The organism is Rhodoferax sp., from assembly GCF_018063565.1.
Taxonomy (GTDB): Bacteria; Pseudomonadota; Gammaproteobacteria; order Burkholderiales; family Burkholderiaceae_C; genus Rhodoferax.
In genome coordinates, this window is sequence record NZ_JAGPBB010000012.1 from 1 (window position 1) to 57671 (window position 57671).

The following is a 57671-nucleotide window of genomic DNA, read 5'->3' on the forward strand; positions in this document are numbered from 1 at the left end:
TTGCGTGGTCGGGTGGTGATCTCGCCTTTCCCGCTGGACCAGGAAATGGTGCGCAAAGCGCGTGAAATTCTCAACCGGCAGCCGCCCGCCAATCGCAGCTATAGCCGTATCAAGGCCCGTCTGCTGGGGCCGGAGCCAGCTGAATTCACCATTGCCAGCGTCGCCGGCATCGAAGCGCCCAACGTGCTGACGCGCGCCAGCCAGCAGCCGCTCAATGCCGGCATTCCAGGGCTGTTCACACTCAAGGGATATCCGATTTTCCAGAAAGAGGCGGCGGCGGCCCTGGCGGATATTGGTCTGGAGGACGCCTGGGTGCTGGGCCGGGCCAATGCCAACGTGGCGGCTGCGGTGCCCAATCCGGGTGAGGTGATGCAGCAGTCGCAACAGATTACCCGCCTTTACCTGACCGAGTACGCCAAAATTTGGCAGGAATACCTTGCCGATGTCCGGTTGATTCCGCGCAATGGACTCGCCGAGACGATCCAGGTCACACGCATTTTGGCCAGTGCAGAGTCTCCTTTGCTGCTGCTGACCCGCGCTGCGGCACGCGAGACCACCCTGATCCGTTCGGACAGCAGTAGCTCAACCCGCGTTGACCAGGCCATTGACCGACTCGACCGGATCAAGCAGGAAGTGACACGTGCTGCCAGTCTGGGTATTGGTGGCCCTACCGGCAATACCGGCCTGGACGACAAGATTGAAATGATCGTACAAGGCCCGTTTGCCAACCTGCATGCCATCACCCGTGGGCCTCCCGGCACTGCACAAATCGACCTGTTGGGTAAGACGCTTGACGATTTCCATGCCAGTCTGGTCGCTGCCGAGAGTGCCTTGCGAGGCGGCACCATCCCGCGCACCCAGGATGCCGAGAACCGATTGCGGGGTGAAGCGATCCGGATGCCTGCCCCGGTTCGGGCCATTCTGGAAGCCCTGCTGAGCCAGGCGTCACAGCAGGTTGCAGGTGGTGCGCGCAGCAGTGCCAGCGCCAATGTCAAAGGCGGGGTCGGGCAAACCTGCGGTGCGGTGATCGCCGGGCGTTACCCCTTTGTACGGGGTGCGCAGCAGGATGTGCAGGCCAATGATTTTGCGCAGGTTTTCGCTCCGGGCGGCCTGATGGACGACACTTTCCAGAAAAATCTGGCACCTTTTGTGGACACCTCCAAGGCGACCTGGGCGCCACGGCCGGGTCCGGACGGTGCGGCCGCGGGGTCTGCCGCAGACCTGGCGCAGTTCCAGCGCGCGTCCATCATTCGCGACGCGTTTTTTGCGCCCGGCAGCCGCTCCATGAAGTTTGACCTGATCGTGCGCTTTGTTCAGACCGGCGGTTTTGACAAGCTGGAACTCGACATTGACGGTCAAAGTGTGCTTGCCGGCGCCGGTCAGGACGGTGCCAAGCGGGTCAGTTGGCCCGGGGTGCGTGGCACCAACCAGGTTCGTCTGCTGGTTGGCGGCAAGACCACCCCCGCGCTCGCCACCGACGGCGCCTGGGCCTTGCACCGTCTGATTGACCGGGGTCAGTTGCAAGGCGGGACACCTCAGGAAAAAGTGCTGGTCAATTTCGTGGTGGAGGGTCGCAGCGTGAGCATTGAGTTTTTGGCGCAATCGGTCCGAAACCCGCTGAAGTTGCCGCAACTCGATGGTTTTGCCTGCCCGGGACGCGGTTGATCATGACGGCCGATGCACGGTCCTCGGGCTCACCGGCACCCGCTGCGGGTGCGGTCAGCGTGCCAGGGTTTGCCTGGTACGGCAAGTTGCCCAGTGCGGGTGACTTCATTTCGCGGCGTATGCCCTATCCCTTGCAACAGTTCTGGGATCATTTGTGCGCATCGGCCATGGAGTCGCTTCGGGCCGGCAGCAATGCCTCGGGTTGGGAGGTGTGGCGGGGCTGCGCCAAGTGGGCCTTCATATTGCCCGCCCAGCCAGGCATACCGTTGAGCCAGATCGGTGTCTGGGCCCCGTCCTGTGATCGCGTGGGGCGTAATTTTCCGTTTCTGGTCACATTGCCCGTGCCGAACGACCGGGTCACCGCCTTTTTGCCCTACGCGGCCCATCTTGGACTGGCCTGGGGCGAGGTGATTGCGCAAGCACAAATGGCCCGCCACAGCATCGACGAGGTGGACTCGCGCCTGCAATTGGCGCTGGCTGAGGTGTTGACCATTCCGGCGAGCGCCGAAGACAGCGAGCGAACGCTGCCACAGGGCATGAATCCGGTGACGTTACCCTGGTCGGACCTGGCGTCCAGTTTTGCGGGTGGGGACAGCGAGAGTTTTTGGTGGAGCGTGCCACCGGCGATGACCCGTTTCCGGGCGCGTGCACACAGTGGCACACTGCAAGGCATGTTTTTTCTGGGTCTGTGCGAGGGTTGATCCCCCGCTCACCCGTCCACCTGACGCATGCCGGCGCGGACCGGCCCGTCACTTCGCATCTTTTAAGGCATTTGGTCCTCTGGCGCATACAGCTGTAGCACTGAATGCTATGAAAATAGTTCTATAAAGGGCGGCCATGGTGGATACCCCCTGAGCTTGGCAGGGCAGCACCATCGGACTTGGGTGCGGCACGGCTGGCAAACTCGGCGCGCAATGCCCGCAGTTTGGCGCGAGGATCTTCCTTCGCGGTTGACGCATCGAGTGCCATTTCGGCAATGAACCGACTGGGTTGAGTGGCCACCAACTCACGCCCTTTCTTTCGTTTCTTGGTCCAGCTGACCGCCAGGCTGCGTTGCGCACGGGTGATGCCAACGTACATCAGGCGGCGCTCTTCCTGCAGATGTGCGCTCAGGCTTTCACTGGCGGCCTCTTGTGCCAGCGTATGTTGCAGTGCCGAGGCTCCACCGGCGCGCTCGGCGTCCGGGTTGTCACGCAGCTTGAAGGGCAACATGCCTTCGGTCACACCGACCAGCAGTACATGGGGCCACTCCAGCCCCTTGGATGCATGCAAAGTCGAGAGCGTCACCACGTTCTGGTCCTTTTCCTGCTCCGAGATGGTGGACAGCAACGACACGGTTTGTGCCACCTCCAGCAGCGACTTCACCTCACCTGGGGTGTTGACGCCGGCGGCGTCGGCAATCTGACCGCCACAGCGCCCACTCATCCAGTCGACAAAGTCGGTCACATTGCTCCAGCGTGCGGCAGCCAGCGTGGCGCTGTCCTCACCGTCGTACAGGTGCTGTTCGTAGCCGATGTCTTTGAGCCAATCCATCAGGAAGCCCTTGGCGGCCTCCGCGCCGAGGGTGTGGCGGGCGCGAAACTCCAGCTCGTTGACCTCGCGGCCAAATTCGTGCAGGCTGCCCAGCGCCTTGCCCGACAGCACCGCGCCCAGGCTGGAAGAAAACAGTGCGGCAAACATACTCACCCGGTATTTGCTGGCGAAGTCGCCCAGGTGCGCCAGGGTCTGGTGACCAATGCCGCGTTTGGGTGTGGTCACGGCGCGCAAAAAGGCCGGGTCGTCATTGTTGTTGATCCACAAACGAAACCAGGCGCACAGGTCTTTCACCTCGGCCCGGTCAAAAAAACTGGTGCCGCCCGATACCTTGTAGGGGATCTGAGCCTTGCGCAGCGCTTTCTCAAACGGTTTGGCCTGGTGGTTGGCGCGGTACAACACGGCAAAGTCTTTCCATTCCTTGTACTGCGGGCCGCTCTGGTTCAGGCCACTGGCGCGCAGGCTCTGGATGCGCGCCACAGCACGCTCAGCTTCGTGTTCTTCGGTGTCGGCGTCCACCACCCGCACCGGATCACCTTCGCCCAACTCGCTCCACAGGTTCTTCACAAACAGCTTGGGGTTGGGGCCGATCACGTTGTTGGCAGCGCGCAGGATGGCGCTGGTGGAGCGGTAGTTCTGCTCCAGCTTGATGACTTTCAGACTCGGAAAGTCAACGGGCAGCCGTTTCAGGTTATCCAGCGTGGCTCCGCGCCAGCCGTAGATTGACTGGTCGTCATCCCCCACTGCCGTGAAGCGGGCGCGCTCGGCATCGCCCACCAGCAACTTCAGCAACTCGTATTGCGTGGCGTTGGTGTCCTGATACTCATCGACCAGCAAATGACCCACCAGCGCTTGCCACTTGGCCCTGATATGCTCGTGTTGTTGTAGCAATTTGAGGGGCAGGCCGATCAGGTCGTCAAAGTCCACACTCTGGTACGCGGTGAGCCGTTCCTCATAGTGCGCCATCACCCGCGCCACCATGCGTTCGCCGTCGTTGCTGGCCCGTGCAGCGGCCATGGCAGCGTTCAAGCCCTGGTTTTTCCACAGGCTGATGTTCCACTGCCAACTGCGCGCAGTGGCTGCATCGACGCTGCTGCCGGCGTCTTTCAGAATGCTGGTGACATCGTCACTGTCGAGAATCGAGAAATTCGCTTTCAGGCCCAGCGCTGCACCGTCCTCGCGCAGCAGACGCACCCCAAGCGCGTGAAAGGTGCAGATGAGGGTATCTTTGGCGGCGGCACCGATCAGGGCACGTGCCCGCTCCCGCATTTCGGTAGCCGCTTTGTTGGTGAAGGTGATGGCCAGAATGCGTCGGGCCGCCATACCCGACTGGATGAGTCGCCCGATTTTTTGCGTGATCACCCGCGTTTTGCCCGATCCCGCACCGGCCAACACCAGACACGGGCCGTGCAGGTAATTGACCGCTTCCTGCTGCGCTAGATTGAGCCCGTGTGTGGGTAAGGTTGCCATGTGTGCTGTCGGTAAAGGGGGGCGAATCATACCCAGCAAGCCCTGACGCAACCCAAGAGACAATGCGCAGGTGATCAAAATTTTTACTGTCACCTTTCCTTTTTTTGCCTTGGTGCTGGCCGGATATCTGGCCGCACGCCGCCGCTATTTGCCGCTGGAGGCGATTCCAGGATTGAATGGGTTTGTGTTGTTTTTTGCTCTGCCCTGCATGCTGTACCGCTTCGGTGCCATGACGCCAGTGTCGCAATTGCTGGATCTGTCGGTGGCCCTGACCTGGTTGCTGTGCGGTTTGACGGTGGTGGGTTTGACGGTGGCGTTCAGCCTGAACCCGCGAATCGGCTGGAATGACGCAGCATTTGGCGCCTTGGTGGCGGCGTTTCCCAATTCCGGATTCATGGGAGTGCCGCTGTTGGTGGCCTTGCTCGGCCCGCAGGCCGCTGGCCCCACCATTCTGAGCATGGCGATCGACATGCTGGTCATCACCTCGCTGTGCATTGCCCTGTCGCGTCTGGACGGAGCCGACCAACACGGCGCTGCCAAGGCGCTGCGTCGTGCGCTCCAGGGGGTGTTGACCAACCCGATGCCGTGGGCGATCTTGCTCGGTGCGATGGCTTCGGTGCTGGCCTTCGAGCTGCCTGCCCCGGTGGCCAAGGTGGTGGGTATGTTGGCCGATGCCGCCTCGCCGGTGGCGCTGTTCACCATCGGCGCGGTACTGGCACGCTCACAGATGCTCGCTGCCAGCGGTCATGCCGCAGCGCCCGTGTTGCGTGACTATCTGCCGGTTGCGCTGGTGAAACTGTTTTTGCACCCGCTGTTGCTGTTGCTGGTCGGGGCCGCGCTGATTCAGCTGGGGTTACCACTGGAGCGTTCTGCCTGGACCGTGCTGGTCCTGGTGGCGGCGCTGCCCAGTGCCAGCAATGTGTCGCTTCTGGCCGAACGTTTTGGTGCCGACAACGGGCGCGTGGCGCGCATCATTTTGCTGTCCACTGCGGCGGCGTTTGTGACTTTTTCCCTGACGGTTGCACTGTTGCTGCCTTGATTTTGATATTTGTCAACAAAGGGTTTTCCCGCAGGCGTCTAATACCGGCTGGCCAAAATTGTGGCAGTTGGGCGCTTCGTTGACCCATTGCCTTCGGAAAGAATTCGATGACTGACTGGGTAACGTACGCCGTCTTTGCGGTGTTGTTGGTGCTGACCAGCACCGCACTTTTCTTCTTCACCCTGACCCGCGGCACGCTGCTGATGCGTGGTGCGCTGGGGCGCCTGCAGCACGAGGCGGCCCATGTTTACCCGATCTATTCCAACCTGCGGCTGATCCGTCTGGTGGACTGGCAACCCATCATTGCGGCGATCCTGCTGTTTCAGTACAGTCGTCTGGTGTCCATCATCACCCACGGTCTGCGTCACACGGCGTTGCAGGACAAACAGGTGTTGATCACCTCATGCGCCTTTGGCAACGTGATGCCGCGGGTGGCGGGGGCCGCCATGAAAGCCGGCGCCAAGCGTCTGCTGGTGGCCGACATCATTCAGAATGAGCTCGATCACGCCCGGGGCAAACTTGAATTTTGTGCCGCCCATACGGATTACCTGCAGCAAAACGCGACCGCCATGACCCTGCCCGATGCGTCCGTCGATGCCAACGTGATGTTTTTTTTGCTGCACGAGTTGCCGCACCACCTCAAGGAGCAGGCGCTGGCCGAGGCGATGCGGGTTCTGACGCCTGGCGGCAAGTTGTATCTGGCAGAGTTTCACCGGCCACGCCCCTGGCTGTTGCGTGCCTTGAGCTGGACTTACTTCAAGGTATTCGAGCCCTATGGCCTGGCCCTATGGAATACCCATGACCCGGTGCTGCAACTTCAGGCCATGCCCGGCGTGCAGTGTGAGCGCCAGGTGGTGTTTTTTGGCAATTTCCAGGTGATAGTGGCGAGCAAGCGTGGCGTGTAACTGGGCCTTTTGCCGCGCATAGGGTGGCGTCTCTTGCAATTTTTAACGCCATCCGGATCGACGCCCTTAAATTAGAAGCGGATCCACGTCGATCGCCCAGCGTAGCAGTCCCCGGCATTCGGGCAGGCTGCGATGGCTGTGCAACAAGGCTTGCCAGACCGACAAAAAGCGTTGCAGCGCCAGCCGTGACGCACTCTCGATCAGCATTTGCGAGCGCTCGATGTTGGCCACGCGCTGAATTCCCATCGGTACCGCCGGGTAGAGTGTGATGTGTTCCAGCATTGTTGCAGCTTGCGCCAGGGTGCCAGCAGCCTGACGAGCCAGGTTGAGGAACGCCTGGGCTGCTTCCTGGGTACGCGCTTCGGCCCGTACCAAAGCCTGAAAACTGAAGGGTGGCATGCCCGCCTGCTGGCGTTCGTGCAACTGCGACTCGGCAAAAGCCGGATAGTCGTGGTGTTTCAGCGCCTCAAACAGCGGGTGTGTGGGGTGAAAGGTCTGCAGCCACATTTCGCTGTGGCCGCTTTGGCTGGCATCGCGCCCGGCCCGCCCGGCGGCTTGCATCAGCAAACCAAACAAACGTTCGGGGGCACGAAAGTCGCTGGAAAACAGCGCGTTGTCAGGGTTCAGGGCTGCGACCAGCGTGATGCGGCGAAAGTCATGGCCCTTGGCAATCATCTGCGTGCCCACCAGCACATCCACTTCGCCCGCGTGCACCTGGGCCAGTTGTGATTCCAGCGCACCCTTGAAACGGGTGGTGTCGGCATCGATGCGCACGATGTTCACGGGTCGCCCGTCTGGCCGCGGGCTGTCGGCCAGCAGCGCGGCCAAAAGTTCTTCCAGCCGCTCGGTACCGCGCCCCAGTGGTGCGATGTCGAGGTTGCCACAGTCCGGGCAGGCGCGTGGCACCCGCTCGGTAAAACCGCAGTGGTGGCAGCGCAGCGTGCGGTCAATCTTGTGAAACACCCGGTAAGCACTGCAGTGCGGACAACTGCTTTTCCAGTCGCAATCACCGCAGCTCAGCACCGGGGCGTAGCCGCGCCGATTCAGGAACACCATGCTTTGCTCGCCACGGGTGACGCGCTGCACGATGGCATCGAGCAAGGGGGGCGAGATCACGCAACCTTTGGGCTGGTGGTTCATGTCGACGCGGCGCACCTGTGGCAGGGTAGCGCTGATGAGCGCGGCCGTATCCTGGGCCTGTGTGGCGGTGCCACCAATCCGGCTGGGCATGTGCAGACGCTGGTAACGGCCACCCTCGCTTTGCGGGCGGCTGTGGTACCAACTCTCCAGCGACGGCGTTGCCGAGCCCAGCATCACCTTGGCACCTTCCAGCCGGCCGCGGTAGATGGCCAGGTCACGCGCCGAATAGCGGGCGCCTTCGTGGCTTTTGTAGCTGGGGTCGTGCTCCTCATCCACGATGATCAACTGAAGCTGCGGCATCGAGGCAAACACCGACATCCGGGTGCCCAGAACGATGCGGGCCACCCCACTGTGGGCGGCCAGCCAGCTTTTCAGACGCTGAGCCGGCGTCATGCCGCTGTGCAGCGACACCACGGCATCTTCGCCGTACTGTGCGCCAAAACGTGCCTTGAAGCGTGCCTCCAGTTGGGGTGTCAGGTTGATCTCGGGCACCATCACCAGCGCCTGCGCTGTTCCTTGTGTGGCCAGCAGATCGGCGGTACAGCGCATGTACACCTCGGTCTTGCCGCTGCCGGTGGCACCAAACAGCAGAAAGGGTCCGGAATTTGCATGAAATTGGTCAATAGCGCTTGTCTGTTCAGGGCTTGTTGCTATGAAAATCGGCAGCGGTTGTGCCGCCTGAATCAAACCTTGGGGCCGTTCGGCCTGACCGTTGCGCGTGGCTTGCACCTGAGTTTTGGCGCGCTTGAGGCGCCGCGCCAACTGCACCGTGCTCAGGTCACGCAGTTGCGGTGGCAACGCCGCCAGGGCCACTTCACCCGCGGCACGCTGGTAATAAGCCGCTGCAAAGTCAATCAGTTTGCGCCAGTTGGCACTCAGCGGCGGCACACCGTCCAGCACAGCGGCAATCGGGCGCAGCTTGGCCGGATCAAGTGGCGCTGCGCTTGCCGCACGGGAGTCGCCTGGGTCGGGCGGCGTATCCCAGACCACACCCATCAACTCGCGCTGTCCCAACGGCACCCTGACCAGGGTGCCAGGCGCAAGCAAAGTCGGACTCAGATAACTCAGCGCCAGCGCCACCTGACTGTAGGCCGGGGTGTGCAACAGCACCGGCACCCGGTACCGCAGTTCTGTGTCGAGTTGGGATGCTTTGTTCAAGTGAACTTGCGGAAATCGCCCTAAGTTGTTGATTTCTGGCTGTTTTACCGGTCATCCAAGTTTTCTGTGGATAACTTTGTGGACAGCAGGTCAATAGCCGTCGCCAAGCCTTGTAAATCAAGGCTTTGCTTAGGCTGCACAAAAAAACGGCAAAATAAAAAACTGTTCAAAATCAATGACTTGAGTTCGCTACCGGTTTGCTAGCGATGATTCGTGTGAATTCAGACCCGACTGCTGACGCTCACCTTTTTTGTGCATAAGTGACACAAAAATTTTGCTTTTGGCGCTCAAAAAGCCCGGAAAAGTGCTAGGTAACCCGGACCTGAGACCGCCGCTCAGCGCATCTGCCGCGATTGCTCATGCACCGCTTGCACCAGTGCGGCCACGTGTTCGGGTGGCGTGTGCTGGCTGATGCCATGACCCAGGTTAAAGATGTGGGTTGGCCCCTCGCCGCTGCCAGTGTGAGGGGTACCAAAGGCGGTGAGCACCTTCTGCACCTCGGCGGCGATTTGTTTCGGGTTGGCAAACAGCACGTTGGGGTCCAGATTACCCTGTAACGCTTTGCTACCACCCACCAGGGCACGCGCCTTGGTCAGGTTGACAGTCCAGTCCACACCCAGGGCGTTGCAGTCGAGTTCGGCCATCTCTTCCAGCCACAAGCCGCCCCCTTTGGTGAACACAATGCTGGGAATCGTCGCGCCGGCCCAGGTCTTGTGCAGCTGCGCTAGCACGCGGCGTGTGTAGGCCAGGCTGAACTCCTGAAACGCACCATCGGCCAGCACGCCGCCCCAACTGTCAAACACCATCACCGCCTGTGCGCCGGCTTCGATTTGGGTGTTGAGGTAGAGCGCTACCGCATCGGCGTTGATCTGCAGCATCCTGTGCATCAGGTCGGGGCGGCTGTACATCATGGTTTTGACCAGCCGGTAGTCGTCCGAGCCTGCACCCTCAACCATGTAACAGGCCAGGGTCCACGGGCTGCCCGAAAAACCGATCAGTGGCACCCGGCCTTGCAGCGCACGCCGGATCGAGGTGACGGCGTCAAACACATACCGCAGCTTGTCCATGTCAGGGACGGCGAGCCGGGCCACCGCGGCCTCGTCGCGCACGGCATGGGCAAATTTGGGTCCCTCACCCAGAGCAAAACTCAGGCCCAGCCCCATCGCGTCGGGCACGGTCAGGATGTCGCTGAACAAAATGGCCGCATCGATGGGAAAGCGCTCCAGTGGCTGCAGCGTGACCTCGGTGGCAAAGTCGGTGTTGGTCGCCAGCCCCATGAAACTGCCTGCCTTGGCACGGGTGGCGCGGTACTCGGGCAAAAAGCGCCCGGCCTGTCGCATCATCCAGATCGGTGTGTAGTCGGTGGCCTGGCGCAGGCAGGCGCGCAAAAAGTTGTCGTTCTTGAGGGGGGCAAAGGTATTCATGTCTGAATTGTCGCATCGGGTCACAGCCCCGCGATGGCCTGGCGCAATTCACCCGCTGACAGGATTTCAGACAGCAGCACGGGCGCCCGGCCCTGCTGGTACAACACATACACTGGCACCCCATTGCGACCCAGGGCCGCCAGTGCTGCGGTGATGCTGGCGTCACGCCGGGTCCAGTCAGCGCGCAGCAGGGTCACTTTCTTGGCATCAAAGTCAGCCAGTACCTCAGGGTTGGACAGTGCGGTTTTCTTGTTGTACTGGCAGGTCACACACCACGCGGCGGTGAAGTCCACAAATACCGGTGTACCGGTGGCCAGCAACTGTTCGACCTTGCCCGGTGCCCAGGGTTGCCAGCGCTGACCGATTGCACTGCTACCCGGCGCTTCAGTCATTTTGAGCACATGGGGGCCAAGCGCGCTGGTGAGCAAGGCGAAGGTGGCAATGGCAAAAGCCGCCATGTAGGGGCGACTGCGCCCGCGCAGGGTCAACGACCAGATCACCAGGGTCAGCGCCACCAGCAGTGCCAGCAAGGCGCCAGCGCCGTCGATGCCGGTCTGTTGCCCCAGCACCCAGACCAGCCAGACCACGGTGGCAAACATCGGAAAGGCCATGGCACGGCGGAAAGTGTCCATCCAGGGGCCAGGTCGTGGCAGCCTGCGCGCCAGCATCGGCGACACACTGGCCGCCAGATACGGCAGCGCCATGCCAACGCCAATGGCGGCAAAGATCGCCAGCGCCTGCAAGGCGGGCAAACCCAGCGCCAGGCCAAGTGACGCTCCCATGAATGGCGCGGTGCAGGGTGAAGCGATGGCCACCGCCAGAATGCCGGACAAAAATGCATCCAGCGCCGGATTTTTCGCTTGCAGCGCGGCCAGGCGCCCCGGAACCATCTGGCCAAACTCAAACAGCCCTGCCAGGTTCAGGCCGATCAGCGCAAACAGCACCGCCAGAGCCACCACCACCGCCGGCGACTGCAGCTGAAACCCCCAACCCAGTTGCTCGCCGGCGCTGCGCAGCACAATCATCAGTGCGCCCAACGCGACAAACGACAGCACCACCCCGGCGCTGTAGGACAAGCCGCTGACGCGGTGGCCACGCCGGTCGTCGGCATGGCGGGTAAAACTCATCAACTTGATCGCCAGCACCGGAAACACGCAGGGCATCAGGTTCAGCAGCACGCCGCCCAGCAAGGCACCCAGCAGTGCCAGCCAGACGGTGCCGGAGGCCTGGGGGGCGGCCGGGATGCCGGGCAGCGGCTTCGAGATGACCGGTGCGGCGCCTGCAGTGGTCGACTCAGCCTTGGCAGGCCAATGGCCGTCAAGTTGTGCCCGGGTGGCCCAGCCCTGGCGTTTGCCGCCCAGCTCGGCCACCAGCACCAGCGGCAGCGCATCCGGGCGGGCACTCTGGTGCGTGGCCAGCGGGATCCGGGCGCGCCATTGCGAGCCTTGCCAGGACTGGGTCCAGGCGGCGGCGACTTCGATCACCTCCGGTGTCTCCGGAAAAAACTCCAGCGTCTTGCCCTGCAGCCCGGTCGGCAGGCCATCGATGGTCAGCACCAGTTGTTGGCCCTCGGGCTTCATGCGGGCGATGCCGGCAGCAGGTTGGGGCGCGGCGGCAAAAGCGGCTTCAAAGGCCGCGGCGTTGGGTGCAGTCGAGCTTTGAACGGGCAACTGCAGCACAAACTCGCCGTCTTGCGGCACACACTCCTGACGGCACACCAGCCAGCTTGCCTGTAGCTTCACTTCGAGCTGCGGGTTCAGTGCGGAGGGTTTGAAATCCGGGGTGATGGTCAGCGGTACCGGCAGCAGCACCGTGCCATCAAAGCCGTAATTGGCCAGGTCGCCAATGGGCAGCTTGCGTGGAATCGGCCAGGCAATGTCGCCGGCCAGCACACCGGTGGGCAGGGTCCATTGAAGCGTGGTGGGTTGTCCGGAGTCACCCGAGTTTTTCCAGTAGGTGTGCCATTCGGGCTGGTGCGTCAGCTGCAAACCAACCCAGACCGTTTTACCCGCATCAACACCCTGCGGGGCGTGCACCATCAGCTCGGCGCGCACCTGCTCGGTAGTGACCACTGATTTGGCAAGGTTCTGCGCTACAGCCCAATTGCCAAAAGTGCTGACAGCTATCAAAAACAGCGTAAATAGCAGACGGTTGACGGGCTGTATCAAGGTCATGAGGTGTTGTCGCATAAGGGGCACGCGCTGGATGGCGCTCTGGCCAGGGCCGGGGTGGACTCGTGCCACCGCGTTTAAGTTCCGCCAACCGGAGGTGCTGTCATCGGGTCGCTGGGCATACCCGCCGTCAGGGCAGAGCGGCATCATGCCTGAAAAACCGACGGCAGCTTGCCGGGGGCCTTGATGCGCAGCTGTTTATTGACGTTTTCCTGGCCAAACACCACCGTGATGTCCGATACCCGTACACCAAACAGCGGTGCCAGAAAACGGACCATGTGGTCAGTGGCCTTGCCGTGTTCAGGCGCGGCGGTCACGCTGACCTTGAGCTGGGTGCCCTTGGGTTTGCCAATGGCGTCCTTGCTGGCGCCGGGTTTGCCCAGGATGTTGAGCACCAGCACGTCGCCGTCCCAGGCAAAGAAGCTATCGCCCGTGAGGTTTCTGATGGGGCCGCGGCTCATGGGATGGATGGTGCAAAACCCAGCACCACGCGACGCGTCATGGCAGATTTTTTCTCGATCTTGGTGACGACGACCTGGCCAATTTCAGCGGTGTTGGCCACATGGGTGCCGCCGCAAGGCTGCAGGTCGATCAGGGTGTCGCTGCCAATGCGGATGGTGCGGATCTGGCCGCTGCCGCGCGGCGGTTGTACCGACATGCTTTTGACCAGCGCCGGGTTGGCATCGAGTTCGGCATCGGTGATCCGACCGACCGCGACAGGAAGCGCGGCTTGCACCAACCCGGCGATGGCCGCACTCAGGCGGTCTTTGTCCAGCGCCTCAGTCATGTTGAAGTCCAGTCGGGCGTAGTCGGGTGTGATCGAGCAGCCGTTCACCAACTGCGGCACGATGTGGCACAGCAAATGGGTCGCCGTGTGAAAACGCATCATGCGGTGTCGGCGTGCCCAGTCGATGCGCGCCATCACGGGGGTACCAGCGGTCAGATGCGGGCCGGCAGTTTGGTCCTGAATCAATAGCTGTTGCAGCACGTCGTTATTGGGCTGGTGGCATATTTCATTGCTGAAACTGCCGTCCTCGGCCTTGCCCTTGCGGGTGTCCACAATGCTGATCTGCGACCCATCGGGCAGCAGCAGCACGCCACTGTCACCGGCCTGGCCGCCACCCAAAGGGTAAAACACGGTTCGGTCCAGCACGATGCCCTGTGGCGTGATGGCGGTGACGATGGCACTGCACTCGGGCAGGTAAGCGTCCTGGCGGAATAAGTCTTGTGTCATGCTGAGCATTTTCGCAGTTTGGTGTCCGGGTCGGGTGTCATCGGCTTGCGATGCCCGGTATTCGATAATATGCAATGCAAGCCTCGCGCCCGGAGTGTCCCGTGCTTGCGTACTCGCCTGGCCCCAGGCTCGACCCTGTTATGGATGACGCCAATCTCATGTCCAACTTGCCCGCCTGTCCCCAATGCACGCTCGAAAACACCTACCCCGATGGCGACAATTTTGTCTGCCCCGACTGCGGGTTTGAGTGGCCGCGGGTCGCAGTGGGCGACGAGGTTGATGCAGCGGGTGGCCCGGTGGTCGACGCCAATGGCAACACCTTGGTCAGTGGAGACACGGTGATCCTGATCAAAGACCTGAAGGTCAAGGGGTCGTCCATCGTGCTGAAGAAAGGCACCAAGATCAAGGGCATCCGTCTGCCTGAGGGTGCGGGTGACCATGAGGTGGATTGCAAGACCGATCAGGGTGCCTTCATGCTCAAAGCCGAATTCATGAAAAAAGCCTGAGCCCATCCCTGTTTTTGTCACTGCTGACTGCCATGTCCACACCTTCACGTTTCTGGGCCGACCTCGGCACCCACGACTTTGCCGCCTTGCAGGCCAGTGGTGCGATGGCGCGCACCATTGCGGTGTTGCCGGTCGGTGCCACCGAACAACACGGCCCGCACCTGCCGCTGCGGGTGGATACGGCACTGGTCGATGGTGTGATTGCGGCGGCGCAGTCCCACCTGGCCGACGATTTGAAGGTGCTTTTCTTGCCGACCCAAGCGGTTGGGTTGAGTCCGGAGCACGCGCGTTTTCCAGGCACCCTGACGCTGAAGAACGAGACCATTCTGCGACTCTGGACCGACCTGGCGGAGTCGGTTGTGGCCAGCGGGGTCCAGAAGCTGCTGATCTTCAACGCCCATGGCGGCAACGTCAGCGTGATGGACCTGGTGGCGCGTGACCTGCGTGCCCGTCTGGGAATGCTGGTCTACAGCGCCAGTTGGTTCAATCTGCCACTGATCGATGCGCAAGGGCAAGATTTGAGTGCCCAGTTCGGCGCGCCGGAGCAGCGTTTTGGCATTCACGGTGGCGCTTTGGAGACCTCGATGATGCTGGCGCTGGAGCCGAACCAGGTGGTGATGCAGCGGGCGCAGAGCTTTGGTTCAAGCGCCCAGTTGCGGGCGGCGCGATTCGACATTTTGGGCAATGGCAAAAGCGCCAAGCTGGCCTGGCAAATGCAGGACTACAACCCGGCGGGTGCGGTTGGCAATGCGGCTGCAGCCACTGCGGGCGCTGGCCAGGCCTTGCTGGACGCAGCGGGTCGGGCGCTGGCGCAGCTGCTGGCCGAGATGGATCAGCTGCCTGCCGACACGCTGCGCGGCGAGCTGGCGCAGTAGGCGGCCGCTTGGTTCAGACCGATCCGATGCTCAGTTACGATTTGTTTGCGCTGGGGGCAGCCGCCTGTTGGGCACTGGGCAGCGTGACCTCGGTCACCCCGGCGCGTCATCTGGGGGCGTTTGCCTTTACCCGTTGGCGCATGGCGATGGTGGCGTTGATGCTGTGGACGGTGGTGGCTGTGACCGGGCATTGGCGTGGCTTCGAACCCAGCTACTGGGGGGTGATGGCCATCAGCGGCCTGATTGGCATCTTCGTCGGTGACACGGCACTGTTTGCCGCCATGAATCGCCTGGGGCCGCGCCGTGCCGGGGTGCTGTTTGCCACCCATGCGGCGTTCAGCGCTGCGCTGGGTTTTGTCGTATTGGGTGAACGCATGAGTTTGCAGGCCTTTGCCGGTGCCGTGCTGACCCTGGTGGGCGTGATGACCGCGATTGTGCTGGGCCGCCACAAGGACGAAACCCATGCCTGGGAGGCAGATCGTGGCCACGTCGGGCTGGGTGTGGCGCTGGCTTTGCTGGCGGCCTTGTGCCAGGCGGTGGGTTCGCTGGTGGCCAAACCGGTGATGGCCTTGCAGGTTGATCCGGTGATGGCCTCCGCTGTGCGGGTGACGGTGGCCACCTGCGCCCACTTTGTGCTGTTGGCGGTTGGTTTTGGGGCTGCGCGGGCACAGCAGCCAGCCACGGCCCGGGTGCTGGCGCAAACCGCGCTCAACGGCTTCATCGCCATGGGCATCGGCATGACGCTGGTGTTGCTGGCGCTGGAAAAGGGTGACGTGGGGATGGTGGCCATCCTGTCGTCAGTGTCGCCCATACTGGTGTTGCCCCTGTTGTGGTTGCAACTGGGGCGTGCCCCGGCACCCGGTGCGTGGGTAGGCGCCATTCAGACCGTGCTGGGTACCGGGCTGATCCTGTGGCGCTGAGATGGGTCCAAACAAGTACTTAGAGTTGCCGCTCTAAGAAAATGTTGCATTGCAACAAAAAGTGCTTGCATGGGCACGGGTTATCCCTATAATTCGTTCCATGCTGCACTGCAACATAAATTGCAAAGCAGTTGACCCAACCCGCAACCTACCTGAAAGTAACCACCATGTTCATGACCGCCGACCAATTCGCCACCTCCAACAAAGCCAACCTGGAAACCATCAAGGGTTTGTCGACCAAGACCTTCGCCGGGTTCGAGAAGATGGCTGAACTCAACCTCGCCGCTGCCAAAGCGCTGATGACCGAGTCCTATGAGCACGCCCAGTCCCTGCTGGCAGCCAAAGACGCCCAACAAGTGATCGCCCTGCAAACCGGCCTGGTCGCCCCCATGGCCGAGAAGGCAGCGGCCTACGGTCGCCATGTGTATGGCATCGCTGTTGAAACCAGCGCCGAGTTCACCAAAGTGCTCGAAGGCAAGGCCGTTGAAGGTCAAAAGGCTTTCAACCAAGCCATGGACAGCATGACCAAGAATGCCCCCGCGGGCACCGAGTCGGCTGTGGCGGTGCTCAAGAGCGCCCTGGCTTCGAGCCAAAGCGCCATTGAATCCGCTCAGAGCGCTGCCAAGCAAGCCCTGGCCATGGCCGAGAGCAATGTCTCTGCCGTGACCGAGCAAGCCCTGAGCGCTGCCGCTGCCGTCAGCAAGAAGGCCTAAACCCCCTCGACATCACCTCGTGATGCAAAAAAAAGCACCTTCGGGTGCTTTTTTTTATTCCTTTTCCTGGGTCTTGCCACGCTGTTGGCCCGGCGATCTCTTGAAGTCCAATGCTTGCATGGACTTGGATCATTTTCAATTGACAGCTTTAGGCCTGAGAGGAGCCGGTCGCTGAAGCAGATTGGCGTTCTCAACCCGACCCGTTGCTGTCGTAGCGATCGCCCAAGTCGACGCCCATTGGCCGACTGGGTGCCTCAAGGTCAGCAAGGTGGCCGCCTGCCGACACAGGACGAACCAGAAAGGAACTCTGCTGAATCAAATGAAGAAATCTTGATCCACAGCAAAACCCAAATGTTACTAAACCAAAAAAATATACCGCTTTGCCCTTAAAACTAAATGAATGCCCGTCGCATCATTGTCGGCAACCCTGAATGAGGATTGGGCATCTCACTCGTAGGTCATTTGTACATTCATTCGCGAAGTCGCAGTCTCATGAACAACCTTTCACTCAAACTCAAACTGTTCCTTTTAGCGCTCGTGGCCACTGTGTCGTTGGCGACCATCATCGTCGTCGGGTTGGGCGCGCAATCGCAATTGGTCCAGGCATCCAGCGAAATTGGTGCTGTGCGCTTGCCATCTATCGTCGGATTGGCCAAGATGAATGTGAGCCTGGCGGAGTTGCGCTCTATCAACCGTCATGTCGCGTTTTACGAACTCGACTACAAGAGCCAAACGGGGTTTGTAAATGACCTGGCTGCCCGCACTCAAGCCTGGAGAGGATATCAAGAAGGCCTGAAGATTTATGAGCCCCTTCCACAAACCAAAGAGGAAGCAGCGTTGTGGGGAGACTTTCTCAAAGAATTTGAGGCAGCAAAGGCCGCAGATGCCAAGTTTGAGGAGGTTGTTGTTTCGTTAAGCCAAAACACGGTTGAAAAACGCCAAGTGGAACTTTTCAAGGACTACTACCGCCTCATGGAAAGTATTGATCCGCTTTATGAGAAGACGGATGCGATTCTGGAAAAAATCGTCAAGCTCAACGAAGATGTGGGTAATTCGGAGGTGGTGACGGCAACCAGCACGGCCGCTCAAGCCAAGGTACTGCTGCTCGGAAGTGGGGCTGCAGCGGTTGTCATCCTCCTGTTGGCATGCATTTGGATCGCCAAGAGCATTTTCAATCAGCTCGGTGCAGAGCCGTCATTGGTCGTTAACGTAGCCAGCCAGATTGCAGCGGGAGATCTGAGTTACACCTATCGGCTTAAAGCCGGCGACACGACAAGTCTGCTGGCGTCTGCCAAGCGGATCAGTGACTCAGTTAAGGCGCTGGTTCACGACGTGCATCACCTGTCCGATGAAGCCGTGCAAGGCAACTTGGCAACCCGTGCAGACCCGAGCGTGCATCGCGGCGACTACCGCACGTTGGTCGAAGGCGTCAATGGCACACTGGACGCGGTGATCGGCCCGTTAAACGTCGCTGCGGGATATATTGACCGTATTTCCAAGGGAGACATTCCACCACCCATTGTGGAGGTCTACAAGGGCGACTTCAACGTCCTGAAAACAAACCTGAACAAAGCGATCGAGGCGGTCAATGCCTTGGTTGGAGATGCAAGCAAGCTTGTTGAGGCGGCCGTGAACGGACAACTATCCACACGCGCTGACGTCAGCCAACACCAGGGAGATTTTCGTCAAATCATTCAGGGCGTCAACGATACGCTTGACGCCGTGATTGGCCCTCTGAACGTGGCCGCAACCTGTGTCGATCGCATTGCCAAAGGTGATATCCCGGCACCTATTACTGAGAATTATCGCGGTGACATCAATACGCTGAAAGACAACCTCAATCAGGCCATAGCCGCTGTCAATCTGATGGCCTCCGACGCGACCACATTGTCGGCCGCCGCGGTAGAAGGCCGGCTGGAAACACGCGCAGACGCACAAAGACATCAAGGTGATTTCCGCAAGATTATTCAGGGTGTGAACGACACGCTGGATGCCATTGTGAGTCCGGTGCAGGAAGTTCAGGGCGTATTGGTCGGGATGGAAAACGGAGATTTGACTCAGTCCGTGAATGGCGTGTATCGCGGTGATTTCGCGCAACTCAAAAATGCGGTGAACAACACGGTGAAAAAGCTCTTGGACACTGTCTCTGAAGTTCGAGGGGCCGCAGACGCCCTCACCGGCGCCGCCAATCAGGTCAGTGCCACTGCACAATCGTTATCTCAGGCCGCCAGTGAACAAGCGGCAAGCGTTGAGGAAAGTACGTCGTCCATCGATGCCATGTCGGCGTCGATCAGTCAAAACAGTGAAAATGCCAAAGTGACCAACGCGATGGCCAGCAAAACCTCTACTGAAGCCGTCGATGGTGGTCACGCCGTCAATCAGACCGTGGTGGCCATGAAGCAGATAGCGGCCAAGATCGGCATTGTGGATGACATTGCATACCAGACCAATCTGCTGGCGTTGAACGCTGCCATTGAGGCTGCACGAGCTGGTGAGCATGGCAAGGGGTTTGCCGTAGTGGCTGCAGAGGTACGCAAACTCGCCGAGCGCAGCCAGGAAGCTGCCAAAGAGATTGGGGAACTCGCTGGCAACAGCGTGACCACCGCCGAGCGCGCCGGCAAACTTCTCGACGAAATCGTGCCAAGCATCCAGAAAACCAGCGAGCTGGTGCAAGAAATTGCAGCGGCCAGCAGCGAACAAAGCGAATCGGTCACCCAAATTGGTGGGGCCATGGGACAGCTGAGCAAGGCCACTCAGCAAAACGCCAGTGCCAGCGAAGAACTGGCAGCCACCAGCGAAGAACTCTCGGGGCAAGCCGAGCAATTGCAGCAAAGCATTGCGTTCTTCAACACCGGTGAGAGTGCATCAAAGGTGCGCAGTAGGCACGAACCCCCTGCGATCGAGCGTCGGGCTTCGGCACCCAGGCTAACCACAAATGCAGTGCGAAAAGGTTCGAATTTTCGGCCCTATTGAGCACTCTAACGCCTCAACGAAAGATCCGTATCTCAGCGAATAGGCAAACCGAGAGTCCGAGCCGCATTCGAGCCCAACCAATCAGGATCTGACTGATCAATTCAATAGGGATGTCAGTCGCTGAAGCAGATTGGTGACCGGTTACAGCGTAACGCCACCGCTGACACACGTCACCACTTCCCCACCGATCCAGATCTGGCCGTCATTGCCGCGCTGCACAAAGACTTGCCCGTGACGCTGCAGGCGTGAGCCCTGGGTGGCGACGTAGCGCGGCGGCAACCAGGCGTCAGCCACCAGCCATTGCGCCAGACTGGCATTCAGACTGCCAGTGACCGGGTCCTCATTGACCCCCACTGCCGCAGCAAAGGCACGTACCTGCAAGCCTGATGCACCATCATTCTGATCAGGATTTGCTGCTAAGCTTGTAGCTTCTGAGGACCTTTGGATATGGGCTACCCCTACTTTTATGCCCAAGTTCCTGAGTTCAGGGTGATTGGGGTCAAGCGCCAGAAGAACTTCGGCGCTGTCAATAAGCAGCCCCAGCCACACCGGCCCATTGTCAAGCCACTGACTGGCCACAATGTGTCGGGCATCCAGGTCAAGGGCGAGCGCCACCTGCGCCACGGTGGCCGGGTCGGGCGAGCGACGCGTGAGCGGCGGTGCGGCAAAGGCCAGGCGTGGGCCATCACGCCGAAGGCGCACCAGGCCGACACCACACTCTTGCAGCAGTTCACTGGTGTCCGGGAGATCGGTTAGCCCGTCCAGACCCTGCGCCTCTAACCAGGCGTGGCAGCTGCCCAAAGTCGGGTGGCCGGCAAACGGCAGCTCAGCGCCGGGTGTGAAGATGCGTACCCGGTAATGCGCGCCCTGTGCCGCCGCCGCTGGTGTGGGCGGCAGCAAAAACACGGTTTCCGACAGGTTGGTCCAGTGAGCAAAGTGCTGCATCTGCTCGGTGGATAGGTCCGAGCCATCCAGCACCACGGCCAAGGGGTTGCCCAGGTAGGGCGTGGCGGTGAAGACGTCGACTTGCTTGAATGGACGTGTTTTCATGGCATCAGGCCGTCAATGTGGTGGCATAAACATTCAGCGCAGCGGCCAAGGCCGCGACGCCTCGATGAATTTCCTCCACGCTGGGCGTCACAAAACTCAGCCGCAATGTGCGCGCATCGCCATGGTCGGCATAAAACGGTGCACCGGGCACAAAGGCCACGCCCTGCTCCACCGCAAACGGCAGCAAATCCTGCGCGTCCATGCCCGCAGGCAGGCGCGCCCACAAAAACATGCCACCCGCCGGGGTGTTCCAGGTCAGCCGGGCGTCGGCCTCAGCCGCTGGCATGGCCTCAACATCGGGCGGCATCGCGCCAAAGTGCCGCGCCAGCGCGGCCAGCATGGCATCGCGCTGGGCCTTGTACAACGCACGGATGGTCGGCACATGGCGGTCCAGAAAGCCGTCTTTCATCACCTCGGCAATCATGCGCTGGTTAAAACCCGGGCTGTGCAGGTCCGCGGCCTGCTTGGCTTGTAACAGTTTGGGGTACACCGCCTTGGGTGCCACCAAAAACCCCAGGCGCAGGCCGGGTGCCAGCACTTTGGAAAACGAGCCCAGGTATATGCAGTTGTCGGGGTGGCGTGCCGACAGCGGCGCCGGTGGCGGGGTATCAAACCACAGGTCGCCGTAGGGGTTGTCCTCGATCAGCGGCAGGTTCAGTTCAAACGCCGTGGTACTGAGCGCGGCGCGGCGCGACTCGTCCATGCTGCGCCCGGTCGGGTTCTGAAAATTGGGCAGCACGTACAAAAAACGCGCGCCACTGGCCTTGGCGCGCAAGTCGTCAATGAGTACGCCATGCGCGTCACTGTCCACTGCCACAATGTCAGGCTCCATCGGCACAAACGCTGATACCGCACCCAGGTAGGTGGGTGATTCGACCAGAATCTTGCTGCCGGCATCCACCAGCACCTTGGCCACCAGATCCAGCCCCTGCTGGCTGCCGGTGGTGATCAGTACCTGCGCCGGGTCCACCGCCCAGGGCACACCGGCGGCGCTGCTTTGTTCGCTCAGGGTCTGCGCCACGGCTTCGCGCAACGGGCCAAAGCCTTCGCTGGCGGCGTATTGCAGCGCGCCTTTGGGGTCGTCGGTCAGCACCTTGGCACAGGCTGCCTCGAACTCGGCCACCGGAAAGGTTTTGCTCGATGGCAGGCCACCGGCAAAACTGATGATGCCAGGGCGCTCGGTGACTTTCAGGATTTCGCGAATGACCGACGGGTTCATGCGCGCGGCGCGGCGCGCCAGTTGCCAGGGGGATGCGGGTGGGGTATTCATGGTGTGTTGACCTTTAGCGTGGCGGGTTGAGGTGATGGCGTCGGTTCAATGGTGTGCACCGGCATTTTTCGACCGACAAACACAACCGCAATCACGGCCAGGCCGAAACCCACCGTGAGAAGGTCGAGCCGCTCGCCCAGAATGGGCACGGCAAACAGCATGCTCAAGAACGGTTGCAGTAACTGCACCTGGCTGACACGCACCGTGCCGCCCAGCGCCAGACCGCGGTACCAGGCAAAAAAGCCGAGCCATTGGGAAAACAGCGCCACGTAGACAAAGCCACACCATGCATTGAAACCAATAGCTGCCTGCGGATATTCCATAAGCGCTAGCGGCATATTTAACGGCAAACCCAGAATCAGCGCCCAACAGATCACATGCTCCGCGCGCATGCGCTGCGACAACAATGAGCCCATGCCATAGCCCACGGCCGCGCAGCCCATGGCTGCCAGCAGCAGCGTGTCGGCCCAGCTCAGACTCAGGTTGCCAGCGCCAGAACGCAGCATGGCAAAGCCAATCACCAGCGCCGAGCCCAAGGCCGCACACAGCCAAAACCCGGCCGAGGGTCGCTGACGGTGCAGCCAGGCACCCACTCCGGCCGTGGCCAATGGCAGCACACCCAGCATCACGCTGGCGTGCACGGCTTCCACATGGCGCATGGCAATCGACGAAAACATTGGAAAACCAAATACCACGCCCAGCATCACCACCGCCAGCGCGGGCAGGTTGGCACGCGCGGGCCAGGGTGCGCGAGTGGCCCACAGAAAAACGATGGACAGCAGCGCCGCCACCGTTGCCCGCCCGGTCGAGACAAACAGACCTGAGAGTTGCGGCGCTTGCGGCGTGCCCACCGCCAGGCGGGTGAGCGGCAGTGTCAGCGCAAAAATCACCACGCCCAGCAGCCCCAGCCACAGGCCTTTCTTGACCTCAGGTGACAGGTGTTTCATGGCGTTATCGCCCACAGTGCGCTGCTTTTGGCATGCAGCGCGGTGGTGTCAAACAGCGGCAGGGCGGTGTGTTGTGGCTGCACCAGCATGGCAATCTCGGTGCAGCCCAAGATGATGGCCTGTGCGCCTTGTTGGCGCAGATCGTCGATCACCTGCAGGTAGGCTTGGCGCGAGGTCTCGTTGACCTGACCCAGACACAGCTCTTCATAAATGATCTGGTGTACCAGTTCGCGCCCGCTGGCAGGCGGCGTCAGTACCGTCAGACCGTGGTTTTGTTCCAGGCGGCTGCGGTAAAAGTCCTGCTCCATGGTGAAACGCGTGCCAAGCAGCCCCACGGTGGCGAACCCGGCCTGCTGGATGGCTAGTGCAGTCGGGTCGGCAATATGCAGCAGCGGGATGTCCACGGCGCGCTCAATGGCGCTGGCCACCTTGTGCATGGTGTTGGTGCACAGCACCAGCGCGTCGGCCCCGGCGCTTGCCAGCTTGTGCGCGGCATTGGCCAGCAGCGCGCCAGCGGCGTCCCACTGGTCGGTTCTTTGCAGATGTTCGACCTCTGCGAAATTCACGCTGTACAGAATGATCCTGGCCGAATGCAAACCGCCGAGCTGTTGACGCACCGTCTGGTTGATCAACTGGTAATACGGCACGGTCGATTCCCAACTCATGCCGCCGATCAGGCCTAAGGTTTTCATCTGAATTACTTCGTTAGTCATAGCTGGTCGTGCTTATTTTGTATGGGCTGGAACTTAATTTCTGTCAGAAGGTAGTCATCCATGCTGCAGTGACCACCAGCACCACTGCCATGCTGCGGTTAAACCAGCGCAGACGCCGACCACCATGCTCCGCATCAGCCAGCCAGCGCCGCAGCAGCGTGCCGATCAGCGCATAGGTCAAGTTGCTGCACAGGCCAAACGCCAGCAGGATGGGCAGCACCACGGCAAAGCGGCTCAGCGCGTCCTCGCGCCCGGCCAGCCAGCCCGCCACCACGGTGAGCGCCAGCATCCAGGCCTTGATGTTCAGAAACTGCAGCATCACCCCTTGCCAGAACGTCACCTGCAAACGCCCAGAATCGGCCTGGGCGAGTGTGTTGGCGCGCCAGAGCTTGAGCGCCAGCCACAACAAGTAGCCCACGCCAGTCGCCTGCACCCCCAGTCGCAGCACGGGGACGGCCAGCACCATGGCGCCCACACCCGCTGCGCACAGGCTGAACAGCAGGCCCCAGCCGACAGGTACCGAAAGCACAAACCGTACGGCCCGACGCAGTCCCAAATTGGCTGCCAGGGCGGTCGATAACGTGGTGTTGGGCCCCGGCGTAAAGCTGGTGGCGGTGCACAACACCAGCAATGCGGTGAGTTCAGCGGCGGTCATGGGGTTTGAGTGGGCGGTTCATGGCGTCGAATGTAGCTTGAAAAACAGTACACTAACGATACACTTTGCAAGACATTATGAAAATCTGTATTGATAATGCACATGACACAGATGGCTCGGGCTTTGGGTTCTCCAGCACAACACGGTCGTTGGCACGAGGGAGGACAGGGGTGGATGCCGATTTCTGGTACTCCAGTATGAGGCACCCGCCCTTGTCCTCCCCCGTGCGAGGCGCAGATCCAAAGCCAAACCTGAATCTGCAGCCAAGGCGACCCCGACCATGCTGATCAAAACCCCCACCCGCCCCCTGGCCGAGCAACTTGCTGCCCGCTTGAGTGAGCGCATTCAAACCGGCCTGCTGGCCCCAGGCGCGCGCCTGCCCTCGGTACGGCAATGTGCGCAGCAGCTGGGCGTGAGTCCCAGCACGGTGGTGGCGGCCTATGACCAACTCCTGGCGCAAGGCCTGGTCGACGCCCAGAAAAATCGGGGGTTTTATATAAGAAACAGGCATCCAGCCCAGATTGAAAAAGCGCTGACAGCTACTGAATCAGAAGCAAAACAATCGACTGATACAGCACGGCCGACCTCCCTGCCACACGCCCCCGTCAACGCCACCGCGCTGATTCGTGGCATGTTCCAGGGTGGTAGCAACTTGCCGCAACCCGGCCTGGGTGCTTTTCCGCCAGATTGGCTGGAGACCCCGTTCTTGTCCGCCGCGATCCGGCGCGTGACCACTGGCGCGCAGCTCAACGACTTCTCGCTGCAATACGGCGAGCCTGCCGGCGACTCGGGGCTACGCCAGGCGCTGGCGGCCCGGTTGAGTGCCTTGTCGATCCCGGCCAGCCCGCAGCAGATCATGACCACGGTGGGAGCCACCCATGCGCTTGACATTGTGAGCCGCACGCTGCTGCGCGCCGGTGACTGTGTGATGGTCGAAGAGCCCGGCTGGGCCATTGAATTTGCCCGCCTGGACGCCCTGGGCATGCGCATTTTGCCAGTGCCTCGGGGACCGGACGGACCTGACCTTGCGGTGATGGCGCGTTACTGCGAACTGCACGCACCCAAGCTGTTTGTGAGTGTCAGTGTGTTCCACAACCCGACCGGCTACTGCCTGAGTCCAGGCGCCGCGCACCGCTTGCTGCAACTGGCCAATGCGCACCATTTTCACATTGTTGAAGACGACACCTACAGTCATCTGGCCCCCGACCACGCCACGCGACTGTCGGCGCTGGACGGCTTGCAGCGCACCATTTATGTCAGCGGCTTCTCAAAAATTCTGGCGCCGGGATGGCGCGTGGGTTTCATGGCGGCGCCAGCGGATCTGTTCGAGCGCCTGCTTGACACCAAGTTGCTGGCCACACTGACCACCCCGGCCTTGCTGGAAAAAGCACTGGCCTGGTGCATCGAACAGGGCCAATTGCGCCGCCACGCGCAGCAGGTGCGCAGCCGACTGGACCAGGCACGCGCCCGCAGTGTCAAGCTGGCGCTGGGCGCTGGCTGCCGCTTTGCCGCGCCACCGGCCGGGTTGTTTGGCTGGGTGGATACCGGGGTCGATACCGACGCGCTGGCGCAGCGCATGCTCGATGTGGGCTATTTGCTGGCGCCGGGTTCGCTGTTTCACGCGAACCGTGTACCCGACACGCTGATGCGCATCAACTTCTGCACCACACAGGAGGCAGCGTTTTGGCAGGTGTTGACGGCCGTTCGTGCCGAACTCGCGTGATGGAAATGGCGACCGGGAGGCTCAGCCGATCGCCAGCGCTTCCGCCAGCCGGATGCCATCGACAGCCGCCGACAGGATGCCACCCGCGTAGCCCGCGCCTTCACCGCCCGGGTAAAGCCCAGCGGTGTTGAAGCTTTGAAAGTTCTCGCCGCGCGGCATGCGCAGGGGTGACGAAGTACGGGTTTCCACACCGGTCAATACCGCGTCGGGCAAATCGAACCCCTTGATCTTTTTGCCGAAAGCCGGCAGCGCCTCGCGCAGTGCGGCGATCGCGTAGTCCGGCAGGCTTGTGTGCAGGTCGCCAAGTTTGACCCCCGGCTGGTAAGACGGCTGCACCGTACCCCATCCGCTTGAGGCTTCACCGCGGATGAACTCGCCCACCAACTGCCCTGGGGCTTCATAGTTGCCGCCACCGAGCACAAACGCCCGGGCTTCGAGCTCGCGCTGCAGGCTGATGCCCGACAGCGGATGCACTGCGGCGGGCATGCTTGCTCTTGATCGCATCACTTCCTGCGCATAGTCAGCGCCCGCTACCGGTCCGAAAGCTTCAATAAACGCAGGTGCATCCTGCGGATAGTCCCGCGGCTCGATGCCGACCACCAAGCCGGCATTGGCATTGCGCTCGTTGCGTGAATACTGGCTCATGCCGTTGGTCACGACCCGGCCCGGTTCGCTGGTGGCAGCCACCACGGTGCCACCCGGGCACATGCAAAAGCTGTACACCGCGCGTCCATTGCTGGCATGGTGCACGAGTTTGTAGGCAGCAGCACCCAGCAAAGGGTGGCCAGCGTGGCGGCCCCACAGCGCGCGATCGATCAGGCTTTGCGGATGCTCCACCCGAAAACCCACCGAGAACGGCTTGGCCAGCAGCGACACGCCGCGCTCGTGCAGCATGGCAAAGGTGTCGCGCGCGCTGTGTCCCAGTGCCAGAATGACCTGGTCGGCGCGCAGGGTCTCGGTTTGCCCGGTGGCCTGGTTCAGCACCCTCAACCCACGCACCTGCCGCGTGCCCGAGGTGGTTTCGATGTGCAGGTCGACCACGCGCTGCCCAAAGCGCACCTCGCCACCCAGCGCGATGATCTGTGCGCGCAGGTTCTCCACGACCCGCACCAGTTTGAAGGTGCCAATGTGCGGGTGCGCCTCGACCAGAATCTCGGGTGGCGCACCGGCATTGACAAATTCTTCCATCACTTTGCGCCCCAGATGACGCGGGTCCTTGATCTGGCTCCACAGCTTGCCGTCAGAGAATGTGCCTGCGCCGCCTTCGCCAAACTGCACGTTGCTCTCGGGGTTGAGCACATGTTTGCGCCACAGGCCCCAGGTGTCTTTGGTGCGCTCACGTACCGGTTTGCCGCGCTCGAGCACGATGGGTTTGAAGCCCATCTGCGCCAACACCAGTGCCGCAAAAATGCCGCAAGGGCCAAAACCCACCACGACTGGACGCAAAGCCAGGTTGGCCGGGGCATGGGCCACCAGCCGGTAAGCCATGTCGGGCGTGGCAAGTATGTGGGGGTGATCGGGAAAGCGCGCCAGCACCGCCGCCTCCTGCGTGGCATCGGCCAGCGCAATGTCGACGATGTAGACGGCGAGTAGCTCGGCTTTGCGCGCATCAAAACTGCGTTTGAAGACGTTCAGTTGCCTGATGTCCTCTGCTGCAACGCCCAGGGTGCTGGCGCAGCGCTGGGTCAGCGCGGCGAGCGGGTGTGGGTCTGGCAACCGATCGGCGTCGGTCTCGCTGGGCGCATCCGCAGCGCGGCGGGTGGCCACTGGCAGCGCAGACAGGGGCAGTTTGAGTTCAGTCAGGCGGATCATGGTGGGCTCGTGGCGATCAAGCAGGGTGCAATGATAATTCGCGGCTCTTACCGCCTGTTTCACGCCTATCCCTTCTTGCGATGAATGACATGAATTCTGTCAACCAAGGTCAGATCGTTTTTCCGGATGCCCAGACTCCGGACCACTCGCAGGCCCAGGCCGCGCTGCAGGCGCTGGCCAATGCAGACAAGGCGGCCTTTTTGGCGGGTTATTTCAAGACCGGCCCGGGCCAATATGGCGAGGGCGACTGTTTTCTGGGTGTGGTCGTGCCTGACGTACGCCAAATGGCCAAGCGCTTCAGGCGCTTAAGCCTGCCAGAGTGCCAGCGGCTGCTGGATTCTCCGCACAATGAAGCCCGTTTGCTGGCGCTGCTGATCCTGGTGGACCACTTTGAGCGCGGTGATTCGCTGATCCGGTCACGTATCTATGACCTCTACCTGACGTGCCGGCATCGGGTCAACAATTGGAACCTGGTGGACAGTTCGGCTCCAGCCATCGTTGGTGGCCATTTGCGCTCGCGTGACCGTGCTGTGCTGGATGACCTGGCGCGCTCGGGCGTGTTGTGGGATCGGCGCATCGCGGTGCTGGCGACCTTGGCGTTTGTGCGTGCGGGGGATTTTGCTGATACCTTGCGTCTGTGCACCTTGTTGCTCAATGAACCGCACGACCTGATTCACAAGGCCTGCGGCTGGATGCTGCGCGAAGTAGGCCATCGCGATGCGGCGGTTCTGACGGATTTTGTGCGCAGCTATCAGACGCAGATGCCGCGCACCATGCTGCGCTACGCGATTGAACGCATGCCACCTGAACGGCGACGGCTGGCCCTCGCTGGAGAATTGTGAGCAAGCCAGCCCCGCAAAAGCGGTAGCTGTTTTACAGGCAAAGGTGCGGTTGGGTCTGTTTTTAGAGTGCCTGATGCTATCAATTACGTAGTATTCTGGCGTTCGATGCTGTCGGCATGACAGACGGGATTGTTTTTGAAAGAGATCGACATGCAGACCGCGTTCATGGCTATGATGCAACTCAGCTTCGGCCTAGCGGACGTGCATCATGCAACTCAACGACCTCAAAATTTCCACCCGACTGGTTTTTGGTTTTGGCATCCTCGGTTTGCTGCTGGCCTTTATGGCGGCAGTGTCGGTTGTCAAGTTCAAGAGCATGAACGCCATGTTTGATGAGGTCATCAATGATCAGGTCCCCAAAATCGCGGTCATCAATGACATCAAGGCTGATGTGACCCTGATCGCCGATGCGTTGCGCAACATGCTCATCATGAGCAACAGTGCCGACATTCGTGCAGAGGGCGAGCGCATCGAGGTGGCGCGCAAGCGCATTGGCGAGCGTTTCGCCAGACTCGATGCCCAACTGGTTTCCAACGATGCCCGTGGGGCGCTGGCTGCGGTGGTGCAGGCGCGCGCCGTTTACGAACCGTTGCAGGCCGAGGCGATGGAGCTGGCCATCGGTGGCCAGACCTTTGAGGCCAAGGCGCTGCTGCTCGACAAGGTGCGCCCGGCGCAAAAGATCTATTTTGATGCGCTGGATCGCCTGCTCAAGCAGCAGGATGCCCTGATGCAGCAATCGGCCAGTGCCACCCAGGCGGCCACCGCCAATATGGTGGTCGTGATCGGGGCAACGGTTGTGGCCGCACTGGCAGCGGGTGTTGTGATGGCGCTGTGGATCATTCGTTCGATCACGGGACCGATCAACCTGGCTGTGGCGGTTTCGCGGGCGGTGGCGGGTGGCGACCTGAGCCTGCAGTTTGACACCCGTGGAAAAAATGAGATTGCCCAACTCCTGCAAGCCCTCAAAGAGATGCAACTGGCCCTGGTCAGCGTGGTGGCCGACGTGCGGGAAGGGGCAGAGGCGGTGGCGCGGGCCAGCGCCGGTATTGCGCAAAGCGACCTTGACCTGTCTTCACGCACCGAAAGCCAGGCGCATTCGCTGCAAGACACCACGTCGTCGATGGAACAACTTGGCGAGCAGGTCAACCTGAATGCGGCCAACGCCAGCAAGGCCAACGCGCTGGCGGTCAGTGCCTCCGAGGTGGCAGCGCGTGGCGGTGCTGCAGTGAGCGAGGTGATTGTCACCATGAAAGGCATCAACGAGTCATCGCACAAGATATCGGACATCATCGCCGTGATTGACGGCATTGCCTTTCAGACCAACATCCTGGCGCTTAACGCGGCGGTTGAAGCTGCGCGTGCAGGTGAGCAGGGTCGTGGCTTTGCGGTGGTGGCCAGCGAAGTGCGCAGCCTGGCGGGCCGATCGGCCGAGGCCGCGCGTGAAATCAAGGGACTCATCAGCGCCAGCGTGCAGCGGGTGGAGCAAGGCACCGTGCTGGTTGACAAGGCAGGTGCCACCATGGCCGAGGTGGTGAGCAGCATTCGCCATGTGACAACCATCATGGCTGAAATCAGCGCGGCCAGCGAGGCGCAAAGCGAGGGCGTGTCTCAACTGGGTGTGGCCATTCAACTGATGGACCAGATGACACAACAAAACGCGCAATTGGTTGATGTCATGTCAGTTGCAGCGGGCAGCTTGCAATCTCAGGCAGACGCATTGGTGAACACGGTTGAAGTGTTCAAACTTGGCCAATCGGTCGGTCGGGGCCAACTGGCGCTGGCTGCCCCTCAGGTGTAGCAGTGGCAAAAAGCGGTCAGCCGGGTAAAAAGCCTTCCACCGAAAAATAGCGCTCGCCGGTGTCGTAGTTAAAGCCCAATACCGTCGCACCAGTTGCAATGTCAGGCAGTTTCTGGGCAATGGCAGCCAGGGTGGCACCACTGGAAATGCCCACCAGCAGGCCTTCTTGTGCGGCGCTGCGTCGGGCGTAGTTCATTGCCGCGTCGCCTTCGACGGTGATCACCCCGTCCAGCAGCTCGGTCTTCAGGTTTTTCGGCACAAAGCCGGCACCGATGCCCTGGATCGGGTGGGGCGCGGCAGTGCCACCGGAAATCACGGGTGAGCCTGCGGGTTCTACGGCAAACACCTGCAGTCGCGGCCATTTCGCCTTGAGGGTGAGTGCCACGCCGCTCAAATGGCCGCCGGTGCCGACCCCGGTGATCAGCACGTCGATACCGTCCGGGAAATCCAGCAAAATTTCACGGGCCGTGGTCAGAGCATGCACTTCCACGTTGGCTGGATTGTCGAATTGTTGTGGCACCCACGAACCGGGCACTGACAGCGAAAGCGCATACGCACGGGTGATGGCGCCTTTCATGCCTTTTTCGCGCGGGGTCAGGTCCACCTTGGCACCGTACGCCAGCATCAGCTTGCGCCGCTCGGCACTCATGTTGTCGGGCATCACCAGGATCAGCTTGTAACCCTTGACCGCCGCCACCAGGGCCAAGCCCACGCCGGTGTTGCCTGAGGTCGGTTCGATGATGGTTCCCCCGGGCCGCAGCACACCCGATCTCTCGGCGGCCTCCACCATGGCAAGCGCGGTGCGGTCCTTGATCGATCCGCCCGGGTTGCTGCGTTCGGATTTCACATAGACCAGATGGGTATTGCCAAACAGGCGGTTGATGCGGATATGCGGCGTGTTGCCAATGGTTTGCAGGACGTTGTCAGCGCGCATAAGACTTCTCGAGTTGGGGTGGTGTATTTTGAACCAAAGTGCCCACCCACTTGACACGATAATGCACTCTGTGAAGCCCGCCAGACTGTCGCTGGTGCAATGGTGGAAACACCGCACTGGAGGAACGTCCGGACTGCATAGGGCAGCGTAGCAGTTAACGGCTGTCCACTGAAAGGCAGGTTCCGCAAGGGGCCGGTTATAAGGTGAGGATCAGAGCAACAGAGACGAGTCGTCCGGCCGGGCAACCGGGCGGACGGGTGAAACGGGCAATCTCTACGCGCAGCAATACCAAGTAGGCCAGCGTTGATGGGGCCCCCAGAGCTGGCGGGTAGGTAGCACCGAGCTGCTGGGTGACCAGCAGCCCAGATTAATGACAGTCACGCCCAGGGAAACCCGGGCGCACAGAATCCGGCTTATCGGTGGGCTTCACACTTTTTATCAGCTGCGCGCCAGCAGCGACTGACCCAGCGCAAACACCGAGTTAGGCGCGGTCGTACGCACCGTTTGCAAGGCCGGTTTTTTGAACACACCGCGATTGGGGGCAGGTTTTTGCTCGATCTTCACGCCCTTCGCCAACTGTTCCAGCACCAACGAGCGCAACGTGACCGACTGCATGAAGTCCAGCACCTTGGCATTCATCGCATCCCACAGGTCTTGCGCCATATCCTGCGCGGGCAGCAGCTCATCAGCCTTGGATTTTTGTGGCGCATCCTCCACCGCAGCGATGATGTCGGCCACCGTGATGGCGTCGGTGCGTTGCCCCAGGGTATAGCCGCCCCCAGGACCACGGGTGCTGGTGACCAGCCCTTCTGAACGCAGGCGGCTGAACATCTGCTCCAGATAGGAGAGTGAAATTTGTTGCCGTGCGGCAATGTCCGACAGTGGTACGGGACCCAGCTTTTCGCGCAGTGCGACGTCGATCATGGCGGTAACGGCGAATCGGCCTTTGGTACTTAAACGCATTTTTGTAACTCCTGTCAATGTCTTCAGTTCAGACACGCCTTGCACTTTAATGGTTCAATCACTTCGTGTAAATTCGAATTATGAACAAATAAGCTTCGATAAATTCGAATAATCAGTCCATCAGATAGGGGCACAACGATGAACTTCAAGCATCTTTACTATTTCTGGGTGACGGCGCGCTCGGGCGGCATCATGCGTGCCGGTGAGCAGTTGCACACTACACCGCAAACCCTGTCCGGACAGATCAAGTTGCTGGAGGACTGGCTGGGGCGCAAGCTGTTTCGCAAAAGTGGTCGCCAGTTGGAGTTGACCGAGCACGGCCGGCTGGCATTGGGTTACGCCGACCAGATCTTCAGTCTGGGGCAGGATCTGGAGACCGCCCTGCGCCAGACCCGCAGCACGCAGCGTCGACTCGACTTTCGGGTTGGTGTGGCCGACTCGGTGTCCAAATCGGTGGCTTATCGCCTGTTGGAGCCAGCCTTCTCCATCGATCAGCCGATCAAGCTGCTGGCCAGCGAAGGCAAGTTTGACGAGTTGCTGGCAGCATTGGCTTTGCACCGGCTGGACCTGGTGATTGCGGATGAGCCCATGCCCCGTCGCGTCAGTGTCAAGGCCTTCAACCATGCGCTGGGCCGCAGTGCCCTGAGTTTCTTCTGTGCGCCCGCTTTGCGATCCTTGATTCAGGGGGAGTTTCCACAGTGCCTGGACGGCGTGCCGATGCTGGTGCCCGGTGCCAGCAGCTCGGTGCGTCGGCAGCTGGAAGACTGGTTTGCCCGTCATCGGCTGGTGCCGATTGTGGTGGGGGAATTTGACGATGCGGCGCTGATGAAAGCGTTCGGCCGTGAAGGACAAGGGGTGTTCATGACGCCCAGTGTGCTCGACGATGAAACCTGCAGACAGTTTGGTGTCGAGGTACTGGGGCGCACCACCGATCTGGTCGAAGAGTTCTATGCGGTGTCGGTCGAGCGGCGTATCACCCACCCGTGTGTGCTGGCCATCACCGACGCCGCGCGCGGGCAACTGTTTGGTGTTTGAGGGCGTCGATAATTCACGCCATGCCGCTTCAGGAAATACAACACCCCGCCGTCGATGTCGACCTGCGTTACGCCACCGTCGATAACTTTACCGGACAACGCATTTATGACCATGCGGCCGCTTTTCTGCACAAGGATGCACTCGATGCGCTGTACCGCGCGGCTGCGCTGGCGCAGGCGCTGGGCTGGCGTTTGTGTGTGCTGGATGCCTATCGCCCTTCGGCCGCGCAATGGCGTTTGTGGGCCACCGTGCCGGATCCGCGGTTTGTTGCCGACCCACGCGTGGGCTCCATGCACACGCGCGGTGTGGCTGTCGACCTGACCCTGTGTGATGCCCAAGGGCTGGTGCTGGACATGGGGACCGCTTTTGACGAGATGACCGAACAGTCGTTTCACGCCCGTACTGACATCTCACGCCAGGCCCAGAGCAACCGCTTGCTGCTGCTGGGCATCATGGTCGCGGCCGGCTGGGAACACCATCCCTGTGAATGGTGGCATTACAACCTGCCCGAGCCAACGCGTTATCCGATCCTGAGTGACCGCGTCGAGGGCACGGCACTGATGGATTTGCCGCCACTCGCACCGGTCGCCTGAACTTGGCACCGCCGCTCTAAAAGCGTTCCTGCGGCAGCAAATAACGCCACATGCCGGCAGGCAGCCCCGCCAGACCCACGCGGCCCAGGCGTTGCAATTTCATGCTCAGAACCTGGAGCCGGTGTTGAGCACACAGGCTCGCCAGCATTCCCGGATGACTGCCTTTGACGGCCCAGCGCAAAACCGTACCGGCGGCATGTGTGCTGCTGATGCTGACTTTGAACGGGATACCCAGGGGCTGGCTGGCGTGGGCAAGTTGCAACAACACGCCAGGCTCGATCGGGCCAGACACTTCGACCAGCCATTCATGTTCGATCAGGGCCGCATCCTCCGTCAGTTTGCGTTGTATGCGCCAGTCCTGCGTGAACACCCACAGGCCGCTGGCGTTGGCTTCGAGCGATTCGGAGGTTTGCAAACCGGACAGATGACGCTGCAGCACCGGCGTCGGCGAGGGGTCCTGAGGCCAGTGGTTCTGTACCCGGATCAAACCACCGGTTGATGCATTCGGCGAGCGAGTTGCAGGGGTCTTGCCCTGGGTGTGCGTGGGTGCGGATCGGTGCAGCAAAATGGTCACGGCTGTGGCGCCGCCCAGCCGGGCCTGTGGGTCAAGTTGCACCTGCTGTTGGGTGATCCGCCGCATCGGTATCTCAACCACCACGCCGTCCACGCGAACCCAGCCACCTTCGATGTATTGCTCAGCTTCGCGGCGCGAACAGCTGGCCAGTCGCATCACACACTTCGACAATCGTTCCCCCGCGCTTGGGCGTTCAGCAGGATCCGATCGACCCGGTTTTGCAGATGGTTTTGGGGTAGGTCGTGCGGCCATGGTCATGGCTGCGATGGTAACGGCAGTGTCGCGCCGGTTTATTGGTACAGTACACGGCCCCGATGCTGGCGAGAAGGCAGCTCGGGTTCCCACAATTTTGCACATGGCGTGCCTACCCTGGAGATTTCGATGCGTCTGCTTTTTGCCCTGATCGCTTCCCTGGCCATGACGGCTGCCTTTGCCCAAAGTGGCAACAGCTCTGACGGCAATGTCAACAATAACGCGTTCAAGACGCTTGATAAAAACGCCGACGGCGGGCTGAGCAAAGACGAAGTGGCTGCAGACAAGGAAACCGCAAAACGCTTCACCAAGTTCGACGCCAACAAGGATGGCAAGTTGCAGGAGGCAGAGTACCTCAAGGCCGGGCAGGACAACGACAAACGGGTGCTGGCCGACTCCGCCATCACCACCAAGGTCAAAAGCAAATTTCTGATCACCAAAGGCATTCCGTCCACAGCGATTTCGGTCGAGACCTATGAAGGCACCGTGCAGTTGTCAGGCTTTGTGGACAGCAAGGAGCAGTTGGCATCGGCCGCCAAGGTCGCCAAATCGATCTCCGGGGTCAAGTCCGTGAAGAACAATCTGACGGTCAAGTAAATCGCAACTTGGCCTCACCAGCCGCGTGGATCCACCTGGTAATACTGGGTGAATTGCTGGTAGAGGGCCGGGTGTTCCTGCGCCATGGCGCCGGGTTGCTCAAAAAACACCTCGGATGCCACTGCAAAAAATTCAGCCGGGTCGGTGGCAGCATAGTCACCCAACAGACTGGGGGCGCCGCGCGTGACCCGCGCCTGCAGCGTTCTGAACTCTTCGCCTAACACCGCGGCCCAAGCCTGGTACTGCGAGGGGTGTGCCAGCTCTGGCGCGCCATTGGCCCAGCCGGTTTGCTGGTCGAGCTGATGGGCGAACTCATGGATGGCCACATTCTGCCCATCATCGGGAATGGCGGCACCGTCCACAGTGTCTTGCCAGGACAATACTACCTGGCCTTGCGACCAGGATTCACCCGCGAGAACCTGGCGCGCCCGATGCGCCACACCCACGCCGTCGGTGTGGTCACGCTGCACCACAAAACTGCCCGGGTACACCAGAATCTGCCGCAAGTTGGGGTAGTAAGCAGCGGGTCGGTTGAGTAACAGCAGGCCTGCATGTGCCGCAATGGTCACCCGCATGTCGTCGTCAATGGTCAGACCCTGACAGCCGGTAAACTGCTTTTCAGCCAGCAAAATCTGAATGTGCCCTTTGAGTTTTAGCTGCAGGTCGGTGGGCAGCTTTTGATAAAGCGGCACCCGCTGGCGCAGGATATGCCGCCAGGCTTCAGGAAATGGCTGACGGCGCAACGCCTGACGGCGCCGCTGACGCAGCCAGGGCTGCCCGATCAGCCAGGCCACCAGCAGCAAGGCCAAAACGGAGATGATGACGGCTGGCATGGCACATGGCCCGGGTTGGTTGCAACAGCGCCGTACTTGGGCACCCGGCGACAAATTTCAATCGTCGTGTCGATCAATCATCGATTCGATACGCGCCACATGGGCCAGCAGCGAGCGTTTCGCCACCGGCCACATGCGCGCAGGCACATCATCGTAAACCACGGCCAGCCAGTCATCCAGCGAGGCCTGGGGTTGTGCCTGCATGGCGCGCATCACCTTGGTTTCACGTTGCAGCCGGTGCTGCTTGAGGCGCAACAGCGCTGCCATCGCCTCGTCGTCCGGGCCGCCGATGGCATAACCATGGGCTGGCAGGATGAACTTGACCTGCTGTGCCTGACAGGCCGCGATCAACAGCTCAAGCGAATTCAGGTAGTCGTCCATGTCGCCGTCGGGCGGGTCGATTACCGTGGTGCTGCCGTTGAGAACATGGTCGCCTGAAAACAGCAAGCCGTCCTGCAGCAACAGCAGGCACAGGTGATTGGCAGCGTGCCCGGGCGTGTGAATGACCTGCAGCGTATGGCAGCTTTCATGCGAAGAATTGGCCTCTAGCCCAGGTGGGGAAAGGGTTAGCAGCTCTCCGTTCAAGAGCGACCTGTCGGGCGTGAAGGCGCTGGCCGCGCGCGCTGTGGCGGCACTGGCAAATCCCGCAATCGGCGGAGTGTTGGCGCATAGCGCCTGTAGCGGCTGCGCGCCGGGGGAGTGGTCGGGGTGTGAGTGGGTGCACACGATCAGGCGAATGTCGCCACCGGCGGCGCGATAAAGTTTGGCCAGATGCTCACCGTCCAGCGGGCCTGGGTCGATCACGATGTAGCCGGTGCTGGCATCACCCACCAGGTAGCTGTTGGTGCCGGGGCCGGTCATCACGCCCGGGTTGGATGCGGTCAGGCGCTGCACATTGTTGAGCAATGGCACCACCCGCTCGTGCTGCCAGTCCAAGGGGTGCACGATCTGGCCATCGGGACACACCAGGGCCAGTTCACCAAAAGCCGACTCATGCTCCATGTAACGCGCTTCGCGCCCGGCCAGCAGACCGGTGCGGGGGCAACTGGTCCACAAAGGCGCTTCGCTGACCGCGCAGGCCTGCAATACCGCCGCCACGTCGACAAAATCTAGCAGCCGTTCAAGCGTGCGGATGGTGGGGTAGATCATGAAGAAGCTACCCGACTTGTGGCGTGCCAGTGCATCGGCGGGTTTGACCCATACCGGCTCGAACTGTTCGGTTTCGTCGGCCACGGGCTGTTGATCAGGCGGCATTCGCGCCACCAGAAACGGGACATCAAAGCGTTTGGGCAGATCACGATCGGTGATCCAGCGCGCCAGCACAAACACGGCATCGGCCGCCAGCGTCAGGCCGGCGGCGCTGCATTGCGTGTGCAGATCGACTTGGCGGTCTAGTGCCTCGATGTCGGCCTGACTGGCCCAACGGCCGTCGGCATGGCGGGCCAGAAGCACGCCGAGTTCCTCGAAACTCTCGCGGATGGCAGCCACAGCCTGTGTCAGCTGCGTGCTGCTCTGGCTGATGCGCCGCTGCAACCTGGTGTGGCAGCCCGCATCTGCGACGTCCACACCGCCACCCGGAAACACATAGGCGCCTGGCACAAAACTGGCTGTGGCCGAGCGCCGGGTCATCAACACCTCCATGCCTTGATCGCCATCACGCAACAGCAACACGGTCGCAGCATCGCGCGCGGGAGCGGGCGGGCGGGCGGGGTACAGGAGCTGGGTTTGGCGTGGCATGGGGGAATTATCGGTGAGTCGATACAGTGCAAAGGTTTTTGCGTTGACGCACAATACGGCCCTCACCGCAGTCCATCTGGCGGCCCGTGGTGACATCAATTTCCTTGAACACCCCATGCGTTTGAAACATCGGACCGGAGGGTTTTTTGCGTATGAACCCTGAAGTTGTGGCATCGCCTGTGAGCATCTGGATGTATGTCAGTGTGGTCGCCATGGCGTTGGCCGTGCTGGGTTTTTCCCTGTATCGACGCGAGCTTCGGCGCAGCGAACGTTTGCTGGAGGATATTGAGCGCATGACTCAGCAGGCCTCCCAGGATCTGCTGCAGGAGCGCTCCAGTGGCCTGTTGACGCGTGCCGGGTTTGACGCGGCGCTGGACCAGGCCATGCATTCCGTGGACAGTCATGGCGGCACTTTCAGTGTGCTCTACATCGCACTGGACAATTTTGGGCTGCTGAACGATGCCTTCGGTCAGAGCATGGGTGACAAGGTGCTCAACGAGGTGTCGGTGCGTCTGGGCAAGGCATGTCGACAGACCTTGGGGTTGAGCCGCGTGACATCCGGCGAGTTTGCCCTCCTGGTCAGCGGAGATGCGACAGTGGCGCGCGCCGCGGCGATGCGGATTTCGACCTTGATGACCGAACCATTCGGGTTTGAGTCGTTCCCCGCGAGCGTGACATGCTCGGTTGGTGTCGCCACTTATCCCGAGCATGGCTCGCGCGCCAAGATCGTCTCCAACGCTGCCTTGGCCATGCGCAGTGTCAAACTCAATGGCGGTGCGGATTTCTGCATTTATGACCACAACATGGGCATGGAGCTGCGCGACCAGTCGATTCTGCTGCAGGACTTGCGAGGCGCACTGGAAAACGGCCAGCTGGAATTGTTTTTTCAACCCAAGATCGACGCACGCAGCCTGCAGGTGACGGCTGCTGAAGCCTTGTTGCGCTGGCACCATCCCGAACGTGGATCCGTCAGCCCGATGGTGTTCATACCACTGGCAGAGCGCTACGGGTTGATCGGCACCATTGGCAATTGGGTGATCGAGGAGGCATGCCGAACCGCCGCAGGTTGGCGTGAACGTGGTTTGCGAATGCGGGTGGCCGTCAATATTTCGGGTTACCAGATGCGCGAGGACGACCTGGTTGAGCGCATTGAGGCGGCGTTGTCACGTTTTGGCCTGCAGCCTGGGCGTTTTACCTGTGAAATCACGGAGTCCCTGGCCATGGAAGACACCAAAGTGACGCAAAGCACCTTGGAGAAGATGCGCCGATCCGGGTTTCATGTGTCGATCGACGATTTTGGCACGGGTTACTCCAGCCTGGCCACCCTGCGCCGCCTGAAGGCCGACGAGCTCAAGATAGACCGGGCTTTCGTCACGGACCTGGAGCACAGCGAGGATGCCCGCCTGATTGCCAACTCCATTGTTGGCATGGCACGTGCCCTGAAGTTGCGGGTTGTGGCCGAGGGCGTGGAAACGATCGCCCAGTGCAATCTGCTGGTCGAGATGGGTTGTGACGAGCTCCAGGGGTATTTGTTCTCGCGTCCGATCTGCGCGAAAGAGCTGGAACGTCTTGCGCTGGACGTGAAGGGGCCAGGCAGTGTCGCCTTCAGGGCATCGCTCTATTCAGCCACGGCCTACTTTGACGCGAGTTGAGTGCGCGCCGGTCGGTACCGGGCCTTCCCGTTACCATTGAACCCATGAAAGTCGCCAGCCTCTCATCAACCGCTCCATGTCCCTGCGGCAGTGGGCAAAGTTACGCCGCCTGCTGCGCCGTCTGGCACGATGGCTGGAACCAGGGCATTGACCCGCCCGACCCGCAGGTGCTGATGCGTGCGCGTTACAGTGCCTATGTTCTGGCTCGGGTTGACTATTTGCTGGCCACCTGGCATCCGGATACGGTGCCGGGAGAACTTGAGCTTGCGCCAGTCAAGTGGCTGGGCCTGGAGGTGCGTGACAGCCAGGCCAGCGTCGACGCAGGGGTGGTCGAGTTTGTGGCCCGTTACCGTGACAGGGGCCGCGGTGTCCGGATGCACGAAATCAGCCGGTTTGTACGGGAAAACGGTCGCTGGTTGTACGTCGATGGGCAGCAGCGGCTGGGCGACCCGCCCCAACCGGCTTGAACGGGCCTGACCGGTGTCTATGAGCTGCACACCAAGGCGTGCTGATCTGTCTGACCTGCAGCGGTCGCCAGTGTCACGGCCGGCGGCACTGGTCACCGGGGTATTGCATCTGGGTCTGCTGGTGCTGCTGCTGCAATCGGGCCCGGCCGTTCAGGTCAGCCAGCAGATTGTGCAGTATCTCAAGCCGATCACGCTGCCCCAGGAGCCACCGCCCAAGCCAGTGGTCCTACCCAAGCCTGAGCCGCCCCAATGGGACGCCAGGAAACCCACTGTCACGGTGACGGCACCGCCGCTTCAAAAGCGCATCACCGTGCCGCCGCCTGTCTTAGCACCACAGCCGCAGCCAGTCGTCCCAAAGCCGGTGCTACCGCCACCAGCACCGAAAAGCCCGCCAGAACCGGTTCCAACACCGGTGCTCACCGTGCCACCTGAACCCGTGCCACGGCAGGAGCCGATCACCAAGGCGTTGCCACAGGTGCCTGAGCCGGTGCCTGAACCCGTGCCGGTTGAAGTGCCAGTGGCCGAGCCCATGCCCATGCCGGTGGTGGCAACGCCTGTGCCAAAGGTGCCGCCGCTGCCGCAGCCGACCGCCCCCGCGTTGCGCGAGGCCAGCGAGCCGCCGGTGACGGCGACCGCCCCGGCTTTGCCAGCCCCGGCGCCGCGTGAGACGCCGGTTGAGCCGGTGGCAGCACTGCAGCCGCCGCCGGAAGTCAAGCCTGCACCGGCCCCCGCTGCGCCGGTGGGGCCGGCCCTGACGCCTGAGCGACTGCCACAGGTCGACCTGCGCCAGGCGCCTGTTGCAACTGCTGCACCGCCGCGTCCGGCTGCCATCACACCTGCCACACCGATCCAAAGTGCGCCTGTGCCATCGCTCGTCACTGGTCCAGCGGGGCCAGCAGCGACCGCCAGCAGCAGCAGTGTGGCCACTGCGGTTCCCGCCGGGCCGTCGATACGCAGTCCGCCGCGCAGCTTTCCCAATCTGATGCAGGCACGGCCTGGTCAACGCAGTCTGGCCGATTTGGCCAATGAGCAGATCAATGGCGGGCGCGCCCCGCGAGACCCGCTGGCTGACGGTGTGGCGGGTGCGGCCTTGCCGGATTGCATTGCCCCCAACCCAGGCGGCAGTCTGATCGGCTTGATCACCTTGCCGTATTCGGCGGCGACCGGCAAGTGCCGTATGCCCCGCTAATGTTCACTCTTCCCGAGGATTCATCCCATGATGCACCGTTTTGTTAACTTGGTCCGCTGGCGTATCGGCGCAGCGACTCTGGCATGTGCGCTGCTGCCGGCGCTGGTATTTGGGCAAACCGCCGGGCCGGCCGTTGCACCCGTGGCGGCGGTCTCGTCGCCGGTGTCAGCCGACACCCTGATTTCAGCGACCAGCCTGTCCAGCGCCGGTATCGTGGCGCCGGTGGCAGATGCGCCGGCACCACGTCAACCGTATGGGTTTCGGTCGGTATGGGCGCAGGGCGATGGGGTGGCTCGCCTGACCATCGTGGTGCTGCTGATCATGTCCTTGTTGAGCTGGTACATCATGGTGGCCAAGCTGATCGAGCAGCGGCGCCTGGCCGCCCAGTCATTGGCGGCGCAGCGGGTGCTCAGTGGCAGTGCACCGCTGACCAGCCGGGTGCAGACCTTGCCAGCCGGCAGCCCCTTTTACCTGCTGGTCGACTCGGCCTTGAAGGCAAGCGACCGCCATGCCGGTCTGTCCGGTCAGGTCGACCGGGCCAGCTGGCTGAGTCAGGACATCGTGGCGAGCGTGACCTCGTTGCAGATGCGCGCGCAGGACGGGCTGTCGGTGCTGGCAACGGTGGGTGCCACGGCTCCGTTTGTCGGTCTGTTTGGTACCGTCTGGGGCATCTACAACGCGCTGGTCACCATTGGTGTGTCCGGGCAGGCATCGATTGACAAGGTCGCAGGGCCGGTGGGCGAGGCCTTGATCATGACCGCGCTCGGCCTGGCGGTTGCGGTGCCCGCCGTATTGGGCTACAACTGGCTGGTGCGTCGCAACCGGGTCACGTTGCACGTCCTGCGCGGATTCGGGTCCGAGCTGCACACCCAGTTGCTGGAGGAGCTTGAACAACAAGCGCGCAACAATACCGAGCAGCAGGTGGCCTGAGCCATGGCCATCGTGTTCAAGGAGGGTGATCTGGCTGACGACACCATGCTGTCCGAAATCAACACGACACCCCTGGTGGACGTGATGCTGGTATTGCTCATCATCTTCCTGATCACCGTGCCCGTCATCAACACCTCGGTGGTGGTGCGTTTGCCCAGACAGGCCAACCAGCTGCAGCAGGGTGAGGCACAGGCGGTGTTGATTTCGGTGGATGCGCTGGGAGGCACCTACTGGTTTGACAGTCGTATCCAGGACCCGCAAACCCTGTCTGAGCGCTTGCGAGAGGTGGCGGCGCGCCAGCCACAACCGCCGATTCATATTCGTGGTGACGCGCGTGCCGACTACGCGGCGGTGGCGCGAGTGCTGCAGGCAGCGCAGGCGGCGGGTCTGGCGCGTGTCGGCTTTGTCACGGAACCACCTGGAGCGTCTGGCCATGGCGATTGACTATGCTGATCATGCCGATCTGGAGAACCTGAGCTTGTCTTCAGGCATCAACATCACACCCTTGATCGATGTGCTGCTGGTGTTGCTGGTGATGTTGATCATCACCATTCCGATCCAGCTCAACGCGGTTCATATGGAGCTGCCGGCGGGGGCACCGACGGCACCGACCCCGGTACCCCAAGTGGTCAGGCTTGAGGTGGGCGCCGACCACCAGATCAGCTGGAACGGCCAGGTCCTGTCAGATCGGGCCACTCTTTATGCACGCCTGCAGGCAGCGGCGGCACTGCCCGAGCCCCCTGAGATCCACGTCCGTGCACACGCCGCAGCCAAGTACGACACGGTGGCCGCGGTGCTGAGCGCAGCGCAGCGCATGGGACTGGAGAAGATCGGTGTGGTGGGGCTTGAGGCATATGCCCCCTGAATGGCAATTTTGACGCCATTGTGGGTTGAATTGTTTTAAAAAATATAGCAATAAAGTTCCGTGAATATTGGGCTAAAAGGCAATTTGACTCATAAAGTTGCCGTGGCGCCACGCATTGTGCTGTGCACGCTCAATGCCCGCTACATCCACGCTTCTCTGGGACTACGTTGTCTGTTGGCCAACCTGGATCGCCATGGTGGTGCGGGTCTGCGTGCACAGGCGGTGTTGCGCGAGTACACCGTTGCCCGACCAACACATGAGCTGCTGGCTGACTTGTTGCACTTGCTCGGCGATGAGCCGCAGGGTCCGGGCCAGACCTCGCAGGTGCTTGGTCTGGGCGTGTACATCTGGAACGTTGTGGCGACGACGGAGCTGTTGCGTCTGGTCAAACTGGCCCGGCCGCAGCTACGGGTGGTGCTGGGCGGCCCGGAAGTCAGCCACGAGACCGACGGGCAAGCGATTGTGGCGCTGGCTGACCATGTGATCACCGGTTGGGGTGAGGTGAGTTTTGCCTGCCTGTGCCGCGACCTGTTGCAAGGCGGACAGCCGCAGCCCAAGATCATGGCCGGGGTGCAGCCGGAACTGGCGCAGCTTGAATTGCCCTATGGCGAATACACCGGCGCTGACCTGGCGCATCGACTGCTGTATGTAGAGGCCTCACGAGGCTGCCCGTTTCACTGTGCATTCTGTCTGAGTGCGCTCGACAAAACCGCCTGGGCCTTTGATCTGACGCAGGTGCTGGCCGCACTGGAGGTGCTGTACCAGCGGGGTGCCCGGCACTTCAAGTTTGTCGACCGGACATTCAACCTGCGCCGGGACAACGCGCTGCGCATTTTGCAGTTCTTTCTCGACAAACAGGCCAGTGGGGCGCCCGGTCAGCCCGTGTCCCTGCATTTTGAGGTGGTTCCGGACCGCCTCGACCAGAGGCTGCGTGAGCACTTGGCACAGTTTGCTCCAGGTGTCCTGCAACTGGAGATGGGGGTGCAGAGCTTTAACCCGCAGGTGCAGCGCAACATCTCGCGCCGTCAGGACGATGAGGCGACTGCATTCAACATGCGCTGGCTGCTCGCACATAGCCATGCGCATCTGCATGCCGATCTGGTGTTCGGACTGCCCGGCGAAAGTCTGCAGAGTTTTGCGGAGGGTTTTGACCGCTTGTTGGCCATCGGCCCTCAGGAAATCCAGCTGGGTATTCTCAAGCGTTTGCGTGGTGCGCCGATGACCCGCCACGACCAGACCCATGGCACGGTGTATGCCTCGCAGCCGCCCTATCAGGTGACACAAACCGCATTGATCGATGCCGCCAGCATGCAGCGATTCGTCCGCTTCGCGCGGTACTGGGATCTGCTGGCGAATTCCGGTCGCTTTGTGCTCACCCTGTCCCTGTTGCTGGCAACAGGTGACCCAGCGACGGTACCGCAGGCAGTCGTGGCGGGCGGCGGGCCTGACGCGGCAACCGGGGCCAGGGCGGGTTCAGCGTTCTGGCGTTTCATGGATTTTTCGGACTGGTTGTGGCAACAGCTTGGCAGCACCCACCAACTGACACCGGAGCGGCTGGTGGATGCCCTGTTTGGCTACCTGTGCCAGGTCTTGCCGCTGCAAACGGTGCGTCAGGCCTTGCTGGCGGATTACGTGTCGAGCGGTGCACGCGCCAGCCCGCAGGCTTTGCGGGGCTGGTTGCCGCGCATGACTGACGGCACGGGCACCGTCGCGTCGACCCTGAAAGCGCGGCAACATCGCCATTCACGCTGAAGGCGGGTCGCCAGGCTGGTTTTGGGAGGTGCGCAAAGAAATGATCCAAACAAGCCACGAGCCCAGTATTCATCGACACTCATTGCTGTAAAAAGCAGAGTGACTGACGGCACTTCAGGGTGCGACAATCCGGGCATGGAATACCTGATTGTTTCGTTGGCCAGTCTGTTTGCCGGGTTTGTGGATTCGATTGTGGGAGGCGGTGGTCTGATTTTGGTGCCGGCATTGTTTGCCACCTTTCCCGCAGCGCATCCGGCCACCTTGTTTGGCACCAACAAAGGCGCCTCGGTTTGGGGTACGGCCTTTGCCACCTGGCAATACAGCCATCGGGTGGAGATGCGCTGGTCAGCACTTTGGCCCGCTGCCGCGGCAGGTTTGCTGGCGTCGTTGGCCGGTGCCTGGCTGGTGACGGTGATCTCACCCGATTTTTTGCGCCGCGTGCTGCCATTTGTGTTGCTGCTGGTGCTGCTCTACACCTTGTTGAAGAAGGACCTCGGGCGTTCACACCGACCCCAGTACGCGGGACGTCGCGAGCAGTCGATCGGCGTCGGCATCGGTTTGCTGATCGGGTTTTACGACGGGTTTTTCGGGCCCGGGGCCGGGAGTTTTCTGGTGTTCCTGTTTGTGCGTTTGATGGGTTACGACTTTCTCAACGCCTCTGCCGCCGCCAAGTTGATCAATACCGCCACCAATTTGTCGGCACTGCTGCTGTTCATTGCCAAGGGACACATCTGGTGGCATTTTGTATTGGTGATGGCGGCGGCCAATGTGCTGGGCAGTCTGCTGGGGACTCGCATGGCGCTGCGACATGGCACCGGTTTTGTCCGGGTGGTATTTCTGCTGGTGGTGTCTGCCCTGATTCTGAAAACGGGGGCAGATGCCTTTCTGAAATAGCGCAGTATCATTGCCCACCCCGATCGCCATGAACAAACCGCAGAAGTACACCCAGTCCAAGGAAAAAAGCGCCGAGTTGCTGCGCATTGTTCTGGCACGCATGGGGCAACATGATGCGGCGTTCAATCCACTCACTTTTACTGTCTGGTTTGAGTATGCGGCCGGGATCAACCATCAGCTGAACCAGGCCATTGATGCGTTGTTGCAGACGCAGCCGCGGCTTGGTGATATGGACTTGTGGAACCTGTACCACTCGCATGTAGCCGAGGTTGACCCACAGGCCATGCACCGTATCGGTGACGAGTTGCAACTGGTGATGAAAACGCTGGGGACGGCCGCCTCTGACACGGGTGGGCAGGCGGGAAAATTTGGCGCTCAACTGGAGAGTCTGGCGGCTGAACTGCAGGGTGTCAGTGACAAACTGGTGTCGCCTGCGATGACGCAGGCGATTGAAGGCACGACGCTGATGCGGCGTTCCGCGCAGGCACTGGAGTCTGAGGTGCGCAACAACCAGATTGAAATTCAACGGCTGCAAAGTGAGTTGAACCGGGTGCGTGATGAGTCGCTGGTGGACGCGCTGACGCAAGTGCTCAACCGCAAAGGGTTTGAAACCAAGCTGGCCGCCATGATGGGGCAGCCAACCGGCACGGACCGTGCCCACTGGCTGGTCATGTTTGACCTCGACCATTTCAAGAAGGTCAACGACACCCATGGCCATGTCATGGGTGACCGGGTTTTGCAGGCTTTGGGTGAAGTGCTCAAGAGTTGTCTGAGTGTGTGCCCGCACGCCAGTGTGGCTCGATACGGGGGGGAAGAATTTGCGCTGATGCTGCCCGACAGCAGCAAGGATGAATGCAGCAAAATGGCGGAACTGGTACGCACCCGGACCAAAGCCCTGAAAATCCGCGATCGGCGCACCCAGGAGGTGGTCCTGACCGTGACCATTTCCGGCGGTATGTCTGCCATGAAAGCTGATGACGACAGCCACAGCCTGGTGGCGCGGGCCGATGCGGCGCTTTACCAGTCCAAACAAGGTGGTCGTGACCGGATTACCTTTGCCTGAGTTTTGCGTCCGCGCCAGCAGGTGAGGATGCAGCAGCGTTCACCGGCGTCGATGCCGCAGGTGCCGGTGCGGCAAGGGGCTCGGAAGCACGGCTTGATGGCCATGCCATTTCGGCCGCCAGTCGCGGTTTGCCGATCGGGGCGGTGGCTTGACCCTTGCTGACGGCGTTCATGTCTTCCTCTGTGGGGTGCAGACCGAGTAACCAGTAATCGAAAACCCGACGCGCGATCGGCGCGGCCGATGCCGCGCCGAAACCGGCGTTTTCGACAATCGCTGCCAGGGCAATTTTCGGGTCATCTGCTGGCGCAAAAGCAATGTAGAGTGAGTGGTCACGATGCCGCTCGGCCATGCGTGCGGCGTTGTACTTCTCGTTCTTGCCCAGAGACACGGCTTGCGCGGTCCCTGTTTTGCCACCACTGAGGTAGGCTGCACCGGCAAAAACCCGGGTGGATGTGCCCCCTTGCGTCACCCCCACCATGGCTTGGCGCACCAGGTCAATGTCGGATTGGCGAAAGCCGAGGTTTTGCGCTGGCGTCGGTGCCACCGGGACACTGACCTGGGTGCTGGTGTCCTGAATCGCAATCACCAGATGGGGTACGTGTTTGATGCCGTTATTGGCCACCACGGCGGTGGCCTGTGCCATTTGCAGCATGGTGAAACTGTTGTAGCCCTGACCAATGCCGAGCGAAATGGTTTCGCCCGCATACCACTTCTGCTGTTCCGGACGTTTGTAATACCGTCGTTTCCAGTCTTGGCTGGGCAGCACACCGCGTACCTCGCCAAGGATATCGATACCGGTGATCTGGCCAAATCCCAGTGGTCTCATGAAGTCATGGATGGTGTCGACCCCCATTTCGTTGGCCAGCGAATAAAAGTAGACGTTGCTGGATTCCACGATGGCTCGGCGCATGTCCATGATGCCACCGCGCTCGTTCTCCGGACTGCCGAAGCGGTGTCCGCCAAACATGTAGTAGCCCGGATCATTGATCAGCACCGACGGCCCGCGGGTGCCGGTCTGCAAAGCGCCCAGCGCCATGAAGGGCTTGTAGGTCGAGCCGGGGGGGTAGGTGCCACGCAGCGCCCGGTTGAGCAAAGGGCGGTCGGGGGACTCATTGAGCAACTGCCAGTTCTCCTGGTCAATGCCTTCGACGAACAGGTTGGGATCAAACGTCGGCTTGCTGACAAAGGCCAGCACCTCACCCGATTTGGGGTCAATTGCCACCAATGCACCACGGCGCTCACCGTACATGTCTTCAATGAGCTTCTGCAGTTTGATGTCGATCGAAAGTCGGACGGTGTTGCCCGGCGTTGAGTCCTGGCTCGCCAGGCGTCGGGTGGCTCGCCCGCCGGCCGAGGTCTCCATGGCATCCACACCGGTAATGCCGTGCAACTGGCTCTCATAGCTTTGCTCGATGCCGAGCTTTCCGATGTAGTCGGTGCCCCGGTAGTTGGCCGGGTCATCCGACTCTTCAATGGCTTCTTTCTCGGCAGTGTTGATGCGACCGATATAGCCAATCACGTGGCTGGCCAGTTCACCGTAGGGGTAGTTCCGGAACAGGCGGGCTTTGATGTCAACGCCGGGAAAGCGCCAGCGCTGGGCGGCAAAGCGGGCCACTTCGTCGTCGCTCAGTCGGCTGCGCAGTGGCAGCGATTCAAAATTCCTGGCCTCATCGCGCAGTTTCTTGAAGTGCCTGCGGTCACGCGCAGTGATCTCCAGCACCTGCGACAACTCATCAATGGTCCGTTCCAGGTCAGTCACCCGCGACGGCGTGATCTCCAGTGTGTAGGCAGAGTAGTTGGTGGCCAGAACGATGCCATTGCGGTCCAGGATAAGCCCCCGGTTGGGCACGATGGGCACCACCGCCGTGCGGTTGTTCTCGGCCTGGGCTCGCAACTCGTCGTGACGCAGCACCTGCAGGTAAATCAGGCGGGCCACCACCAGTCCAAAACACACGGCCACGACGATGCTTGCGACCAGCACGCGCAACCGGAATCGTGATAACTCGGCCTGAACGTTGCGGATGACCGTCATCGTGTTTCACAGCGGGCGGTTGGCATCGGGATCGGGTGCCTGGCGCTGCGGCAGCAGCAGCAACACGCTGACGACCGGCCAAAGCAGGGCCTCGAGTACTGGAGCCAGCGCGATCCAGCCGCCGGGAAAGTCATCACCCGCAAGCAGGCGCACGCACAAGGTCAGTGCATGGGCCACCGCAAACAGCGGGAAAACCTGCGCCGCCTGGCTGGGGACACTGAACCACAGCAGTCGGCGGTGAATGCCGATCGCCAAAAAGACCAGTACCGTGTACGCCAGGGCATGTTGACCCAGCAAGGCGCTTTGATGCACATCCATACACAAGCCCAGCACGAAGGCCGCAGCCACCCCAATGCGCTGGGGTTGGTGGATGGTCCAGAAAACCAGCACCAGCGCCAGCAGTTCGGGCTGCCAGGCGGCGCGTCCCCATAGCGCCATGTTTTGCAGCATGTCCAGCGTCATCGCACTCAGCAGGCTGCCCCAGATAAAAACCGGGTTGGCCGGCAGCAGCAATTGCTGCCCTTTGGGCATGATCATGGCCTGGCTCCGGAATTCGGCGGGTTCCTGCCAGGAACGGGGTCCGGCGGAGGCGGGATCGACCCTGCCACGGGCTTGAGGACCAGGACATGCAGACTTCCCGCTGCCCGTGCCACCGGTTCACAATGTATGCGTGCGAATGCCGAGTCGGCGCGCCGTTCTATTTTGGCGATCCGCGCCACCGGTACCCCTGGTGGGTAAACCCCATCCACGCCACTGGTGGTCAACAGGTCTCCGTTTTGCATGTCGACATTGGCGTCCATGAACCTCAGCTCAAGCTGACCGCTACGCAACACGCTGTTGCCAAACGCCAGCCCGCGTGCGCCGGTCCGAACATTGAGGACCGGAATGGCCTGGTTGCGGTCGGTGATCAGCGTCACTTCGCTGAGCAGTGGATACACCCGTGTCACCTGACCCAGAATACCCGTCTCGTCAGCGACGGGTGAGCCGGCCTGCACGGCGGCGATTGAGCCTTTGTCGATGATCACTTTGCGGGTGTACGGGTCAGCGGCGTCGTACAGCACCTGCGCCGCCAGTGCCGGTGCAGCCACGCGCTCGCGCATCTCCAGCAAGGCACGCAGGCGCGTGTTCTCCAGGGTCAGTTGCTCCACCTGCAGCGCACGCTGGGACTGCAGTCCCAGCTTGAACTGCGCCGCAGCCTCACGGGTCTGTGATTGTGAAAGCGACTCGAAATAGTGGCTGGTGTTCTGAATCAGCCGCACCGGTTGCAAACCCAGCCATTGCAGCGGGTACAAAGCAGCTGCCACCGCCACCCGCAGCGGATCGGCGATCCGAAAGCGCAGGTCGGCGACCATCAATGCCACACAGATCAGGCTGAAAAAAACCAGCTTGCTGAGCGCCGATGGTCCCTGGCGGAAAAAAGGTGGCGGCGTGCCGTCCAGCGTACCCAGTGGCATCGCTGTACTGCCTGACTATTCGCTGGTGAAGATGGAGGACAGGCGCTCCATTTGCTCCAGCGCCATGCCACAGCCCCGCACCACGCAGGTGAGTGGGTCTTCGGCCACCAGCACCGGCAGGCCGGTTTCTTCGGCCAGCAGGCGGTCCAGGTCGCGCAGCAGGGCACCGCCACCGGTGAGCATCATGCCGCGGTCGGCAATGTCCGCACCCAACTCAGGCGGGGTTTGCTCCAGCGCGTTCTTGACGGCAGACACAATGTTGTTGATCGGGTCGGTGAGCGCTTCGAGGATCTCGTTGCTTGAAATTGTGAAACTGCGCGGCACGCCTTCTGAGAGGTTGCGTCCACGCACTTCCATCTCGCGCACCTCGCTGCCAGGGAAGGCACTGCCAATGTTTTTCTTGATGGCCTCTGCGGTGGGCTCGCCAATCAGCATGCCATAGTTGCGCCGGATGTAGTTGATGATGGCATCATCGAACCGGTCGCCACCCACACGTACGCTGCCTTTGTAGACCATGCCACCCAGCGAGATGACCCCAACTTCCGTTGTGCCACCGCCAATATCGACCACCATCGAGCCGGAGGCCTCGGACACAGGCAAACCAGCGCCAATGGCGGCCGCCATGGGTTCTTCGATCAAATAGACATCGCTGGCGCCGGCGCCAAGAGCCGACTCGCGGATGGCGCGGCGCTCCACCTGGGTTGAACCGCAGGGCACACAAATGATGATGCGCGGGCTGGGCCGGAATACGCTGCGCGGGTGCACCATCTTGATGAACTGCTTGAGCATCTGCTCGGTCACCGTGAAATCGGCAATCACACCGTCTTTCATGGGGCGGATCGCCTCGATGTTGCCGGGCACCTTGCCCAACATCGCCTTGGCTTCCTTGCCGACGGCCTGAATCGTCTTCTTGCCTTGCGGGCCGCCCTCATGGCGGATCGCCACCACCGAAGGTTCATCCAGTACGATGCCCTTGTCCCTGACGTAGATCAGGGTGTTGGCGGTGCCGAGGTCAATGGCCAGGTCAGTCGAGAAGTACTGACGGAAAGTTCCAAACATGCGAATATCCTCTGGGCACAAGGGGCGCTTCGGCCCGCATGTCGCCCTGTAATGTGTTCAAAATGGTGAATTTTCGGCAGTAAACCATGCCGATTCAGGCTGCAGCCCAAAGGCGGGATAATACCCTATTGCCTGTGTATAACTATTTCTGCGGATGGTCAACCATCACGATTACCTGATTGCTGCAATCAAAAAAAACCATGTCCCTGACCCTTACTGACATCGACCGGCTGGCCCATCTGGCCCGGCTGGGTCTTCAACCGGAGCAATCTGTACGGATGTGCTCGCAACTTAATGATTTTTTCGGCATTGTCGAGAAAATGCGTGCCGTCGACACCACCGGCATCGTGCCGCTGGCGCATCCGGTGGATGTGACCGGCACCATGGCCCTGCGCTTGCGCGACGATGTGGTCAGCGAGTCCAACCAGCGCGAGGCGAACCAGCAGAATGCACCGGCCGTGGAGTCAGGGCTTTTCCTGGTTCCCAAGGTTATCGAGTAAACCGGGGCGGCACCTACCATGACCATTGCTACCGATCTGCATGACCTGACGGTCACTGAACTGGCCAGCCAGCTGCGCCAGCGCAAAATTTCTGCCGTGGAGACCGCGCGGCACTTCCTGGGCCGCATGGAGGCCCATCGTGAACTGGGTGCTTTCCTGCATGTGTCGCCCGAAGTCACGCTGGCGCAAGCCCGGGCGGCCGATGGCCGTCTGGCGGATGGCACGGCCGGCGCGCTTGCCGGGGTGCCGATCGCGCACAAGGATATTTTTGTAACCCGGGACTTTGTCACCACCGCTGGATCAAAGATGCTGCAGGGGTACCGTTCGCCATTCAATGCCACCGTGGTGGAGCGGCTGGCACAGGCGGGTGCGGTGACCTTGGGCAAACTCAACTGTGACGAATTCGCCATGGGCTCGGCCAACGAAAACTCGGCCTATGGCCCTGTCAGGAACCCTTGGGACACGCATCGCACCCCAGGTGGCTCCTCGGGCGGCAGCGCGGCCGCAGTGGCTGCGCGCTTGACACCTGCCGCAACCGGTACCGATACCGGCGGCTCCATCCGTCAGCCGGCCTCCTTTTGTGGCATCACCGGCATCAAGCCGACCTACGGGCGCGCTTCAAGGTACGGAATGGTGGCATTTGCCTCCAGTCTCGACCAGGCTGGCCTGCTGGCGCGCAGTGCCGAGGATTGTGCGCTGCTGCTGTCGGTGATGTGTGGGCCTGATGCAGATCGCGACGCCACCTCACTGGATATTGCACCAGAAGACTATTCCAGCCAGCTCAACAGCAGCATTGACGGCCTGCGAATTGGTGTGCCCGACGAGTTTTTTGGTGAAGGTTTGAGCGCCGATGTCCGCGCCGCGGTGGATGCAGCGCTGAAAACTTACCAAAACCTGGGCGCGCGGCTGGTGCCGATCTCGCTGCCGCGCACCGAGCTGTCGATTCCGGTGTACTACATCATTGCGCCGGCCGAAGCATCCAGCAACCTGAGCCGGTTTGACGGGGTCAAGTTTGGCCACCGTGCCAAAGAATTCAAGGACTTGACCGGCATGTACGAGCAAACGCGGGCCGAGGGCTTTGGCGACGAGGTCAAGCGACGCATCATGATCGGCACCTATGTGCTCAGTCATGGCTATTACGATGCTTACTATCTGCAGGCGCAGAAGATCCGTCGCATGATTGCAGATGACTTCCAACAGGCGTTCCAGCAATGTGATGTGATTGCCGGCCCGGTGGCACCGACGGTGGCCTGGGCACTCGGCGGCCATGGCAACGACCCGCTGGCAGACTATCTGGCCGACATCTTTACCTTGCCGGCCTCACTGGCCGGTTTGCCGGGCATGAGTCTGCCGGTGGGTTTTGGGGACGGGAACATGCCAGTCGGAATGCAATTGATCGGCAACCACCTGACTGAGTCGCGCCTTCTCAATGTGGCGCATCGATTTCAGCAGGACACCCAATGGCACACCGTCAAGCCGGCGGTGCCAGCAACAGGAGTGCGTCCATGAGTACGCCAGCAGACACAAGCATCACAACAAAGTCCCTGCTGGTGCGGGGCTACGAGGTGGTCATCGGGTTTGAAACCCACGCCCAGCTCGCCACACAGTCCAAAATCTTCAGTCGGGCCGCGACCGCTTTTGGAGCCGAACCCAATACCCAAGCGTGTGCGGTGGACCTGGCCCTGCCTGGCACCCTACCGGTAATGAACAAGGGTGCAGTCGAATGTGCCATCAAGCTCGGCCTGGCGCTGGGCAGCACGATTGCGCCGCGCAGCATTTTTGCGCGCAAGAATTACTTTTACCCCGATTTGCCGAAGGGCTACCAGATCAGCCAGTTTGAGATTCCGGTGGTGCAGGGTGGCTCGGTTGAGTTTTACCTGGGCGACGAGAAAAAGTCAGTACGCTTGGTGCGCGCCCATCTGGAGGAAGATGCGGGCAAGTCCTTGCACGAAGACTTCATTGGTCAGACCGGTATCGACCTGAACCGGGCTGGTACACCCCTGCTCGAGATCGTGACCGAGCCCGACATGCGCTCCACCGCCGAGGCTGTGGCCTACGCCCGGGAGTTGCACAAGATCGTGACCTGGATCGGCATTTGTGATGGCAACATGCAGGAAGGCAGCTTCAGGTGTGACGCCAACGTGTCGGTGCGCAAGCCCGGTGCGCCGCTGGGCACACGGCGCGAGATCAAGAACCTTAACAGCTTCAAGTTCATGCAGCAGGCGATCGATTTTGAGATCCGCTGGCAGATTGACGAAATTGAAGACGGCCGTGCCATCCAACAGGCCACCGTGCTGTTCAATCCCGATACCGGCGAGACGCGTGCCATGCGCAGCAAGGAAGACGCGGCCGACTACCGCTACTTTCCCGACCCAGACTTGCCTCCGCTGGTGGTGGCGCCCGAGTGGGTGCAGCAAGTGCGTGCGGCGATGACCGAGCTGCCGCGTGTCATGGCTGCACGTTTTATCACTGCCTATGATTTATCGGATTATGATGCTTCAGCGCTTACCCAGAGCCGTGAGGTAGCTAGCTATTTTGAAGCGGCTGCAAAAGCCTGCGGGCAAGCCAAACTGGTCGGTAACTGGATCATGGGCGAGATCTCGCGTCGCCTCAACACCGCCGAGCAGGACATCAGCGCCTGCCCGGTCAAACCGGCGCAGTTGGCGCAGCTGATCGGGCGCATCCATGATGGCACCATCTCGAACAACGCCGCGCGTCAGGTCATGGATGCGCTGTGGGCAGACCCGCAAAGCGGGGTCGATGCGGTCATTGAGGCCAAGGGCCTCAGGCAGATGAACGACAGCAGCGCGCTGGAAAAGATTGTGGATGCCGTGCTGGCGGCCAACCCGAAGAATGTGGCCGAGTACCGTGGCGGCAACGCCAAGGCGCTGAATGCGCTGGTCGGCCAGATCATGAAAGGCAGCCAGGGCAAGGCCAACCCGCAGCAGGTCAATGAGGTGCTGCGTCAAAAACTGGGGTGAGGCGGGGTCGGGTGAAAGAGGTTATCAGGGCGACTGTCCCCCACTGTTTTCTGACATAAAGTGGCTCTAGCGCTTCTTGATATTGGGTTATTTGCTATACAAGTTAAAGCTTGACCGGCGACCGTACCTGCTGTGTAGTGGTTGGGCTGGTGCTGACGTGCACCGTGAATCTGCGCTCGAGGCTTCGTCCAAGGTCGGGCGAGGGTGTTCAAACATCAGAAGTCCAGTGACTGCTGTACCCGTGAGACCGGTCTTTCATTGGGATTGCCGTTGGTGAGCTTCGTGCCCATTGCTGTCAGTCAGGCTAGGGCCAGAAGCCAAAAACCTTCTTGAATAAGCCCTATTCCCGGCCTTGTTACCGCAACATTGCCAACAGCTGCGCCAGCAAACGGTCGCGCAAGCGGTAAAAATCCTCCATTCGCGCCAGCAACGCATCCGACTGGCCAGATGACTTCAGGCTGAACATCTCTGTCGCCAAAGCATGGATTTCGCTATGCAAAGGTTCAATCGCCGCGATGGCTGCTGAATGATCGGCATGCTGCTCGCGGGCGTGGCCAAGCCATTGCCCAACACGGCAGGTTTTGCAATCCAGGGGCGGCGAGTCGCTGCGTTCAGCGTTCAAGTAGCTCACAACATGCGCGATCCAGGCGCGATGTTCCACCCAGGCGTGCAAAATGGGCATGTCTTCGCGCCGGATCGGTGCACGGCCAAACCAGGCCACATCCGGACGCCAGGTTGCCAGCCAATTGGGTATGGCAGCAGCCGGCATGGGGCGCGCGATGGCATAGCCTTGTACCAGCGGGCAGCCGAGCTGCAGCAGGACCTCGCCATGGGCCAGGGTTTCCACCCCTTCGGCGATCGCCTGACGGCGAAATGCACTGGCCAGACCGAGTACGCCGTCCAGAATCGCCAGATCGTCGGGGTCTTCCAGCATGTCGCGCACAAAGCTCTGGTCAATTTTCAGCATGCCAGCAGGTAGACGCTTCAGATAGGTGAGCGAAGAATAGCCCGTACCAAAGTCATCGAGCGCGAACCCAACCCCCATCTCGTGACAAGCCAGGATCACGCCCGAAACATGGGCGATGTCTTGCAGTGCGCTGGTTTCCAGCACTTCGAGCTCCAGGTCGCCGGCCACGACCCCAGTGTGCCTCGACAGTTGCTGGCGCAAGCGCTCAACAAAATCCGCTTGCTCCAGCTGGATGGCATCAATGTTGACGCTGACCGGCAGCACCAGGCCGGCAGCCTTCCAGGTCTCGATCTGCGTCATGGCGACATCCAGCACCCATTCGCCAATCTCAATGGCCAGTGGATGCTCGGCAATCAGCGGCAAAAAGGTGACTGGTGGCAGCAAGCCCTTCTCTGGGTGCTGCCAGCGGATCAGGGCCTCAGCGCCGACAACGACACCCGTGCGCATGTTCACCTTGGGCTGGTAATACAGAACGAACTCCCGCTCGTCCAGCGCCTGCTTGATGCGCTCCAGGCTTTCGTGATGACCGCGCACGCTGCGATCGTGTTCGGTATCAAAGACGTGATAACGATTTTTCCCAGATTGCTTGGCCTGATACATCGCCTGATCGGCCTGACGCAGCAGTTGCTCGGCATCAATGGCATCCGCCTGTGGGTAAAAAGTGACCCCCAGGCTGGCCGAAACCCGCAGGGCATTGCCGTCTTCGTAAACCACTTCTGCCGCCGCTGCGATCAGGCGCGAAAGCAAGGGCGCTGAGGATTCGACATCCGACAGATCCAGGAGAATTGCGACGAATTCATCACCCCCCAAACGCGCCAGCGTATCGCCCTCCCTTAATGATGCTTTCATGTGGCCGGCGAGCGCGGTGAGCATGCGGTCCCCCACATCGTGACCGTATTGGTCATTGATCGCCTTGAATCCATCCAGATCAATATAGGCCACCGCCAGCACTTTGTTATGGCGCTGCGCTTGCGCCAGGGCCTGGTGCAGGCGGTCAGCCAGCAGGACACGATTGGGCAGAGCGGTCAGGGTATCGAAATGGGCAATGTGTTCGAGTTGCTTCTGGTGCGCCGCGCGCTCAGTGATGTCATGGCCAATCCCCAGAACACCCACCAGTCGGCCGTCTGGCATGCGCATCGGCGTTTTGGTGGTCTCCAGCAAAACGCGGCGGCCGTCGCTGGCACAGGTGGTCCATGCTTCGTTGCGGGTTGCCGCACCGCCAGCAATGGCGGCGCGGTCTTGTGCGCTATAGGAGTCGGCCAGCTCCTTGGACACGAAGTCGTAATCGGTTTTGCCGACAATGTCACTTTCAGTCACGTTGGCAAAACGTTCAAATTCCGGATTGCAGGCGAGATAGGTGCCGTCTCCCGCTTTCAGCCAGATCAGATCGGGGATGGTATTCACCAGGGTTTGCAGTTGCGTACGCTGAATTTCCATCGCCTGCTGTGTGCGGCGCTGCTCACTGATATCGAGGCCAACACCCAGCAGGTAGAGTTGATCACCAATGGTGCTACGGTGCCCTTGGAGGTGGTAGGGCAGTTTGCGTCCATCCTTGGTCTGGACATCCGCTTCGACTTCCGCCGTCCCTTGCGTGAAGACCCGGTGCATGGCTTCGACCACCTGCCGCCGGTCATCCCCGGCAAAAAAGTCAGTGGCCCGCATGCTTGCCAGTTCGACATCGGTATAGCCAGTCAGTTGGCTGAACTGATGATTCCAGCGCACAAAGCGGCCGGTCGCGTCAAACATGTAGAAAACGCCGGGCAGGGCATTCAGGGAATCTTCTGAAAACTGCTTTTCGTGAAGCAGCGCGAT

General features: G+C 61.1%; 49 protein-coding genes and 1 other RNA gene (1 of these 50 running past the window's edge). 28 read left to right on the forward strand and 22 right to left on the reverse strand.

The features are described from left to right. Window positions 1–1665, forward strand: a 1665-nt coding sequence (gene tssM / locus KBF66_RS04610; RefSeq protein WP_296652992.1) for a type VI secretion system membrane subunit TssM, incomplete at its 5' end; no start/stop codon positions are given. 2 nt (window positions 1666–1667) lie between these two features. Continuing rightward, window positions 1668–2366, forward strand: coding sequence for a type VI secretion system-associated protein TagF (tagF, locus tag KBF66_RS04615; RefSeq protein ID WP_296652996.1), 699 nt, complete (start codon window positions 1668–1670; stop codon window positions 2364–2366). Window positions 2367–2487: 121 nt separating this feature from the next. Here the strand turns inward: tagF and KBF66_RS04620 are convergent, their stop codons facing one another. Beyond that, window positions 2488–4668 carry a UvrD-helicase domain-containing protein gene (locus KBF66_RS04620; RefSeq protein WP_296652999.1) on the reverse strand — a complete coding sequence of 727 codons (2181 nt, stop codon included), beginning with the start codon at window positions 4666–4668 and terminating at the stop codon, window positions 2488–2490. 70 nt (window positions 4669–4738) lie between these two features. Here KBF66_RS04620 and KBF66_RS04625 point away from each other — a divergent pair, with 70 nt between their 5' ends. Continuing rightward, a complete protein-coding gene (locus KBF66_RS04625) occupies window positions 4739–5707 on the forward strand; it encodes an AEC family transporter (RefSeq protein ID WP_296653002.1) in 969 nt (322 codons plus the stop codon). Between the two features lie 107 nt (window positions 5708–5814). Beyond that, a complete protein-coding gene (locus KBF66_RS04630; RefSeq protein WP_296653005.1) occupies window positions 5815–6612 on the forward strand; it encodes a methyltransferase domain-containing protein in 798 nt (265 codons plus the stop codon). 66 nt (window positions 6613–6678) lie between these two features. Here the strand turns inward: KBF66_RS04630 and priA are convergent, their stop codons facing one another. From priA to KBF66_RS04655, 5 genes are all read right to left on the reverse strand, one after another. Next, the gene (priA, locus tag KBF66_RS04635; RefSeq protein WP_296653157.1) at window positions 6679–8880 is read right to left on the reverse strand and encodes a primosomal protein N'; all 2202 of its coding nucleotides are present in this window, start codon (window positions 8878–8880) and stop codon (window positions 6679–6681) included. A 365-nt stretch (window positions 8881–9245) separates the two neighbouring features. After that, complete coding sequence (gene hemE, locus KBF66_RS04640; RefSeq protein WP_296653008.1) at window positions 9246–10334, reverse strand: uroporphyrinogen decarboxylase; 1089 nt, start codon at window positions 10332–10334, stop codon at window positions 9246–9248. A gap of 20 nt (window positions 10335–10354) precedes the next feature. Beyond that, window positions 10355–12508: a thioredoxin family protein gene (locus KBF66_RS04645; protein ID WP_296653011.1), complete on the reverse strand. Its 2154-nt coding sequence runs from the start codon at window positions 12506–12508 to the stop codon at window positions 10355–10357. A gap of 143 nt (window positions 12509–12651) precedes the next feature. Beyond that, complete coding sequence (locus KBF66_RS04650; protein WP_296653016.1) at window positions 12652–12966, reverse strand: DUF167 domain-containing protein; 315 nt, start codon at window positions 12964–12966, stop codon at window positions 12652–12654. Beyond that, window positions 12963–13814: an alanyl-tRNA editing protein gene (locus tag KBF66_RS04655; RefSeq protein WP_296653019.1), complete on the reverse strand. Its 852-nt coding sequence runs from the start codon at window positions 13812–13814 to the stop codon at window positions 12963–12965. Before KBF66_RS04655 ends, KBF66_RS04650 begins: the two co-directional genes overlap by 4 nt. 83 nt (window positions 13815–13897) lie before the next feature. Between KBF66_RS04655 and KBF66_RS04660 the strand changes: the two genes are divergently transcribed. The 5 genes from KBF66_RS04660 (at window position 13898) to KBF66_RS04680 (ending at window position 19726) form a co-directional block, all read left to right on the forward strand. Next, window positions 13898–14245, forward strand: a complete 348-nt coding sequence (locus KBF66_RS04660) for a zinc ribbon domain-containing protein YjdM (RefSeq protein ID WP_296653021.1) — start codon at window positions 13898–13900, stop codon at window positions 14243–14245. Window positions 14246–14277: 32 nt separating this feature from the next. Continuing rightward, the gene (locus KBF66_RS04665) at window positions 14278–15120 is read left to right on the forward strand and encodes a creatininase family protein (protein WP_296653024.1); all 843 of its coding nucleotides are present in this window, start codon (window positions 14278–14280) and stop codon (window positions 15118–15120) included. A gap of 26 nt (window positions 15121–15146) precedes the next feature. Continuing rightward, the gene (locus KBF66_RS04670; RefSeq protein WP_296653028.1) at window positions 15147–16040 is read left to right on the forward strand and encodes a DMT family transporter; all 894 of its coding nucleotides are present in this window, start codon (window positions 15147–15149) and stop codon (window positions 16038–16040) included. 167 nt (window positions 16041–16207) lie between these two features. Next, window positions 16208–16753, forward strand: a complete 546-nt coding sequence (gene phaP / locus KBF66_RS04675; RefSeq protein WP_296653032.1) for a TIGR01841 family phasin — start codon at window positions 16208–16210, stop codon at window positions 16751–16753. A gap of 492 nt (window positions 16754–17245) precedes the next feature. Beyond that, complete coding sequence (locus KBF66_RS04680) at window positions 17246–19726, forward strand: methyl-accepting chemotaxis protein (RefSeq protein ID WP_296653035.1); 2481 nt, start codon at window positions 17246–17248, stop codon at window positions 19724–19726. A 141-nt stretch (window positions 19727–19867) separates the two neighbouring features. Here the strand turns inward: KBF66_RS04680 and KBF66_RS04685 are convergent, their stop codons facing one another. From KBF66_RS04685 to KBF66_RS04705, 5 genes are all read right to left on the reverse strand, one after another. After that, window positions 19868–20776, reverse strand: a complete 909-nt coding sequence (locus tag KBF66_RS04685; protein ID WP_296653038.1) for a PhzF family phenazine biosynthesis protein — start codon at window positions 20774–20776, stop codon at window positions 19868–19870. 4 nt (window positions 20777–20780) lie between these two features. Then, window positions 20781–22046 (reverse strand): PLP-dependent aminotransferase family protein, encoded by a 1266-nt coding sequence (locus tag KBF66_RS04690; RefSeq protein WP_296653041.1) that lies wholly within the window; start codon window positions 22044–22046, stop codon window positions 20781–20783. After that, a complete protein-coding gene (locus KBF66_RS04695; protein WP_296653044.1) occupies window positions 22043–22993 on the reverse strand; it encodes a DMT family transporter in 951 nt (316 codons plus the stop codon). Before KBF66_RS04695 ends, KBF66_RS04690 begins: the two co-directional genes overlap by 4 nt. Further along, a complete protein-coding gene (locus KBF66_RS04700; RefSeq protein ID WP_296653045.1) occupies window positions 22990–23685 on the reverse strand; it encodes an aspartate/glutamate racemase family protein in 696 nt (231 codons plus the stop codon). Before KBF66_RS04700 ends, KBF66_RS04695 begins: the two co-directional genes overlap by 4 nt. A 64-nt stretch (window positions 23686–23749) precedes the next feature. Then, a complete protein-coding gene (locus KBF66_RS04705) occupies window positions 23750–24361 on the reverse strand; it encodes a LysE family translocator (protein WP_296653048.1) in 612 nt (203 codons plus the stop codon). A 280-nt stretch (window positions 24362–24641) separates the two neighbouring features. Here KBF66_RS04705 and KBF66_RS04710 point away from each other — a divergent pair, with 280 nt between their 5' ends. Beyond that, the gene (locus tag KBF66_RS04710) at window positions 24642–26084 is read left to right on the forward strand and encodes a PLP-dependent aminotransferase family protein (RefSeq protein ID WP_296653051.1); all 1443 of its coding nucleotides are present in this window, start codon (window positions 24642–24644) and stop codon (window positions 26082–26084) included. A gap of 21 nt (window positions 26085–26105) precedes the next feature. Here KBF66_RS04710 and KBF66_RS04715 read toward each other — a convergent pair whose 3' ends face one another. Beyond that, window positions 26106–27896 carry an FAD-dependent protein gene (locus tag KBF66_RS04715; protein WP_296653054.1) on the reverse strand — a complete coding sequence of 597 codons (1791 nt, stop codon included), beginning with the start codon at window positions 27894–27896 and terminating at the stop codon, window positions 26106–26108. Between the two features lie 89 nt (window positions 27897–27985). Between KBF66_RS04715 and KBF66_RS04720 the strand changes: the two genes are divergently transcribed. Then, a complete protein-coding gene (locus KBF66_RS04720) occupies window positions 27986–28738 on the forward strand; it encodes a DNA alkylation repair protein (protein ID WP_296653056.1) in 753 nt (250 codons plus the stop codon). A gap of 208 nt (window positions 28739–28946) precedes the next feature. Next, the gene (locus KBF66_RS04725) at window positions 28947–30536 is read left to right on the forward strand and encodes a methyl-accepting chemotaxis protein (RefSeq protein WP_296653059.1); all 1590 of its coding nucleotides are present in this window, start codon (window positions 28947–28949) and stop codon (window positions 30534–30536) included. 16 nt (window positions 30537–30552) lie between these two features. Here the strand turns inward: KBF66_RS04725 and cysK are convergent, their stop codons facing one another. Continuing rightward, window positions 30553–31470, reverse strand: a complete 918-nt coding sequence (gene cysK / locus KBF66_RS04730; protein ID WP_296653062.1) for a cysteine synthase A — start codon at window positions 31468–31470, stop codon at window positions 30553–30555. A 72-nt stretch (window positions 31471–31542) separates the two neighbouring features. On the opposite strand from cysK, the gene rnpB reads away from it, so the two are divergent. Next, window positions 31543–31902, forward strand: an RNA gene (rnpB, locus tag KBF66_RS04735) — RNase P RNA component class A. Window positions 31903–31908: 6 nt separating this feature from the next. Here the strand turns inward: rnpB and KBF66_RS04740 are convergent. After that, window positions 31909–32433 (reverse strand): Rrf2 family transcriptional regulator, encoded by a 525-nt coding sequence (locus tag KBF66_RS04740; RefSeq protein WP_296653065.1) that lies wholly within the window; start codon window positions 32431–32433, stop codon window positions 31909–31911. A 138-nt stretch (window positions 32434–32571) separates the two neighbouring features. Here KBF66_RS04740 and nhaR point away from each other — a divergent pair, with 138 nt between their 5' ends. Continuing rightward, window positions 32572–33468 (forward strand): transcriptional activator NhaR, encoded by an 897-nt coding sequence (gene nhaR / locus KBF66_RS04745; protein WP_296653067.1) that lies wholly within the window; start codon window positions 32572–32574, stop codon window positions 33466–33468. 20 nt (window positions 33469–33488) lie between these two features. After that, window positions 33489–34061, forward strand: coding sequence for a D-alanyl-D-alanine dipeptidase (gene ddpX / locus KBF66_RS04750; protein WP_296653070.1), 573 nt, complete (start codon window positions 33489–33491; stop codon window positions 34059–34061). A 16-nt stretch (window positions 34062–34077) separates the two neighbouring features. Here the strand turns inward: ddpX and KBF66_RS04755 are convergent, their stop codons facing one another. After that, a complete protein-coding gene (locus tag KBF66_RS04755; RefSeq protein ID WP_296653072.1) occupies window positions 34078–34791 on the reverse strand; it encodes an RNA pseudouridine synthase in 714 nt (237 codons plus the stop codon). Window positions 34792–35016: 225 nt separating this feature from the next. On the opposite strand from KBF66_RS04755, the gene KBF66_RS04760 reads away from it, so the two are divergent. Beyond that, window positions 35017–35484, forward strand: coding sequence for a BON domain-containing protein (locus tag KBF66_RS04760; protein WP_296653074.1), 468 nt, complete (start codon window positions 35017–35019; stop codon window positions 35482–35484). 14 nt (window positions 35485–35498) lie between these two features. Here the strand turns inward: KBF66_RS04760 and KBF66_RS04765 are convergent, their stop codons facing one another. Further along, the gene (locus tag KBF66_RS04765; protein WP_296653079.1) at window positions 35499–36317 is read right to left on the reverse strand and encodes a M90 family metallopeptidase; all 819 of its coding nucleotides are present in this window, start codon (window positions 36315–36317) and stop codon (window positions 35499–35501) included. 57 nt (window positions 36318–36374) lie between these two features. Continuing rightward, window positions 36375–38054 carry an MBL fold metallo-hydrolase gene (locus KBF66_RS04770; protein ID WP_296653082.1) on the reverse strand — a complete coding sequence of 560 codons (1680 nt, stop codon included), beginning with the start codon at window positions 38052–38054 and terminating at the stop codon, window positions 36375–36377. Between the two features lie 152 nt (window positions 38055–38206). On the opposite strand from KBF66_RS04770, the gene KBF66_RS04775 reads away from it, so the two are divergent. The 9 genes from KBF66_RS04775 to KBF66_RS04815 all read left to right on the forward strand — a co-directional run bounded on the left by KBF66_RS04775 (window position 38207) and on the right by KBF66_RS04815 (window position 46866). Next, on the forward strand, window positions 38207–39706 hold the full coding sequence (locus KBF66_RS04775) for a bifunctional diguanylate cyclase/phosphodiesterase (RefSeq protein WP_296653084.1): 1500 nt from the start codon (window positions 38207–38209) through the stop codon (window positions 39704–39706). Window positions 39707–39750: 44 nt separating this feature from the next. After that, window positions 39751–40173 carry a YchJ family protein gene (locus KBF66_RS04780; protein WP_296653088.1) on the forward strand — a complete coding sequence of 141 codons (423 nt, stop codon included), beginning with the start codon at window positions 39751–39753 and terminating at the stop codon, window positions 40171–40173. Between the two features lie 19 nt (window positions 40174–40192). After that, window positions 40193–41362 carry a hypothetical protein gene (locus KBF66_RS04785; protein WP_296653091.1) on the forward strand — a complete coding sequence of 390 codons (1170 nt, stop codon included), beginning with the start codon at window positions 40193–40195 and terminating at the stop codon, window positions 41360–41362. Window positions 41363–41389: 27 nt separating this feature from the next. Beyond that, window positions 41390–42292, forward strand: a complete 903-nt coding sequence (locus KBF66_RS04790) for a MotA/TolQ/ExbB proton channel family protein (RefSeq protein WP_296653094.1) — start codon at window positions 41390–41392, stop codon at window positions 42290–42292. Window positions 42293–42295: 3 nt separating this feature from the next. After that, the gene (locus KBF66_RS04795) at window positions 42296–42736 is read left to right on the forward strand and encodes a biopolymer transporter ExbD (RefSeq protein WP_296653099.1); all 441 of its coding nucleotides are present in this window, start codon (window positions 42296–42298) and stop codon (window positions 42734–42736) included. Further along, on the forward strand, window positions 42726–43157 hold the full coding sequence (locus KBF66_RS04800) for a biopolymer transporter ExbD (protein ID WP_296653104.1): 432 nt from the start codon (window positions 42726–42728) through the stop codon (window positions 43155–43157). The genes KBF66_RS04795 and KBF66_RS04800 overlap by 11 nt, the downstream gene beginning before the upstream one ends. A 102-nt stretch (window positions 43158–43259) precedes the next feature. Then, a complete protein-coding gene (locus KBF66_RS04805; protein WP_296653109.1) occupies window positions 43260–44909 on the forward strand; it encodes a radical SAM protein in 1650 nt (549 codons plus the stop codon). 135 nt (window positions 44910–45044) lie between these two features. Then, a complete protein-coding gene (locus tag KBF66_RS04810; protein WP_296653113.1) occupies window positions 45045–45803 on the forward strand; it encodes a TSUP family transporter in 759 nt (252 codons plus the stop codon). Window positions 45804–45831: 28 nt separating this feature from the next. Next, a complete protein-coding gene (locus KBF66_RS04815; RefSeq protein WP_296653117.1) occupies window positions 45832–46866 on the forward strand; it encodes a GGDEF domain-containing protein in 1035 nt (344 codons plus the stop codon). Here KBF66_RS04815 and mrdA read toward each other — a convergent pair. The 4 genes from mrdA to KBF66_RS04835 are packed head-to-tail and all read right to left on the reverse strand — an operon-like array spanning window position 46853 to window position 51411. Next, complete coding sequence (gene mrdA, locus KBF66_RS04820) at window positions 46853–48898, reverse strand: penicillin-binding protein 2 (RefSeq protein ID WP_296653122.1); 2046 nt, start codon at window positions 48896–48898, stop codon at window positions 46853–46855. The two genes, KBF66_RS04815 and mrdA, sit on opposite strands and share 14 nt — an antisense overlap. Window positions 48899–48904: 6 nt before the next feature. Beyond that, the gene (gene mreD / locus KBF66_RS04825; RefSeq protein WP_296653126.1) at window positions 48905–49435 is read right to left on the reverse strand and encodes a rod shape-determining protein MreD; all 531 of its coding nucleotides are present in this window, start codon (window positions 49433–49435) and stop codon (window positions 48905–48907) included. Continuing rightward, complete coding sequence (gene mreC / locus KBF66_RS04830) at window positions 49432–50352, reverse strand: rod shape-determining protein MreC (protein ID WP_296653130.1); 921 nt, start codon at window positions 50350–50352, stop codon at window positions 49432–49434. The genes mreD and mreC overlap by 4 nt, the downstream gene beginning before the upstream one ends. A 15-nt stretch (window positions 50353–50367) precedes the next feature. Continuing rightward, window positions 50368–51411: a rod shape-determining protein gene (locus KBF66_RS04835; protein WP_296653135.1), complete on the reverse strand. Its 1044-nt coding sequence runs from the start codon at window positions 51409–51411 to the stop codon at window positions 50368–50370. Between the two features lie 200 nt (window positions 51412–51611). Here KBF66_RS04835 and gatC point away from each other — a divergent pair, with 200 nt between their 5' ends. From gatC to gatB, 3 genes are read left to right on the forward strand one after another with little or no spacing between them, the layout of a single operon-like run. Beyond that, on the forward strand, window positions 51612–51911 hold the full coding sequence (gatC, locus tag KBF66_RS04840; RefSeq protein ID WP_296653140.1) for an Asp-tRNA(Asn)/Glu-tRNA(Gln) amidotransferase subunit GatC: 300 nt from the start codon (window positions 51612–51614) through the stop codon (window positions 51909–51911). 18 nt (window positions 51912–51929) lie between these two features. Beyond that, window positions 51930–53420, forward strand: a complete 1491-nt coding sequence (gene gatA / locus KBF66_RS04845; protein WP_296653143.1) for an Asp-tRNA(Asn)/Glu-tRNA(Gln) amidotransferase subunit GatA — start codon at window positions 51930–51932, stop codon at window positions 53418–53420. Further along, window positions 53417–54892 carry an Asp-tRNA(Asn)/Glu-tRNA(Gln) amidotransferase subunit GatB gene (gene gatB / locus KBF66_RS04850; protein WP_296653148.1) on the forward strand — a complete coding sequence of 492 codons (1476 nt, stop codon included), beginning with the start codon at window positions 53417–53419 and terminating at the stop codon, window positions 54890–54892. The genes gatA and gatB overlap by 4 nt, the downstream gene beginning before the upstream one ends. Before the next feature lie 355 nt (window positions 54893–55247). Here gatB and KBF66_RS04855 read toward each other — a convergent pair whose 3' ends face one another. Further along, window positions 55248–57671, reverse strand: partial view of a PAS domain S-box protein gene (locus KBF66_RS04855; protein ID WP_296653152.1) — the 3' portion only. Its footprint extends 2265 nt past the window's final position; only the last 2424 of its 4689 coding nucleotides appear in the window; its start codon lies off the right edge, out of view; it ends in the stop codon at window positions 55248–55250.

What these genes read in the sequence shown, in the direction of transcription:
- mrdA (WP_296653122.1), bottom strand. Translation starts at nt 48,898, where the DNA reads ATGACGGTCATCCGCAACGTTCAGGCCGAGTTATCACGATTCCGGTTG.
- KBF66_RS04665 (WP_296653024.1), top strand. Translation starts at nt 14,278, where the DNA reads ATGTCCACACCTTCACGTTTCTGGGCCGACCTCGGCACCCACGACTTT.
- KBF66_RS04720 (WP_296653056.1), top strand. Translation starts at nt 27,986, where the DNA reads ATGAATTCTGTCAACCAAGGTCAGATCGTTTTTCCGGATGCCCAGACT.
- mreD (WP_296653126.1), bottom strand. Translation starts at nt 49,435, where the DNA reads ATGATCATGCCCAAAGGGCAGCAATTGCTGCTGCCGGCCAACCCGGTT.
- gatB (WP_296653148.1), top strand. Translation starts at nt 53,417, where the DNA reads ATGAGTACGCCAGCAGACACAAGCATCACAACAAAGTCCCTGCTGGTG.
- KBF66_RS04700 (WP_296653045.1), bottom strand. Translation starts at nt 23,685, where the DNA reads ATGAAAACCTTAGGCCTGATCGGCGGCATGAGTTGGGAATCGACCGTG.
- KBF66_RS04620 (WP_296652999.1), bottom strand. Translation starts at nt 4,668, where the DNA reads ATGGCAACCTTACCCACACACGGGCTCAATCTAGCGCAGCAGGAAGCG.
- gatC (WP_296653140.1), top strand. Translation starts at nt 51,612, where the DNA reads ATGTCCCTGACCCTTACTGACATCGACCGGCTGGCCCATCTGGCCCGG.
- KBF66_RS04690 (WP_296653041.1), bottom strand. Translation starts at nt 22,046, where the DNA reads ATGAATACCCCACCCGCATCCCCCTGGCAACTGGCGCGCCGCGCCGCG.
- KBF66_RS04810 (WP_296653113.1), top strand. Translation starts at nt 45,045, where the DNA reads ATGGAATACCTGATTGTTTCGTTGGCCAGTCTGTTTGCCGGGTTTGTG.
- KBF66_RS04800 (WP_296653104.1), top strand. Translation starts at nt 42,726, where the DNA reads ATGGCGATTGACTATGCTGATCATGCCGATCTGGAGAACCTGAGCTTG.
- KBF66_RS04815 (WP_296653117.1), top strand. Translation starts at nt 45,832, where the DNA reads ATGAACAAACCGCAGAAGTACACCCAGTCCAAGGAAAAAAGCGCCGAG.
- KBF66_RS04705 (WP_296653048.1), bottom strand. Translation starts at nt 24,361, where the DNA reads ATGACCGCCGCTGAACTCACCGCATTGCTGGTGTTGTGCACCGCCACC.
- KBF66_RS04685 (WP_296653038.1), bottom strand. Translation starts at nt 20,776, where the DNA reads ATGAAAACACGTCCATTCAAGCAAGTCGACGTCTTCACCGCCACGCCC.
- KBF66_RS04695 (WP_296653044.1), bottom strand. Translation starts at nt 22,993, where the DNA reads ATGAAACACCTGTCACCTGAGGTCAAGAAAGGCCTGTGGCTGGGGCTG.
- ddpX (WP_296653070.1), top strand. Translation starts at nt 33,489, where the DNA reads ATGCCGCTTCAGGAAATACAACACCCCGCCGTCGATGTCGACCTGCGT.
- KBF66_RS04780 (WP_296653088.1), top strand. Translation starts at nt 39,751, where the DNA reads ATGAAAGTCGCCAGCCTCTCATCAACCGCTCCATGTCCCTGCGGCAGT.
- tagF (WP_296652996.1), top strand. Translation starts at nt 1,668, where the DNA reads ATGACGGCCGATGCACGGTCCTCGGGCTCACCGGCACCCGCTGCGGGT.
- KBF66_RS04760 (WP_296653074.1), top strand. Translation starts at nt 35,017, where the DNA reads ATGCGTCTGCTTTTTGCCCTGATCGCTTCCCTGGCCATGACGGCTGCC.
- KBF66_RS04785 (WP_296653091.1), top strand. Translation starts at nt 40,193, where the DNA reads ATGAGCTGCACACCAAGGCGTGCTGATCTGTCTGACCTGCAGCGGTCG.
- KBF66_RS04680 (WP_296653035.1), top strand. Translation starts at nt 17,246, where the DNA reads ATGAACAACCTTTCACTCAAACTCAAACTGTTCCTTTTAGCGCTCGTG.
- gatA (WP_296653143.1), top strand. Translation starts at nt 51,930, where the DNA reads ATGACCATTGCTACCGATCTGCATGACCTGACGGTCACTGAACTGGCC.
- phaP (WP_296653032.1), top strand. Translation starts at nt 16,208, where the DNA reads ATGTTCATGACCGCCGACCAATTCGCCACCTCCAACAAAGCCAACCTG.
- KBF66_RS04645 (WP_296653011.1), bottom strand. Translation starts at nt 12,508, where the DNA reads ATGACCTTGATACAGCCCGTCAACCGTCTGCTATTTACGCTGTTTTTG.
- KBF66_RS04650 (WP_296653016.1), bottom strand. Translation starts at nt 12,966, where the DNA reads ATGAGCCGCGGCCCCATCAGAAACCTCACGGGCGATAGCTTCTTTGCC.
- KBF66_RS04725 (WP_296653059.1), top strand. Translation starts at nt 28,947, where the DNA reads ATGCAACTCAACGACCTCAAAATTTCCACCCGACTGGTTTTTGGTTTT.
- mreC (WP_296653130.1), bottom strand. Translation starts at nt 50,352, where the DNA reads ATGCCACTGGGTACGCTGGACGGCACGCCGCCACCTTTTTTCCGCCAG.
- hemE (WP_296653008.1), bottom strand. Translation starts at nt 10,334, where the DNA reads ATGAATACCTTTGCCCCCCTCAAGAACGACAACTTTTTGCGCGCCTGC.
- KBF66_RS04755 (WP_296653072.1), bottom strand. Translation starts at nt 34,791, where the DNA reads ATGCGACTGGCCAGCTGTTCGCGCCGCGAAGCTGAGCAATACATCGAA.
- KBF66_RS04630 (WP_296653005.1), top strand. Translation starts at nt 5,815, where the DNA reads ATGACTGACTGGGTAACGTACGCCGTCTTTGCGGTGTTGTTGGTGCTG.
- KBF66_RS04835 (WP_296653135.1), bottom strand. Translation starts at nt 51,411, where the DNA reads ATGTTTGGAACTTTCCGTCAGTACTTCTCGACTGACCTGGCCATTGAC.
- cysK (WP_296653062.1), bottom strand. Translation starts at nt 31,470, where the DNA reads ATGCGCGCTGACAACGTCCTGCAAACCATTGGCAACACGCCGCATATC.
- KBF66_RS04765 (WP_296653079.1), bottom strand. Translation starts at nt 36,317, where the DNA reads ATGCCAGCCGTCATCATCTCCGTTTTGGCCTTGCTGCTGGTGGCCTGG.
- nhaR (WP_296653067.1), top strand. Translation starts at nt 32,572, where the DNA reads ATGAACTTCAAGCATCTTTACTATTTCTGGGTGACGGCGCGCTCGGGC.
- KBF66_RS04790 (WP_296653094.1), top strand. Translation starts at nt 41,390, where the DNA reads ATGATGCACCGTTTTGTTAACTTGGTCCGCTGGCGTATCGGCGCAGCG.
- KBF66_RS04795 (WP_296653099.1), top strand. Translation starts at nt 42,296, where the DNA reads ATGGCCATCGTGTTCAAGGAGGGTGATCTGGCTGACGACACCATGCTG.
- KBF66_RS04710 (WP_296653051.1), top strand. Translation starts at nt 24,642, where the DNA reads ATGCTGATCAAAACCCCCACCCGCCCCCTGGCCGAGCAACTTGCTGCC.
- KBF66_RS04770 (WP_296653082.1), bottom strand. Translation starts at nt 38,054, where the DNA reads ATGCCACGCCAAACCCAGCTCCTGTACCCCGCCCGCCCGCCCGCTCCC.
- KBF66_RS04740 (WP_296653065.1), bottom strand. Translation starts at nt 32,433, where the DNA reads ATGCGTTTAAGTACCAAAGGCCGATTCGCCGTTACCGCCATGATCGAC.
- KBF66_RS04715 (WP_296653054.1), bottom strand. Translation starts at nt 27,896, where the DNA reads ATGATCCGCCTGACTGAACTCAAACTGCCCCTGTCTGCGCTGCCAGTG.
- KBF66_RS04775 (WP_296653084.1), top strand. Translation starts at nt 38,207, where the DNA reads ATGAACCCTGAAGTTGTGGCATCGCCTGTGAGCATCTGGATGTATGTC.
- KBF66_RS04660 (WP_296653021.1), top strand. Translation starts at nt 13,898, where the DNA reads ATGTCCAACTTGCCCGCCTGTCCCCAATGCACGCTCGAAAACACCTAC.
- KBF66_RS04670 (WP_296653028.1), top strand. Translation starts at nt 15,147, where the DNA reads ATGCTCAGTTACGATTTGTTTGCGCTGGGGGCAGCCGCCTGTTGGGCA.